Raw genomic sequence first — 56503 nt, forward strand, 5'->3', positions numbered from 1 at the left:
CTGGATGAGTACGAGTGGCTAGTTCGCGAGACGCGCAGAATCGACTCGCTCTTCCGGGAGCTTCTGGCCAATGGACCAGTAGTGTGGCTAAATTCCGCGACCTGGTGGAGTAAGTCGTTGCCTGAGTACGGGTCGGAGGAATTTGTGTCTGATGTTCGGGAACGTCATGACGTGGTTCTGAGGGTCAAAGAGCGGTAGGCGAGATGCGCGTTCGGTGCTGGCCTTCAAGGTGCTGAAGGCTGCCAACGGGGCCGAGGGGTAGCCTCGATACCACTCACGAGCGGCTCCAGGTCCTGGCTGTCGTGCACGTTCGAGCCGGAGATCCCTAGGGACAGCGGCAGTATGTTCCTGTCGGCGATCAGGTGGTCTTCGATCCCGACTTGCCGCGGCCGGTCGGATGCGGTTCCGTCAGTGGCCCCCCTTGTGGCAGACATTCGTCAGACGGTGCGGTCGGGACCGCTGAAGGACCCGCACACACCGATCGACATGAGCGCCGTGAGACCGGGAGACTCCGTGATCCAGTCCGAGCTGACCGTCCGTTCCGTCGCGGACCCCGGGGAAGTGGAAGTGTCCGGGACCGTGGCGGCGCTGGAGGACTGGGCCGAGAACATGATCGGCGACGACACGGAGATCACCACCCGTGCCGGGACCGACCCCGCCCCCGTACGCCCGCCATCTAGCGGGCATCCGGGTGCGGTCGACCTCGACTGGGCCGGTGAAGCTCTCCGTCGACGAGGACCGGCAGACCTGACCCTCACGGGCTCGGAGGCGTTCACGTCGGTTCTCGCGGAGAACATCGGGGGCCTGTGCCAGGAGGGCGTGCCGGGGGAGCACCTGCACATCGAGTACTTCCCCGACCACTTCTATCTGGCGGAGTCCCGGATCGCCTTGGTCGTGGCCCGCGTCGACTGACGCGGGCCCCGGCTCAGGAAGCGCAACCCCCCACCCGCCGCGTGCTCAGCGCGACGTCGTCCATCCGCACGTCGTACGACGACGGAGTCGGGTTGGCCTGGTACAGCTGCCAGCCCAGCTTCAGCTTGTCGAAGGTCGGGAAGATGAAGTCGTCCGCCGTGCCGCCGTGCTGCTTCGTCGAGACCGTCAGGTCGGGCTGCTCGACGCCGTTGAGGTACACGGTGACCCGGTTGTCCGTCGCGTCGAGGTGGAACTCCGCGCAGGTCCACGCCCCGTCGGCGGCCGGCGCGGACGTGCGCCAGTTCGTCCAGTCGCCGGTGGGGCCGAGGTCGGAGCCGACGCCGTAGAAGTTGCCGTTGTCGGTGGGGGCGAACTGGCCGCCGAGCGGCCGGACCAGGGTGGGGGAGTCGGCGCCGGACGCCTCCGCGAGGGTCCAGTGGGCCCAGGGGGGCCCTTCCGGGAAGCGGTCGACCCGCAACCGTATCCGCGCCCAGAAGCTGTTGCCGGGCGCGGCGAGGTCGGGGAAGACCATGAAGGCACGGCCGTTGCCCTCGGTGTGGATCCGGAGTTCCCGGCCGCGCCCGTCGGCGGCGCGCTCGACGGTCAGCGAGCCGTTCGCGGTGTCGGTGGTCCAGCCACGGCCACCGGTGACGGGGCCGAGGGGCAGCCGGTTGAAGTTCTCCTTCGCGAAGGTCCCGCCGTACATGTCGTGCGGGGCGGGGGTCGCCGAGGCAGTGGGGGGTGTCGCGATCAGCATCGCGGCCGCGGCCGACAGCGCGGCGGCGGCTTTCCTCAGGGAGTTCATGGGAGCAGTGTGTGATCAACAGCCCCATCCGTCACATGAGTTGCATGCTATCCAGCCAAGCGACACCCCCGCTCCCGCTACCGCTACTGCGGGAAGGTCGGCTTCAGGCTCAGCTCCGTCACGGTGTCGGTCGTGACCCCAGAAGCGCTCGCCCGGAAGAACAGGCTCGTCTCGCGGTTCTCGCTCCCGGCGAGGAGGTCCTTGTCACCGTCCCCGTCGAGGTCGCGCAGGCGGATGGCGGAGCCGAACATCTCGTACCGTTCAGGGTGGCCCGGTACTCCCGCCGTGGCCCGGCTGAACCACTGGAAGCCGGTGCCGGTCAGGCCCTTCCTGCCGCCGCGCAGGATGTGGATGCCACCCCCGTCCTTCGTGGAGCCGACCTTCTCCCCGGAGACTCCGACCGCGAGGTCCGGGTAGCCGTCGCGGTCGGTGTCGCCGGCGGAGAGGTCGTACCCGAAGCAGTCACCCTTCGACGCGGCCGTGGCGATGCCGGAAGTGGCTTGGGTGAGGCGGTACTTGGTGGTCGGGCCGCTCTTGCCGCCCCGCACGACGACCACCGAGCCCGCGCCCTTGTTGTACGACGTGTCGCCGACCGCCAGGTCCCCGTAGCCGTCCTTGTCGAAGTCGGCGACGACGCCGGTCGGGTCGTAGTCCGGCTCCGTGTTGTTGATCGCGACCAGCTTGCCGCTCCACCTGACCGTCTTGCCGCCGCGCAGCAGCCAGGCGTCCTGGGTCATCTTGTTCTTGCGGTAGCCCTGGCCGAGGACGTACAGATCGGTGGCCCTGTCCTTGGTGACCTTCCCGGCGACCAGCCCCGTCGGTTCGAGGGTGTGGGTGGCGTCCGAGCGGGTGTGCTTGGTGACCTTGCCCGTCCTGTCGGCCTGGGTGAAGCCGCCCCGGTAGATGTGGACGGTGTCGAGGCCGTCGGCGACCGCGAGGTCCGCCTTGCCGTCACCGTCGAAGTCACCGGTCTCCAGCTCGTTGCCGAAGCCGCGGTGGGACTTGGCCTTGAGGGGGAGCCTCGTCGCCTTGGTGCCGAGACCGGACCTGCCGCCCCACATGATGGTGACCGCGCCCGCGCTGACCTTCCCTCTCACCTTCTCGCTGCGGTCGGCGACCGCCAGGTCGGCGTAGCCGTCACGGTTGAGGTCGGCGGCGGCGAGATCCTCACCGAACCCGTCGACGTAGCCGCCCGCGTCACCGGACTTGCCCGGCACACCTGCGCTGTTCTGCGTGAACGTCCTGGTCCTGCTGCCGGGACCGGTCGCCGTCCCGTAGGTCACCGTGAACGAGCCATGGTCGGTGGTCGCGTAGTCCCGGTACCCGTCGCCGTTGAAGTCGTCGGCGTACTTGGCGGGGGCGGCGCTCGCGCTGCCCGTCGAGAGGGCGAGCAGCCCGCCGGTCAGCGACACGGCCGCGGCCGTCGCGAGAACCAGACGGGTGTTCCTGCGTGTGAACATGCGTCTCCTGCGGTGCGCACGGGGGCTCGTCGGCCGGCCCGCGCTGGTCTGGGACGCCGGAGAGGGCAGAGCCGGGGGCGGTATCGATAAGGTCGACTCGCGGTACGGCTGAGTCGTCGTTGTATCCACGGCTTTGCCGAACAGGCGTACAGAAGAGACACGTGTCGAGGCGCAAGGGTTGTACGGGACACGTGGGGAAGTGCGTGCGCCGGGCTACGCCACGACCACCCGGGTTCCGTTGAAGTTCGCGACGATCTCCAGCTCCCCGCCCAATGCCTCCACGTAAGCCGCGACTGTTCCCACCTCGGCGGACTCGGTCCTGCCGCGTTCGATGGCGGACACCCGCTCCTGTCGTACGTGCATACGGTCGGCCACCTCGCGCTGGGTGAGGCCGAGTTGTCTGCGCATCTCGGCCAGCCGGTGCGCACGTGCTTCGGCGACCATTCGCCGTGCACCCGCCGTGATCTCGTCCAAGTCCTCGGTGTCGAAGACCTCTTCCTTGACCTCGTCCCATGAGTGAAAGCTGGTCATCGCTCTGTCTCCTCGTGACGTCGCCGGGCCAGGTGGTCCAGCCACTCGGTATAGCGTTCCTCGGCCAGGGGGATCGAGCGGCGGTACCACGCCGTCCATCGCCCCGCCTTGTCACCGGCCACCAAGAGCACCGCGCTGCGCCCGGGATCGAAGGCGAAGAGGATCCTGATCTCTGTGTCACCGGACGAACCGGGTCGCAGCTCTTTGAGGTGATGCAGGGCTGAGCCCTTGATCCGGTCCACCAGAGGGCGCCCGAGATCCGGGCCCTCCTCCACGAGAGCCTGGATCGCTTGGCCCACTAGACGCGCCGTGATGCGGTCGTCCTTGCGCAGTGCGTGCAACCAGTCGTGTCTCTCCGGTCATTTCAAGATGCCAGGCCATCAACGATCACCATGTAGTACGTGTGCATACTAGTACCCTGGTGTACTGGATGCCATCCGGGAGTCACAGTCCGGCGCAGGTCACACGATGGAGTGACCGTTCTCCAGCAGGCCCCTCTCCCTCTCAAAAGCCGTGCGCCTCGGACCCGTTCGTCCCGGGGGTCGGCTGCACGCTGGTGCCGCCCACGGCCAGTGCCTGCCGATCGCGACGAAATCCGTCTCCCCGGCGCGGACGGGAACCGACCTCCGTCGAGCGACTGTCTCCCCCAGGGGGTGGACCGCATGCTCGCCGTCATCCTCAGTAAGCCGATGCTGCTCGCCCAGAGCACGGAGATCACGGACCCGACGATCCTCAGCCAGCTGTGACCACGAGGTAACAACTTCTCTCCGGGGCCCCCTCTCCTGCAATATGACGGACAGCCCATATTCAGCCGCTCAAGCAACCAACACGCAGGAGTCAGTACCGTGACCGAGCAGCCCCAGCAGCCCGCTCAGCCCCCGCAGCCGCCCCAGCCCGGCTACGGGTACCCGAACCAGGCTCCTGGCCAGGCGCCGGGCGCCAACCCGTACGGCGCTCCGCAGGGCGGCTACCCGCAGGACGCGTACCAGCAGCCGGGCGCCGCTCCGGGGTACGGCTACCCCCAGCAGGGCGCACAGCCGGGCTACGGCTACCAGGCGCCCCCGGCCGGTGGCATGTACACCGGCGACCCCAACGCCCCCTACGGGTACGACCCGTACGGCCGCCCGTACTCCGACAAGTCGAAGATCGTCGCCGGCATCCTCTCGCTGTTCCTCGGCTCGTTCGGCGTCGGCCGCTTCTACATCGGCCACGTCGGCCTCGGCCTCGGCCAGCTGTTCACCTGCGGCGGCTTCGGCATCTGGGCGCTGGTCGACGGCATCATCCTGCTGACGAGCAGCAACACCACGGACTCCAACGGGCGGGTCCTGCGTGGCTGAGCGCGGCCCCGCCGTCCTGCAACACCCGGCGGCGGCCCCCCTCGTGGTGGCCGCCGCCGGGCTGGCGGGCGCCGCCTATCTGTACGGCACCAACCCGCACGAGCCCGGCCATCTGCTGCCCCAGTGCCCGTTCCGCTATGTCACGGGGCTGCTCTGCCCCGCTTGCGGCGGCACCCGCATGGTGTACGACCTGATGCACGGCCAGTTCGCCGCCGCCTGGTACGACAACCGGGTGCTGCTGCTCGCCGCGCCCTTCGCGCTCGTCCTGCTCGGCCGCTGGTTCGTCGAGGGGGTGCGCGGGCGCCGCTGGCGTCCCGAACTGAGACCCCGCACCCAGGTCTTGATCCTGGGTATCGCGGTGACCTGGACGGTCGTCCGCAATCTGCGCTGAACGGTCGGAACATCTCCGCCGAATCGTCGCTTCTTCCCACCGCGGGCTGCCGTAAATCCCTTACGCCCGCTTTATGTCGCGCAGTTGTCGCAACTTGGCCGGAACCGGATCACGGAATCGGAACGATCGGCTGTTTCCCCTCCCATCCGTCCCATGCGCCTCACTACGCTGCAACGGCGACAGGGGGGATGACGGGGGATTACGTCGTGCTCGATCGTCGGCCGGTGTTCGCCGTGCCCGATTGCTGCCGGTTTTCGCCGCGCCTTCCCTCCTGGACTCCCCCCGGAGCAATCCGCTTCGGCCTTTTCAGTCAGTACATCCAGGAGTTACTTCCATGACCGTCCCCACCCCTGACGCTCCCTTCGGCTACGACCCGCAGGGCCGTCCCTACTCCGACAAGTCGAAGATCGTCGCCGGCGTTCTGCAGCTCTTCCTCGGCACGCTCGGCATCGGCCGTTTCTACGTCGGTTCCGTGGGCGTGGGTGTCGCCCAGCTGCTCACCTGCGGTGGTCTGGGCTTCTGGTCCCTGATCGACGGCATCCTGTTCCTCACGAGCAACGACCGCACCGACTCGCAGGGCCGCGTCCTGCGCGGCTGACACTGCGTCCGGGCCCCTGGGCCCGGTGAGGTACGGCGACAACGCTGAGGGCCCCGCTCCGATCCCGGAGCGGGGCCCTCAGCGTCGTACGGCCAGGAGAGGCCGGGGAGTTCTAGAAGCGGCGCGTGATGAGCGCCCGCTTCACCTCCTGGATCGCCTTGGTGACCTCGATACCGCGCGGGCAGGCGTCCGTGCAGTTGAAGGTCGTGCGGCAACGCCACACGCCGTCCTTGTCGTTGAGGATCTCCAGCCGCTGCTCGCCGGCCTCGTCACGCGAGTCGAAGATGAAGCGGTGGGCGTTGACGATCGCGGCCGGGCCGAAGTACTGGCCGTCGTTCCAGAACACCGGGCACGAGGACGTGCAGGCGGCGCACAGGATGCACTTCGTCGTGTCGTCGAACCGCTCGCGGTCCTCCGCCGACTGAAGCCGCTCACGCGTCGGCTCGTTGGTGTCCTTCGTGATCAGGAAGGGCATCACGTCCCGGTACGCCTGGAAGAACGGCTCCATGTCCACGACCAGGTCCTTGAGGACCGTGAGGCCCTTGATGGGCTCGACCGTGATCGGCTTCTCGGGGTTGATGTCCTTGATCAGCGTCTTGCAGGCCAGACGGTTCTTGCCGTTGATCCGCATGGCGTCCGAACCGCAGATGCCGTGCGCGCAGGAACGGCGGAAGGTCAGCGTCCCGTCCAGGTCCCACTTGATCTTGTGCAGACCGTCGAGGACCCGCTCCTTGGGGTCGATCTCCAGCTGGAAGTCTTCCCACACCGCTTCGGCCGCGACCTCGGGGTTGAAGCGGCGGACCCGGAAGGTGACGGTGATGTACGGGGACGCGGCGGAGTCGGCCTCGACCTTGTCCAGAACAGGGGTAGCCATCAGTACTTACGCTCCATCGGCTGGTAGCGGGTCTGGACGACCGGCTTGTAGTCGAGGCGGACGGTCTCGGAGCCGTCGTCGCCGACCTCGCGGTACGCCATGGTGTGACGCATGAAGTTGACGTCGTCGCGGTTCGGGTAGTCCTCGCGGTAGTGACCGCCGCGGGACTCCTTGCGGGCGAGCGCGGAGACGGCCATGACCTCGGCCAGGTCGAGCAGGTTGCCCAGCTCGATGGCCTCCAGCAGGTCGGTGTTGAACCGCTTGCCCTTGTCCTGGATCGCCACGTTCTTGTAGCGCTCGCGCAGCTCGGCGATCTTCTCGACGGCCGTCTTGATCGTCTGCTCGGTGCGGAACACCATGACGTTCGCGTCCATGGTCTCCTGCAGCTCACGCCGCAGGTCCGCCACGCGCTCGTTGCCCGTGGAGGAGCGCAGCCGCTCGATCTGCTCGACGACCAGGGACTCCGGGTTCTCCGGCAGCTCGACGAAGTCGGCCTTCTGCGCGTACTCGGCGGCCGCGATGCCCGCCCGGCGCCCGAACACGTTGATGTCGAGCAGCGAGTTGGTGCCGAGACGGTTGGCGCCGTGCACGGAGACACAGGCGACCTCACCGGCGGCGTACAGACCCGGCACGACCGTGGTGTTGTCCGACAGGACCTCACCCTCGACGTTGGTGGGGATGCCGCCCATGGCGTAGTGCGCGGTCGGCTGGATCGGGATCGGGTCCGTGTAGGGCTCGATCCCGAGGTAGGTCCGCGCGAACTCGGTGATGTCCGGGAGCTTGGCGTCCAGCTGCTCCGGCGGGAGGTGCGTCAGGTCCAGGTAGACGTGGTCGCCCTCGGGACCGCAGCCGCGGCCCTCACGGATCTCCGTGTAGATGGAGCGGGACACGACGTCACGGGACGCGAGGTCCTTCATGACCGGCGCGTACTTCTCCATGAAGCGCTCGCCGTCCTTGTTGCGGAGGATGCCGCCCTCACCGCGGGCGCCCTCCGTCAGCAGGATGCCCATGCGCCAGATGCCGGTCGGGTGGAACTGGAAGAACTCCATGTCCTCCAGCGGCAGCCCGCGGCGGTACACGGCCGCCTGGCCGTCACCGGTCAGGGTGTGCGCGTTGGACGTCACCTTGAAGAACTTGCCGCAGCCGCCGGACGCGTAGATCACGGACTTCGCCTGGAAGACGTGGATCTCACCGGTCGCCAGCTCGTACGCCACGACGCCGGCGGACTTCTTGACGCCGTCGACCTCGGTGATCAGCTGGTCCAGGACGTAGAACTCGTTGAAGAACTCCACGCCGTGTTTGACGCAGTTCTGGTACAGCGTCTGGAGGATCATGTGGCCGGTGCGGTCGGCCGCGTAGCAGGAGCGGCGGACCGGGGCCTCGCCGTGGTTGCGGCTGTGACCGCCGAAGCGGCGCTGGTCGATGGTGCCGTTCGGGGTGCGGTTGAACGGCAGGCCCATCTTCTCCAGGTCGAGGACGGAGTCGATGGCCTCCTTCGCCAGGATCTCGGCGGCGTCCTGGTCGACCAGGTAGTCACCACCCTTGACCGTGTCGAAGGTGTGCCACTCCCAGTTGTCCTCCTCCACGTTGGCGAGCGCGGCGGCCATACCGCCCTGCGCGGCGCCCGTGTGGGAGCGGGTCGGGTACAGCTTGGTCAGCACGGCGGTGCGGCTGCGCTTCGTCGACTCGATCGCGGCGCGCATACCGGCGCCGCCGGCGCCGACGATGACGGTGTCGTACTTGTGGATCTTCATGATCGGTTGCCTCAGCCCCGTGCCTAGCGGATGTTCGGGTCGAAGGTGAAGATCACCAGCGTGCCCAGCAGGATGGTGAACACCGTGGCGGTGTACAGCAGGCCCTTCAGCCACAGCCGCGTGTTCGGACGCTCGGCGTAGTCGTTGATGACCGTGCGCAGGCCGTTGGCGCCGTGCAGCATCGCGAGCCACAGCATCAGCAGGTCCCAGACCTGCCAGAAGGGGGACGCCCAGCGGCCCGCGACGAACGCGAAGCCGATCTTGGAGACGCCGCCGTCCAGGACGAGCTGGATGAGCAGGTGGCCGATGACCAGGACGACCAGGACGACGCCGGACAGCCGCATGAACAGCCACGCGGCCATCTCGAAGTTGCCGCGGGTCGACTTCGGGGTCTTCTTGGTGCGCTTGCGGGGCGGCTCGATGAGCGGCGCCGGGTTCTCCGGGCTGTAGCCGGACAGGCTGCCCGAGCCCTCGACGGGGCCGATGCCGGAGGCGGTGGTCTCAGTGGTGGACATGGCTGTCAGCTCCCCCACAGTTCACGGACGGCGTGACCGAGGACGGGGTACAGGGCCCCGATCATCAGCACGGCCCAGACGCCGAGGACGATCCACAGCATCTTCTTCTGGTGACGCGGGCCGTTCGACCAGAAGTCGACGGCGATCACCCGAAGGCCGTTGAGCGCGTGGAAGAGGATGGCGGCGACGAGGCCGTACTCCAGCAGCGCGACGATCGGCGTCTTGTACGTGGCCACGACCTTGTCGTAGGCCTCGGGGGACACACGGACGAGAGCGGTGTCCAGCACGTGTACGAACAGGAAGAAGAAGATGAGGACGCCGGTGACTCGATGAGCCACCCAGGACCACATTCCTTCCCGGCCGCGGTACAGCGTTCCAGCCGGCACGGAAGAACCCTCCGGGAGCGGGATTGGGGCCGGCCGGCTTGTCTGTCGGTCTGACCCGGCCGGGTACGGTCCACCGGCCCTGGCCATCGTAGCCACGTGTGCCTGTGGCGCTTAAGCCGGGTGTGTCGGTGTGATCAAACTGGCATCGAGAGCTGCACGTAAGGGTGAGTATCGGGCGGCATCCGGGGAGGGCGTCACCGCGGTGTGCCGGGTGCGGGTCCTACGTGGCGGGGCGGGCCCCGCGGCCCGGCCGCGTGCGTCAGGGACCCGCGCCCCCGAGGCGGCTGATCAACCGTTCTCTCGCCAGGCGCCGCAGTTCCTCCGCCACCACCGTCCGTTCCTCCTCCGGATCGTGTGCCAGCCGTGACCGGAGGGCTTCGAGGGCGCGGTCGAGCAGTTCGGGGGCCGGGACGCCGTCCAGGCAGATGACGAACACATGGCCGAATCGGGCCTCGTAGGCGGCATGCGCGGCGCTCAGGGCCGTGTGGGCCACGTCGTAGGTGTCCGAGGGCAGGGCGGGAAGGGTCTCGCCGGCGAGGGCCTCGGCCAGGTCGGTCGCCGTGAGGTCGTACGCGGCCTCGTCGGAGGCGGCGAGGAGGGCGTCCAGGTCCGGGTAGGGGCGGTGGTCGGAGAGCCGGTCGGCCCAGCGGGGGCTGCGCAGACAGGTGAGGAGCGACTGCCTCAGCGTGTCCTCGGGGGCGTCGTTGAACCGCTCCAGGGCCGCGGGGCTCGGGGTGCGCGCCTGCTCCGGAAGGGTGACCCGGCCGGGGAGCTGGGTGAGACGGTGCGGAGGCAGGGTGGTTCCTCGGCGATGCGTAGGGGCCGGCAGGGCGGGGTGTGCGAGATGTGCCACCACGTTATCGAGGCGGGTCATGGGCTGTCCGTTCGATGCCCGAATTTCACCCGGTCGGGCAAGTTTCGGAACCTGTGGTGGACTGGTGGGGTGGTGGGACGTCGTAGGTTCGTGGGGGAGGTGCGGGGGAGCGGACGGCAGAGAGGTGCGGGAGATGTGGCGGATGCGGACCGAGGCCGGGAGCGCGTCGTGAGCCGTGGCCGACGCCGGGCTCCCCGCAGGAGGACGGCGATCACGTCGAAAGGGTTGCTCCTGGGTTCCGGGGTCGCCCTTGCGGGTGGCGCGGTGGCGGTGGCGGTGGCGGTGTGGCCGGGCGGCGACACCAGCACGGCGGGCGGCTCGCAGCCCTCGCGCGAGCGGGCGTCCGTGAGCGCCTCGACGGGATCGCCCTCGCCGTCCCCCTCGCCCTCGCGCTCGTACGCCCTGTCGCAGAAGCCCCGCACCATTCCGGCGGTACGGCAGCACGAGGCCGCCCGCGGGCCGGGCTGGCGACCTTCCGGCGGCGGCCGGGTCGTCGTCCGGAACGGGGCGCTCGCCGACGAGGGGCGGCTGACCGCCGGGGAGCTGGGCCTGACGTACGCCGGGGACGCGAAGCCCCGCGAGGGCGACGTGGAGCTGGCGCTCACCGGGTCGGGGAAGTCCGCCTCCGAGGCGTACACGCTGACGGTGAAGGCCCGGCGGGTGCGGATAGCCGCGCCGGCCGAGGCCGGTGTGTTCTACGGGACCCGCACTCTGAAGCAGACGGTGCGCGGCGGCGGTACTGCGCCGGAGGGCGTCGTCGAGGACGAGCCGGCCAAGCCGCAGCGCGGGTTCATGCTCGACATCGCGCGCAAGCACTTCACGGCGGGCTGGATCGAGGACCGCGTCCGGGAGCTGGGTGACCTCAAGTACAACCAGCTCGGTCTGCACTTCTCCGACGACCAGGGCTTCCGGATCGAGTCCTCGACGCACCCCGAGGTGGTGTCGGACCAGCACCTCACCAAGGCGCAGGTGCGCAAGATCGTGACCCTCGCCAGGAGCCGGCACATCGAGGTCGTCCCCGAGATCGACTCGCCCGGTCACCTGGGGGCGGTGATCGCCGGCAACCCTGAGCTCCAGCTGGTCAACGCGCAGGGCGTCGCCGCGAGCGGGGCCGTCGACATCTCCAAGCCGGCCGCCGCGAAGATCGTCGACGAACTCCTCGACGAGTACGCCGGTCTCTTCCCCGGCGCGCAGTGGCACCTCGGCGCCGACGAGTACCGGGCGCTGATGGCGTCGAATCCGGAGGCGTCCTATCCGCAGCTGGCGACCGCCGCGCGGGCGAAGTACGGCGCGGGCGCGACGGTCGCCGACCTGGCGACCGGCTGGCTCAACGACCGGGCCGCGGTGATGCGCGGCCACGACCGGACGGTACGGGCGTGGAACGACGGGTTCTTCCGGGGCGGCCGGGTCCAGGCGGACCGGCGGATCCAGGTCGCCTACTGGACGGGCAAGGAGATCGGGGCACGGCAGCCGGTCGAGTACCTCAGCGCCGGGCGGCAGGTCGTCAACTACAACGACGAGTACCTCTACTACGTGCTCGGTGAGCCGAACCAGTTCTTCTACCCGACGGGACAGCGCATCTACGAGTCGTGGACCCCTCGGGTGCTGCGCGGCACGACCCCCGTGCCCGCGCGGTACGACCGGCAGATCCTCGGCGGTGTCTTCGCGGTCTGGTGCGACCTCGCGAACCGGCAGACCGAGGCGCAGGTGGCGGCCGGTGTGCGGATGCCGCTGCGGGCGCTGTCGCAGAAGCTGTGGGACCCCGCGAAGCCGGCGTTGTCGTGGACGGAGTTCCGGGCGCTGGCGGCAAAGGTGAGCTGAGCGCGCCGGCGGGAAGGTCAGCTGAGCGCGCCGGAGCGGTGGGCGCGGGGCGGGGGATCGAGGGCGCCGGGGCGGGGTCCGCCCTGCCGACGGCGGCGGACTTGTCGAGCGGCACCGGGACGGCGTCCGCCACGTCGGCGACCACCGGCTTGTCGAGCACGACTTCCGGGCAGCGGCACCCCCGGGCTGCGGAGGGGCGTCAGCGGGCGGGGGCTGAAGGACCGGAGCGGTGGGCGGGGCGCTGAAGGAGTGGAGCGGTGGGCGGGGCGCTGAAGGAGTGGACGGGCGGAAAGAGCGGACGGTGGGAAAGGAGTAGACGGGAGGGGCCGGTGAACCGTATGTTCCGCCTGTTCTGATCGCCGAGCGTGAGGGTCTGGGGAGGGCCGCGCTCGATTCCTTCACCGCATTCGTTTCTTCCGCGTCCCTGGGGGCGCGGTCGCAGGGGGGCTTCTGCATGACCTGTACGCGCTGCCGGCAGTTCGACGCGGCACCAGGCGGAGAGCTGTGCCGGGCCTGCGAGGCCGAGGACCTGCACCCGGACGTGGGCCCGGGCCTGCCGCAGGCCCCGCGGCTCCCGCACGCCCCCGAGGCGCCGAAGTTCGGCCCGGGGAGCCCGGCCGTCTGGCTGCGGTCGCCGGTGGGACTCGGACGGGCCGTGGCGATCATGCTCGGCGTGGTCGCCCTGACGGACCTGGTGGCCGTGTGGGCGGACGTCACGATGCTCGACGTACTGGGCCGGATGGTGGACGGCCAGTACGGGGCGGCGGTCGAGGCCGACGCGGACCGGGCCGACCGCCTGTTCGCCATGACCGGTACGGCGCAGTCGGTCGCCTACCTCGCCACCGTGGTCGTCTTCCTCGTCTGGTTCCACCGCGTGCGGGTCAACGCCGAGGTGTTCGAGCCGTTCGGGCACAGGAAGAAGCGGGGCTGGGCGATCGGCGGCTGGTTCGTGCCGGTCGTGAACCTCTGGTTCCCACGCCGGATCGCCCTCGACGCGTGGGACGCGAGCAGCCCCTGGAAGAAGCCCCGCTCGCATGCGCTCGTCAACGCCTGGTGGACGTTCTGGCTGATCTCCAACGGAGTGAGCCAGGCAGGTACCCGAGCCTACGCGAGGGCCGAGACGGCGGAGGAACTCCACTCGTCCACGCAACTGGTCCTGTTCGCCGACGCCTTCGAGATCCCCACCGCCGCACTCGCCATCCTCTTCGTCATCGCGCTCACCCGGATGCAGGACGACAAGGCGCGCAGCGGGCCCCACGCCGCGGAGCCCGTGTCGGCCTGAGCCGGTCCCCGGTTCCCCTCGACCCCGCGGGGCCCGTCTCGGTTTGCGGTCGTCTTCGGGCAACCGGGCGGATTGCCCGATTCCGTGGGCGGACCGCCGTGCCGCTGTGGTGTATTCCCGGCATGGGGTACTGGGGGTACTACGTCGTGGCCCGCAGCGAGCGGCCGCTCGCGGAGTCCGTCGCGTCGGCCGCGGCGCGGGGGATGGTGCCGCGGACGACGGCGGCCGACGGGTGGCAGGTGTGGGCCTGCCCACGCGGTGACGGCGCGGACGACGGCGATGGTGTCGGTGACGTCGGAAACATGAACGCGCTGGCGCTGGAGACGGGTTCGCCGGCGCTGTTCGGCTACGTCATGGACAGCGACTGCGTGGTGGTGGAAGCCGCCGGGCCGGAGAGCGGGGCGTGGACGACCTGTCTGGCGCGCACCGCCATGACCGACTACCTCGGCGACGGCGGTCAGGGGCTCACCGTCGACGACTACTTCCTGGAACCCCGCGACGCCGCCGGTCGGGCCGTGGCCTGGGCGGCGGAGGCGGGACGGGTCGCGGACGAGGAGGCCCTGGTCGAAGTGCTGGCGTCGGAACCTGGACCGGCGGACCCTCTGGCTGAAAATATCCTCTTCCGGTTGCTCGACCGGCTCGGGGTCGTGCCGCTGTGACACTCCCGGGCCGTTGCACGCAGTAAGGGGAAGTGCGGGTTCCGTTAGCGGTGTCGGGGGAGAGCCCGGTGGTTCTCGGGATACGGGGCCCTGTCGAGTGAGGACGAGCAGGATCGAGGGAGGCGTGATGAGCCTGGTGGAGCTGATCGCCCAGGCCGACGAACGCGGTCTGGCGGCAAGCGGGTTGGCTTGTTTGGACCGGTGCGTACCGCTTCTCGGCGGCGACGACGAGGTCCTGCGCCCGCTGTGGGCGGGCCTGGTGGACGACGGGGGCGACTGGGGCGAACGGGTCGCGAAGATACGGGGGGAGCTGGGGGACGGCACCGCCTCCACCGGCGACGGCGCCGGTCACGAGGGCGAGGACATCGTCGTGCTCGCCCGTCGGATGCTCGACGCGGTGCCCGACGAACGGTGCGGGGACGGGCTGCGCGCGTGGGCCGAGGAGTGCTCCGTCGCCGCGCTGCGCATCCATCAGCTGCTCGATCCGCTGGACCGCGGGGGTGCGGAGGCCGTCGCCGCGTGCAGGGAAGGGCGCACCGACGGCGCGTCCCATCTCGTCGCCGCCGAACTCCGCCGCCAGGTCGTCGTCCTGGAACTGATCGCCGGGCACGGCGCGGGGGCCGTCCGGCAGGCGCTCGACGTCTCCACGGAGGGACGGCGGATACTGCGCGCGGTCGTGTCGCGGCGCGCGCGGGGAACCGGGGGCTGAGGATGCCGCGTCGTTCAGGGGGCAGCGCGGCCAAGGGGGGCGCGCACCCGGTAAACCGCGCTTTCTGAGCGGGTCGTGTGGGTGTCCTGGGGGCGGGTGTGGGGGTCCTGCGCCGGTGTCGCCGAAGGGGCCCGGATCGTGTGACGCGAGGGGTGCGCCGAGCGCTTGTACGGGTGTGAGCGCACAGCAGACATTCGTTTCGGTCGGTTCGGTCGGTCAGTTCGGTTCGGGTGAGGGGCCCGCACGGCGGTCGGGGAGTGCCGCCAAGCCCCTGCGGTGGGCGGCCGACGCGGTGGCGGTGATGCGGGAAGGGGCGCGGGTGCGTCTCGACTACTCGGCGCAGAGCCTGTGGCGGGTGGACCGGATGATCGAGGAGATCCGCCAGGAGGGGGCGCCGTACGCCGCCGTGGAGGGGGTCCTGCGGGGGTTCGGTGCGTACGGCGGCGAGGTCGTCGTGCGATGGGCCGGCGGTGAGTGGGTCGAGGACGGGGGCGCGCACTGGGTCCGCACCTGGGACGGCCGTTACTGGGACCCCTTCGAGGAGGCCCGCCGCTGCTACACGGGTGAGGGTTCCCTGCGGCTGCTGTGCCGCGACGCGATGCGCTCCGAGTGATGCCGGGGGGCCGCTTTTCGGGTGCGGGCGGGTGGGGGTCGTTCGCGCAGTTCCCCGCGCCCCTGAAAAGCGGCCGGGGCTGCGCCCCGTGCTTTTCCCTTCCACGACGAACCTGCACCCCCCGAGCCATGAGGCGCCCAAGCGCCCGCCCTCACGGCGTCAGATGCTGCCCCAGACGCGCCCCTGTCGCCGTGCCCAACTGCGGCACGCCGTAGTACGTCGACTTCGTCGTCGTCGGCGTGCCCCCCGGAGACGGCACGTACAGGATCGTGCCGTTCCCCGCGTCCTCACCCTCCGCACCGATGACGAGATCGGCGTGACCGTCACCCGTGAAGTCCGTCAGGGAGACGGCCGAGCCCAGCTTGTCGTCCTTCTCCGTGGAACCGGCGACATCGGGGGAGTCCTGGGAGAGGGCGAGGGAGCCGGTGCCGGTCGGCCCCGAGGACGTGCCCTTCAGCAGCCACACCGAGCCCGCGTTCGCGCGGTTCGTCCCGGCGCGGGTGATGTCCTCGTTGGGCGCGCCGGTGAGGACGTCGGCGTAGCCGTCCGCGTTCACGTCACCGACGGACACCGACGCCCCGAACCCGTCGGACGTCTCGGACGCGCCCTCCACGTTCGCCGTGCCCTGGTGAATCGTCCGCACGCCGGTCGTGGTGGGGCCCGTGGCCGAGCCGGGGACCATGGTCACCTGGCCGCCGGCGTCGCCGCCCGACTCGCCGGTGTAGGGCTGGCCGATGACGATGTCGTCGTAGCCGTTGCCGTCGACGTCGCCCGCGGCGACGGCACGGCCGCCCTTCACCGTGAGGGTCGCCACCTTCGTCAACCCCAGCGACCGCGAACCCTTGAACCAGGTCACCTTGCCGATCCCGGAGGCGTCCCGGTAGTTGAGGGCGACATCCGCGTACCCGTCCCGGTTGAAGTCGCCGCTCGCGGCGTCCGCGTACGCCAGCGAGCCCGTCGCCGTGGTGAGATCACCGGCGACCTCGTGGCCGTCGTTGAACCGGGCGGCCCAGTTGCCGCCCGTACCGGTGGCCGCGGTGAACACGTCCGCCCTGCCGTCGGCGTTGAAGTCGCCGACCGCGACGGTCGCCCCGAACCGCGCGCCCTTCGGCTCGTAGTCGTCGCCGAGAGCCATCGTGTCGGCGTCGGCGGTGAAGGAGGGCCCGTAGAGGATCGTCACCGCGCCGCGGTCGGCGTGCCCGGTGGTGTCGTCCTCGCCGGGCGCGCCGACCGCGAGGTCCGCGTACCCGTCGCCGTTGATGTCCCCCCACGCGGTGGCCGCGCCCCACTGGTCGCCGGACTCGGCGGCGCCGGGGACGCCCGTGCTCGCCTGGTCCAGACGAAGCCGGGCGGCGGCGACCGGGCCGCCGGCCCCTCCCGGCACGAGGGTGATCACACCGCTGCCGCTCCCCGGCGTGGCGGCGACCAGGTCGCTGACACCGTCGCCCGTGTAGTCGGCGGTCGGGATCGCGGAGTTGCGGGCGGGGGAGGCGGCGTAGCGGCGGATCTCGGGGAGTTCGGCGTACAGGTGCGCGCCGGGGGAGGCGGTCGACGCCGCGTCCTTGCCGCCGGAGACGACCTCCAGTCCGGCGGACTCGTCCTGCTTGTACACGCCGCTGTCCTCGGACGCGGTCAGCGTGACCCTGCCGGTCGGGTCGCCGCCGTACTGGCCGAGCTTCCAGGCCGCGAGCCGGGCCACGGACTCCACGGCGGCCCGGCTGGGCGTGGCGCCGTCGTAGTCGCCGAGGACGGCGACGCCCGTCGAGGCGCCGTCGAAGCCGGGGGTGTGCGCACCGCGCACCGGCAGGTCGGCGCCGCCCGCGCGGCCCTCGTGGATCCGGCCGCACTTGTCGACGACGAAGTTGTACCGGAGATCGCCGAGGCCGGCCGTCTCGGTGTCGTACGCCATGAGCGCGCGGATCAACGCCGGGGACTCGGCGCAGCTGTAGGCGTTACTGCCGCCCGTGTGGTGCACGAACACCGCGCTGACCTTGTTGTTGTACTGCGGCGCCCCCGCCACCGCCGACTCGTCGGCGCCCCACCGGGCCCGGCCGACGATCGGGGGCCGGGTGACGGTGGAGGTGACGGCGACGGGCGGATCGTCGGTGACGAACGCCGCGTTGCGCATGCCGGCGGCGCCCGCTGTGCCGGGCCCACCGGTCGTGCCGGCCGAGTGCCCGGTCGTGCCGTCCGCCGTCCCCGGGTCGACGAGGTCGACCCGCAGCCCCGTCGGGAGCCCCGCCGTCGCTGATCCGCCGACCGTGACGACCCGGGCCTCGACGCCGTCGCTGGGGCCGACCCACAGGGGCTCGGAGGTGCCGCGGGCGCCCTGGGGGCGTGCGGCGGACGGACGCAGACGCTGCCAGGCGCTCCACTCACCGGTCGCGGCGTCACGGGTACGCACCTGGGCCGTGCCGTCCAGCCGGGCGGAGGCGTCGGCCCAGGAGACACCGAGGAGGGAGAAGGGGGCGGTGCGGGTGCGGGCCACGGCGGCGCGATGGTCGGCGGCGGCCGTGAGCGCCACGTCGTGCACCTCGGCGGGACGCTGGGCCCGCGCGGGGGACGGCGCCGTGCCGTTCTGGGGGCCGGCCACGGCGTACGACACCACGCTCGCGCCGCCGGCGACGGCCGCGCCGAGCGTCAGCCACGCCCTCCGCTTCGTATTCATCGGTCGGTACGCATGGCTCCTGCGGCGAATCAAATGCCCCACCCCTACATGGACAACGCAAGAAAGACACCACCCGGCACGAGGGTGGCCTTCTATTCAGAGCACAGGCTGCCGTGAACATCACCATTGCGTGGCACGCGTGTGACTCAAGTCATGCGTACGGGAGTTGCTCCCCTCTTACGGGTGATCCTCGCCGGGCCGGCCCGGCGCTCTGTGACACTTCCGCGGGGCGGGACGCAGAGGAGCGTGGGGCCCGGCGACGATCCCAAGGGGGTCGGGGCGGGACCCCGGACCGCGATCCCGTACTGACTAGGACAGCTCTTGGGCCAGGGAGGCGAACCTCGCCGCGTGCAGGCGTTCGACGGGGAACTGGGCGCGGCCGTCGCGCGGGCACAGGAGGGCGACGAGGCCGCGTTCGCGGTGGCGTACCGGCTGGTGCAGCCGGGGCTGCTCGGGTACCTGCGCGGCATCGTGGGGGACGACGCGGAGGACGTCGCCTCGGACGCCTGGCTGGAGATCGCGCGGGACCTCGGGCGGTTCAAGGGCGACGGGGCCGGGTTCCGCGGCTGGACCGCCACCATCGGCCGGCACCGCGCCCTCGACCATCTGCGGCGCCAGAAGGTCAGGCCCCGGGTGACCGCCCTGGAGAACGACCTGCTGGAGGTGCCCGGCGTCCACGACACGCACGACCAGGCGCTGGAGTCGCTCTCCACCGGGCGGGCCCTGGCGCTGGTCGCGCGGCTGCCCCGCGACCAGGCGGAGGCCGTGCTGCTGCGGGTGGTCGTCGGCCTCGACGGCCCCGCCGCGGCCCGCGTCCTCGGCAAACGTCCCGGCGCCGTCCGCACCGCCACGCACCGGGGGCTGAAGCGGCTGGCCCAGCTGCTCCGCGCCGAGGGTGTGACGGAAGAGGGCGTCCGGACGCTGGGGGAGTCGGGATGAACGGCAGCGGCGGCCGCCGTCGCGGCCACGACAGCGATGGGCAGCACGGCGACAGCGAAGGGCGCGAGATGCCGTCGGGCAGGGCGGAGTCGGACATGGGCGAACGACGACACGACAGGGCCGGCCGGGACGGCCGCCCCGTCCCGAACGACGCCCCGGCCTCCGACGGCCCGGCCTCCGACAGCGTCCGTACCGGTGACCTCTCCGATGTCGGCCTTCCCATCGCCGACGCCCCCTACCTCGACCTCCTGCTCGCCGCCGCCGTGCGTGGCCGGGCCGAGGTGGACAGTGCGGGGGAGGCGCGGGCGCTGGAGGCGTTCCGGGCGGCGCGGGAGCAAGGGCGGTGTACGGGGCGCACGCGACGACGGGACGACTGGCGCCCCAACCCGCGGCGCCGGGTACAGCTCTCCGTCCGCACCACCCTGGCCGTGCTGCTGTCCAGCCTCACCCTCGGCGGTGTCGCCTTCGCGGCCATAGGCTCCGCCACCCGCGACGACAACGGCGCCGGGCCGGGGCGCGAGGAGCGGGACGGCCGTACGGGGACGTCGCCCAGCGCCCCCGCCACGCCGGGCCCCTCCGCCGCTCCGGGCGAACCCGCCCCGGGTGGCCCCGCCCCGGGCGACCGGCCCGTGACCGCGCAGGACGCCGAGGCCCATTGCCGCGCGTACGAGGAGGCCGGAGGACGGGGCAGGGCTCTGGAGGCCACCGCCTGGCGCCGGCTGACCGAGGCGGCCGGCGGCACGGCGAAGGTGGCCGCGTACTGCGCCGCCCAGCTCGGCGACGCCGAGGACACCGAAGCCGCCGAGGGCCGGGAGGAGCGGGCCGGTGACCCCGCCGGGAAGCCGGACGGCAGCGACCGGCCCGCCGGGCCCGGGGCCGGGCAGAGGCCCGAGGACGCGGGCGAACCGGGCGCGGCCGCCACCGGGAAGCCGGAGCGGGCGGGAGAGCCGACCGCGTCGGGCCCCTCGGGCAGGGCGGACCAGCAGGAGCAGGCGGAGCAGACGGGCGAGCCGGTTCACCCGAAAGAGTCAGACCGGGCGGCCGGGACGGACGAGGTCCCCGGAACGAAGTAGGGCCGGCGAGTTCGTGAGATCCCCGGAACGAAGTAGGGCCGGCGTGCTCGCGAGACCCCCGTACTCGCAAGACACCCGGCCGACTCCGCCGATGGCAACGGCCGGGGCCGCCACCCCCCACAGGAGAGGCCCCGACCGTCGCGCGGCACGGGCCGCGCGGCGACCCGTACTACCTACAGCGCCGCACCCCCGATTTCTGTCACACCTTGCCGGATCACGAGTTAGTTGCATGTTCTACGGACATGGACGTGCAGCGGTTTCACGCCGTAACGTGCCATTCGCGCCGGATCGCGGATGACGGAAGACCACCGCAACCATCCAGCGGTCCCGGGACCGCGGCAGTAATTCAGGAACGACGACGGCGAACGACCCGGTCCGCGTGAGCGGCGCCGGTCCAGGCGCAGAAGGGCGCGCGGTGCTGGGGGACGACGCGGAGCTGACCGCCGCGGTGCTTGCCGCACAGGACGGGGACGAGACCGCGTTCCGGACTGTGTACCGCGCCGTGCATCCACGGCTGCTCGGATACGTACGGACGCTCGTCGGCGATCCGGACGCGGAGGACGTCACCTCCGAGGCGTGGCTCCAGATTGCCCGCGACCTGGAGCGGTTCACCGGTGACGCCGACCGGTTCCGGGGCTGGGCCGCCCGGATCGCCCGCAACCGTGCGCTGGATCACATACGCATGCGTGGCCGCCGCCCCGCGATAGGCGGTGACGAGACCGAGCTGACCGGTCGGGCGGCCGAGTCCGACACGGCGGGTGAGGCGATGGAGGCACTCGCCACCGACCACGCGCTGTCCCTCATAGCCCAGCTGCCGCAGGACCAGGCCGAGGCCGTGGTGCTGCGGGTCGTGGTCGGGCTCGACGCCAAGACGGCCGCCGAGACACTGGGCAAGCGCGCGGGCGCCGTGCGCACGGCCGCGCACCGGGGACTCAAACGCCTCGCGGAGCTGATCGGGGAGAATCCGGAGACGGCCGCGCAGGCCGATCCGGAATCCGGCGACTCACTCGACGCCGTGCCCCCACCGAGAGAACCGCGTACCCGCGCGGCCACGTCCGCCGGTGTGACGCATACGCGTTCGCGGACGCAGAAGGACATGTGATGGCCGACGAGCAGTACAAGTGGCTGAACCGCGATGTGGCGGAGCGGCTGCTGCGTGGCGAGCCGCTCGAAGCCGTCGACCCCGACACCCGCGCCCGGGCCGACCGGCTCGCCGAGACGCTCGGCGCGCTGGCCGCCGAAGTCACCCCGGCGCCCGCGTCGAGCGCCGAACTGCCGGGCGAGGAAGCCGCGTTGTCCGCCTTCCGCACCGCCCGGAGCGCCCGCGCGTCGCAGCAGGACGAGGCCGCCGTGCCCGCCCGGGGCAGCCGTACCCACACCCCGGCGGCGGTGGCCGACGCCGGGCTCGTACGTCTCGGGCGGCCCGCCCCGGACGGCCGGCGGGCCCGTTGGGGCAGGCCCGTGCGTTTCGGGCTGGTCGCGTCGCTGGCGGCCGGCATGTTCAGCGGGGCCGTCCTGGCGGCGGGCAGCGGTGTCCTGGCGGGCTCCCTAGGGGGCGACGAACCGGAACCCCCCGTCTCCGTCTCCTCCCCCGCCGAGTCGCCGGACCGGCCACTGCTGTCGCCGTCGCCGGGCGAGGCAGCGGGGGGTGACACGGATGGCGGGGCGCGGGGCGAGCCCACACCGCGGGGCGGCACTTCGGGCGGGAACACCCCCGACAGCGGGGATTCCGGCGGTACGGCCGAGGACGGCACCGGGCGGAATCAGGGCGGCCTCACCCCGGAGTGGTGGAACAGCGTCCTCTCCGCCTGCCGCGACGTCCGCAACGGCAAGGACCTGGACGACGACCGCCGGCGCAGCCTGGAGGACGCGTCCGGCGGCAAGGGCGAGGGCCGGCTGAAGAAGTACTGCGACGGTGTCTTCGCGGGCAGTGGCAGGAACCCCGGCGACACGACCGACAAGGGCCGGGGCACCGGTGGTGGGTCGGATTCCGCCGGTTCGTCCGGCGCGGGGTCGAAGAACCGCTCCGGGCTCGACCCCGACGAGGACGGCGACTCCGACCGCGGCCGGGGCAACGGACACGGCAACGGCAAGAGTCATGGCCGGGGCAACGGCAGGAACAGCGGCGGCAAGGGCAACGGCCACCACAAGGGCGGCAAGGGCAACGGCGGCAACGGCCACCGGAGCCAGGGCGGCGCGGTGGCGATGATCGCAGGTGACCAGGGTGCGAGCCTGGCCGACGCGCCCTCTTACCGGGCCTGACCTGCGATTTCCCATCCAGTCAGAAATTTCTTCCCGTAGCGGGTAACACTTTTGGCCGCTCCGCCGCAGTAATGAGTGAGCCGACTGGTCATCGGCCGTCGCACAGAGCCGGGGTTCCCCCCGTACCTACGGCTCGTGCATCAGGCGCGGGCGGGACACGTTCCCCCGGTCCCGCCCGCGCCCCAATCCCCCGTTTCACCCCGTACTCCCAGCGACGCTTCCGGCGCCCTCCCGCTATGCGCCCTGTGACGCACCTCACTCGTCGCCGCTTCCCGGTCGTCCGTCAGCCGCCGCCTCGGCGCCGTCGGTTCGGCCCCGTCACCAGTGGACGACCACCTTGTCGCCGTTCCTGACCTGAGCGAACAGCTGGGCGATCGCCGCCTCGTCCCGGACGTTGACACAGCCGTGCGAGGCGCCGTAGTAGCCGCGGGCCGCGAAGTCGGACGAGTAGTGGACGGCCTGGCCGCCGCTGAAGAACATCGCGTACGGCATCGCCGTGTCGTACAGGGTCGACCAGTGGTCGCGGGACTTGAAGTAGACGCTGAAGACGCCTTCGCGGGTGGGCGTGTACTGCGAGCCGAAGCGCACCTCGACCGTCGTCAGCGTCTTGCCGTCCACCATCCAGCGCAGGGTGCGGCTCGTCTTGCTGATGCACAGCACCCGGCCGGTGAGACACCGTGGGTCCGGCGCCGCCGCCGGCTGGCCCCCGAACGCGTACAGGTCCCACTTGCCCGGCTCCCGCGTCATCCGCACCAGCCGCGCCCAGGTGACGGTGTCCGTCCGTCCCGTCCGCGGCAGCCCCCGCTTGCCCTGGAAGCCCTTCACGGCCTGTACGGTCAGATCGTCGTACGTCCCCGTCGGTCCGACGTGCAGCCATGCGACCTGCCGGAGACGGGCCTGGAGTTCGCGTACCTCGAACCCCTCGTCGCCGCGGGACCACAGGACCTTGGCCGGGACCGCGGGGGTGGGGTCGCCGCCGGGCGGCGCGGTTGTCGGGGCCGCCGGGCCGCCGGGTCCCTTTCCGCCCTTGTCGTCGTCCTCGTCTCCCGCCGTCTTGTCGCCGCCGTCCGCCGGAGGGCCGTCGCCCGGCGTGGCCGTCGCCTCGATGCGGACCGGCTGCCGCTGGTCGCCGTCGATCTCCACCACCTGGCCCGTGCAGCCACCGGCCACCACGATCGCCGCGAGCGCGGCCACAGATCTCCGCATGTCCCTGGTACGCATCCGGCTCCTCGTCGTCTCATGGCGCCGTCCCGCGGTCGCGCGGGCCCGGCCGTCAGCCGCGCCGGGCCTGCCGAAAGGCTGCCCCGCGTGACCCGTCGCGAACATCGGGGCATGGTTGTGAGCAAGGTCCCAGCAGGTGCCCCTCCACCGGGCGCACGGCCGCCGCTACAGTCCGTCGCGAGGGTCCGTCTGTACTAGCGAGTAACCAGCGAATGACCAAGCAACGCGGAGGCACACACCATGGCGCGCGAGTCGGAGTCCGGACTGCCCATCGAGCCGGTGTACGGACCGGAGGCTCTCGAGGGCTGGGATCCGGCGGACAAGCTGGGTGAGCCGGGCACGTACCCGTTCACCCGTGGTGTGTACCCGTCCATGTACACGGGCCGGCCGTGGACCATGCGGCAGTACGCCGGTTTCGGTACGGCGGTGGAGTCCAACGCCCGTTACAAGCAGCTCATCGCCAACGGCACGATGGGTCTGTCGGTCGCGTTCGACCTGCCGACCCAGATGGGCCACGACTCCGACGCCCCGATCGCGCACGGCGAGGTCGGCAAGGTCGGTGTGGCGATCGACTCCATCGACGACATGCGGGTGCTGTTCGACGGCATCCCGCTGGACAAGGTCTCCACGTCGATGACGATCAACGCCCCCGCCTCGCTGCTGCTCCTGCTGTACCAACTCGTCGCGGAGGAGCAGGGGGTCAGCGCCGACCAGCTGACCGGCACGATCCAGAACGACGTGCTGAAGGAGTACATCGCGCGCGGCACGTACATCTTCCCGCCCAAGCCGTCGCTGCGGCTGATCGCGGACATCTTCAAGTACTGCAAGGCCGAGATCCCCAAGTGGAACACCATCTCGATCTCCGGCTACCACATGGCCGAGGCGGGTGCCTCCCCGGCGCAGGAGATCGCGTTCACCCTCGCCGACGGCATCGAGTACGTGCGCACTGCCGTCGCGGCCGGGATGGACGTCGACGACTTCGCGCCCCGGCTGTCGTTCTTCTTCGTCGCCCGGACGACGATCCTGGAGGAGGTCGCCAAGTTCCGTGCCGCGCGCCGCATCTGGGCGCGGGTGATGCGTGAGGAGTTCGGCGCGAAGAACCCCAAGTCGCTGATGCTGCGCTTCCACACCCAGACCGCGGGTGTCCAGCTGACCGCCCAGCAGCCCGAGGTGAACCTCGTGCGGGTCGCCGTCCAGGGCCTCGCGGCGGTGCTGGGCGGAACGCAGTCGCTGCACACCAACTCCTTCGACGAGGCGATCGCCCTGCCCACCGACAAGTCGGCCCGGCTGGCCCTGCGCACCCAGCAGGTGCTGGCCTACGAGACGGACGTGACGGCGACGGTCGACCCCTTCGCCGGCTCCTACGTCATCGAGAAGATGACCGACGACGTCGAAGCCGCCGCGGTCGAGCTGATGCGGAAGGTCGAGGACCTCGGCGGCGCGGTCGCCGCGATCGAGCACGGCTTCCAGAAGAACGAGATCGAGCGCAGCGCCTACCGGATCGCCCAGGAGACCGACTCCGGCGAACGCGTCGTCGTCGGTGTCAACCGCTTCCAGCTCGACGAGGAGGAGCCCTACGAGCCGCTGCGCGTCGACCCCGCGATCGAGGCTCAGCAGGCGCAGCGCCTCGCCAGGCTCCGCGCCGAGCGGGACCAGGCGGCCGTCGACAGCGCCCTCGCCGACCTGAAGAAGGCCGCGGAGGGGACCGACAACGTCCTCTACCCCATGCGGGAGGCGCTCAAGGCCCGCGCCACGGTCGGCGAGGTCTGCAACGCGCTCCGCGAGGTGTGGGGGACGTACGTGCCGTCGGACGCCTTCTGACCTGCGGGGCACATTGTCGTACCTCCGTGCCACAATGCGGCCCATGTTCGGAGTCGTCGACCTTCCCACCTATCTGGCGGGCCTCGTCCTGATCGTCCTGCTGCCCGGCCCCAACTCCCTGTACGTGCTGTCCGTCGCCGCCCGGCGGGGCATCCGTACGGGGTACCGGGCCGCGGCGGGCGTGTGGTGCGGGGACACCGTGCTGATGACCCTGTCGGCGGCTGGGGTGGCCTCGCTGCTGCAGGCCAACGCCGTGCTGTTCGGGATCGTGAAGTACGCGGGCGCCGGATATCTGACGTGGCTCGCGGTCGGCATGCTGCGGGCCGCGTGGGGCATGTGGCGCAGCCGGCGGCAGGCGGTGGCCGAGGCGGCGGGCGGGGAGACCGTGGAAGGGGAACGGCCCTTCCGGCGGGCGCTGGTCATCAGCCTGCTCAACCCCAAGGCGATCCTCTTCTTCGTCGCCTTCTTCGTGCAGTTCGTGGACCCGGCGTACGCCTACCCCGCGCTCTCCTTCGTGGTCCTCGGCGCCCTCGCCCAGCTCGCCAGCGTGCTGTATCTGACCGCCCTGATATGCGGCGGCACCAAGCTGGCCGCCGCCTTCCGCCGCCGCAAGCGGCTGTCGGCCGGGGCGACCTCGGCGGCGGGCGCGCTGTTCCTGGGCTTCGCGGTCAAGCTGTCGCTGGCCGGCGGCGCCTGAGGGGGCTGTCCCGTGATCCCGGGCGTCGTGCGCCCGCCGGGGATCAGCCCTCAGGGAGTCACGGCGCTGCGGACGAGGCCCACGCGGGCCGCGTACCGGCGCAGGCCGCTCGCCGTCCCGCCCGCCCAGCCGACGTAGCCGTCCGGGCGGACGAGGAAGACCCCGGTGCCGTACGCCTCGTAGGACGGTATGCGGACCGGTGGGACCTCCCGTAGCTCCGGGAGGTCCGTGGCCTCGGTGCCGACCGTGAGCAGCGTCCAGTGCGGGCCGCGGAAGGCGTCGAAGAGACGTACGCCGCCACGCCGGCCGTCGGGTGCGCGGTCGCCGGCGCGGAGGGCGTCCGGGGGGAGGCTCTCGCGGGTGTCGACGCTGAGGGAGGCACCCCGGTAGCCGAGGCCGAGCTGGCGGGTGGCGCGGCCCCGGCGCTCCTCGCCCCGGTGGACCCGCGTGGACAGACCGAGCACGGCCGCGGCCACCGGTCGCCGCTCCTCCTCGTAGGTGTCCAGCAGGGTCTCGTCGGTGCCGCCGCGCAGCACCGCCCCCAGCTTCCACCCCAGGTTGTAGGCGTCCTGCACGCTGGTGTTGAGACCCTGGCCCCCGGCGGGCGAGTGGACGTGCGCGGCGTCCCCGGCGAGGAACACGCGTCCCTCGCGGAAACGGTCCGCGAGCGCGGCCCGGGGCCGGAAATCGGACGCCCAGCGCACCTCCGTCACCTCCCCGGCCGCGAGGTGCGAGCGGGCGGCGACCACCTTGCGGATGCCGTCGGGAGACAGGTCCACCACGGTCCGGGGGTCGGGGAAGTTGGCGACCAGCTGGAAGTCGTCGGTACCGGGGAGCGGGCAGATCGCCATGAAGCCGCCGGTCAGGGAGCCTGGGCGGGCGGGTCGCGCCGCTCCCGCCGGGTCCGCGCCCAGGGCGCCGTCCGGTTCGGCCGCGGGCGGGAACACATGCCAGTTGTCGCGATCGAGGGACGGGATGCGTACGTCGGCCACCAGGGTCGGTGTGGGGTCCACGGTCTCGCCGGTCATGCCGATGCCGAGGAGGCGGCGGACGGTGGACCGGCCCCCGTCGGCGGCGACGGCGTAGCGGGCGCGGACCCCGGGGCCGTGGGCGAAGGACGCCGTGACGCCGTCGGGGTCCTGGACCAGTCCCACCAGCTCGCGGTCGAAGACCACGTCGCCGCCCAGCTCCCGCAGCCGGGCCAGCAGGATCTCCTGCGTACGCCACTGCGGGATCAGCCAGGGGCCCGGGCAGGGCTCGGCCTCCGTCGGTTCCACGTCGTCGAACATCCGGTGCTCGCCCTGTCGGCGTCCGAGGCTCCAGATCATGCCGACGGGTGCGGGGCCGCCGGCGGCGAGGACCGCGTCGAGGACGCCGAGGTCGTCCATGACCTCCAGCGTGCGCGGCTGCATGCCCTTGCCGCGCGACCCGGGGAACAGGGCTGCGGCCCGCTCCACCAGCAGGGCGCGGATACCGCGGCGGGTCAGGTCGACCGCGAGGGCGAGGCCGGTGGGGCCCGCGCCGACGATCAGGACGTCCGTGGTGTGCGGGGTTTCATTCATACGAGCTTTCCTTAACGGTGTTAAGTGCCGAGGGGTGACAGCATGCGCTTAACGCCGTTAAGCTGTCAATGTGGTTCCCAGGAAATCCCCGAAGCTGGACAAGAAGCAGGTCGCCGAGACGGCCCTGCGGTTGCTGAACGAGGTCGGCCTGGAGGGGCTGAGCCTCCGGGTGATCGCCAAGGAGCTCGACGTCCAGGCACCCGCGTTGTACTGGCACTTCAAGAACAAGCAGGACCTGCTGGACGAGATGGCGACCGAGATGGTCCGCCGGATGGCGGCGGACTGGGCCGGGATGCCGTCAGGCGGGACAGCGGGCTCCGTGAGCGGGGACGCCGTGGAGGGCGGGGGCGTCGACTGGCAGGAGGGGCTGCGGGCGCGCATGCGGGGCATGCGGGAGCATCTGCTGCGCTACCGCGACGGCGCGAAGGTGTACAGCGGCACGCGCTTCACCGACATGTCGTACGCCGAGCCCATGGAGGCGCATCTGCGGATGCTCACGGCGGCGGGGTTCAGCCCTGCGGGTGCCGCACGGGCCTGGCTCACGGCGTACAGCTACACGATCGGGTACGTCATCGAGGAACAGGCGATGGGGCCGGATCCGGTGGGGGGTGCGGAGGGGTACGACCTCGCTGCGCGCGCCGAGCGGTTGGAGGGGTTCCCGCTGGCGGCGGAGGCGGGCTGGGAGATCTTCCAGGACCATGAACAGGGCTTCGAGGCGGGGCTGGAGGCGGTCCTCGTGGGGATCGGAGCGACGTTGAGGAAGGCGGGGGAGTAACCGGCCGCGCCCGACCTGTGCCGAGGGCCGGCAGCCCTCAAGGGGACGCGGGGGAGCGGGCCGGGTCCGCCCTGAGGGGCGCAGCCCCGAATGGGGCGCGGGGAACCGCGCGACCAGCCACACTCCGCCCGCGGTTCACCCCCGCACGGCAGCGCCCCCTGCTTCTCTCTACTTCCCCGGCCCCCTCCGAGCCCGTGCCCTTCGAATCGCCCTGGTCACCACCGGCGGCAACAGGTCCACGGCCAGTCGGCGGGCACCGCTCCGGGGCGGCCGGGGCCGCGGCTGCGGCTGTGCGGCGGTGGCCGCAGGCCCGGTCCGATCGGTCGGCTCGGGAGGCGTCCAGTGGCGGGACTTGGGGAAGGCCGGGGCCTTCATGCCCTTGGACTTGAGGCGGATGATGCGGTGGCCGGCGGCCCGCTGGTTGCTGAGGTGGCAGTCGTCGCGCCCGGCGACCATCTCCAGCAGGGCCTCCTGGAGCGGCTCGGGGTCGTCCCAGGTGCCGTAGAGCTTCTGGGTGCTCAGGCAGATGGGGTTCAGGCCCCGGTTGAGGACGGCCTCCCAGGCGGCGATCGACACCCCGGGGGTGTGCTCGGAGCGGAAGTCGTCGAGGACGACGACGCCGCCGGGGAGCAGGATGTCGCGGGCGGCGGTGATGTCGCCCCGGACGTGCTCGTAGAGGTGGGACGCGTCGATGTGCACGAAACGGCACGAGCGCGGCTTGACCTCGCCGGGGACGATCGAACTGGGCCCTTGCAGGACGCGGGGCAGCTCGCCGTGGAAGGCGAGGTAGTTCGCCTCGAAGGCCCGACGGGTCAGTGTGCTGCGGTACGACTTGGTGGCCTCCGCCGCGTTGGCGTCGTCGGGGGCGTCGCTCTCGAAGAGGTCGCAGACCGTGTAGGCCTCGCCCTCCTGGAGGTGGCGGCCGAGGAAGACGGCGCTCTTGCCCATGTAGACGCCGACTTCCAGGAGGTCACCCCGCTCACCCGCGGCCTCCTGCCGGTCGAGGAACCAGTCGAAGAGGAGTTGGTCGAGCACCGGGAACCAGCCGGGGACGTCGTCGAGTTCCCGGGGTAGCCGGATCGTGCCTTGTTCAGAGGTCATTTCAGAGGTCATGAGAACGGAAGACTCTCTTGCGTCGACGAGGCGAACAGGCGAACGGGCCAGGAACCTATGAGAAGCCCCTGACCCGGTCAAGGATGCTGCGGAGCCTCTCCGCGCAGGCCGTTTCGAACCCCTGACCTGGGTGAACACTGGGACAATTTCGGGTTCAACGACGGCGTCCCTGAAGTGACGCGCGCAGCCGTGGCTGCAGCGGCCGTTCGACCCCGTGGTGGAGCAGCCACGCGAGCAGCAGCATCAGCGCCACGGTGACCGCGAGCGTCAGCGAGGAGGACAGGCCCAGCTCCTGGTGCAGCGCCTGCACCACCGGCCAGCCCAGATGCTCGTGGACCAGGTAGAAGGGGTAGGTCAGCGCGCCGGCGGTGGTCAGCCAGCGCCAGTTCACCCAGTCGAGCCGGCCCAGCGCCACCGCGCCGACGGCCACGAAGCCGAGGGTGACGGCGAGAACGATGCCCAGTTGGGGGCGGTACGAGAAGAAGGCGTCGTTCGGCGCGTGCCACATGTCCCGGACCGTGTGGTACTGGCTCAGCAGCAGACTGAAGGCCACGATCAGCCAGGCGGTGGTGTCGCGGCGGTCCCGGTGCACCAGGTAGAGGCCGATGCCGCCGATGAACAGCGACGCGTACTCCGGCATCAGCACCAGCTGCAGGAACGGTTCCCTTGAGGCCTCGGCCAGGGTCGCGGCCAGTGTCCAGCCGCCGCAGAACCAGATGACCCGTCTCCGGGTCACCCCGGGCAGGACGACGCACAGCGCGAACAGGACGTAGAACCGGACCTCCGCCCACAGCGTCCAGCACACCCCGAGGACGCGGTCCGCGCCCAGCGGCATCTGCAGCATGGTCAGGTTGACCAGGAACTCGCTCGCCGACACCCGCGCGAACGTCATGCCCGGCAGGGCGAGGACCGCCGCGACGAGGACGACCGCCACCCAGTACGCGGGCAGCAGCCGGGCCGCGCGGGACGCGAGGAACGACTGGACCGAACGCCCCCAGCCGCTGGCGCAGATGACGAAACCGCTGATCACGAAGAACGCCTGCACGCCCGCCCAGCCGTAGGCGAACCAGCTGTGCGCGGTCGGGAACTGCGCGGCGGGCGAGGACCCCCACGCCTTCCCGATCTCCCCGTCGCGGCCTCCGTAGTGGTAGGCCGCGACCGAGAGAGCGGCGAGGAGCCGCAGCCCGTCGAGGGCGTACAGCCGGGGCGCGGGACGATGTGCGCCGCGCGCCCCGGCTGTCCCCGGGGCCGCGGCAGGGGTGGGACGTGCGGTGGTGCTCGCCTCCGGTGAGAGCGTCGGAAGCGTCGTGCTCTTCGCGGTCACCCCGCGCTCACCCCAAGGTCGCCCGCTTGAAGGACCTGGCCCGGCGCGCGACTCTTCGCACGGTCGCGTTGCGCGGGATGAACGCGAGCTGGACCGGGATACCGCCGGGCAGACCCAGCGAGGTGAGGCGGCGCCGCTTGAAGTAGCGCAGGGCATGGGTGCTCAGATGCCGCGTCAGATACGACTCGGCCTCCGTGCGCAGCGACGGGTAGATCTTGGACTGCATGGCGTACCCCACCGCGCGGACCAGCCGGTTGAGGTCCGCCACGGTCATGCCGGGCTTCTGCGCGGCCACCGCCGCCCGGTCGCCCAGCTCCGGCAGCAGCGCGTCCACGACGGTGACCGGCACCCGGTTGCTGTTCTCGTACGGCGCGAGCCGTTCCAGCAGGGTCCCGGTGCCGACCCGGGCCACCGGCAGACCGTACAGCGCGGAGGCGGTGAGCAGGGCCGTGGAGAAGCAGCCGACCACCAGCGCCGGACGCATCCGCTGGTAGAGCACCTCGGCGAGGACCGGCGTGTCGAGCACCATGAGGTCGGCGCCGAGCCGCTCCGCCTCCTTCTCCAGCCCGCGCGACCAGCGCGCCGGAGCGCTGGGGTGCGGCTTGAACACCACCCGGGTGTGCCCGAGCGCCACCGCGCCCTTCAGCATCCGTACGTGGAGGTCCTCCTCCTCCTCGGCGGTGAGGATGCCGAGCGCGGAGAGGTACTGGCCGAGCATCAGCGCCGGCTCCTCGACGGCGGGCAGCGCGTCACCGGTGTCGACCAGTTCGGCGAGGACCTTCACGAAGGCGTCCGTCGGCACGATCTGGGCCGGGACGCCGAACTCGGTCAGCAGGAGCGGCTCCAGGCCCGGCACCAGGTCCAGATGGAGCAGCCGGTCGATACGGGTGCCGACCAGCGGGTCGATCTTGTTGCGGGTGGGGCCGTAGCTCATCAGGCCGTCCGCGTACACGGTGACGGGCGCGCCGGTGAAGATCTGGGTGAAGCCGAGCGCCGGGTGGACCTGGATGGACTCCACCGCCAGCTCGACGTCGTCGTCGCCGAGGCCCCACAGCAGCCGCAGATGCCGTTCCCACAGGGGCACGTCGTCCAGGCGCGGGGACCAGCCGCCGGGATGGAACGGGGAGATGGTCTCGTTCCAGGAGATGATGTCGTCGAAGCGGGCGCCAAGCCGCTCGAAGCCGGGCATCTCGTCCAGGGCGGGGGTCGTCTCCGGCGTCGCCGCGTTGTTGGAGATCAACAGGATGCGCCGGTCGGCCGGGCGGAAGCACTCGGTGTCCAGGGCGGCGGCCAGAGTGGCCGTGCCGTACAGCGTGGACGCCATGAAGATCTGCGTGGTCACGCGGCGACCCCCGTCGAGGCGGGACGGCGGCGCAGCCGGCGAAGCCGCGTCGCGCGCTGGACGTCCATGGAGTCGAGCGCCTCGTCCAGCACGCCCTGCGGCATTCGGCGCAGCGCGACCGCGCTCATCGACTTCAGTTTCCGTGCCACCGCCGGCTCGAACCTTTCGATGGATCCCAAATGGTGGGAGATGATCGCGCAATACGTGCGCACGGCCTTGGGGAGGAGTTTGTCCGCGTCCCGGTCCTTCGCGGTTTCCGCGATGACCTGGTCGAATGCGCGAATGAAATCCAGCTGGCGTACGTCACCGATCTGGGTGAGGGAAGAGGACACTCCGCGCCGGTAGAAGACACCCAGCAGACCCACCGTCGCGAAGGATTCCGCCTCCCGGTGCAGCTTCCAGATCCAGGGCCGGTCCTCCGCCGTACGCAGCCCGTGGGTGAAGTGCAGCAACCCCCGCTCGACCAGCCGGCGGTGGTAGACGCCCGCCCAGGCGTACGCGTAGTCGACGGAGGTGGAGCGGTCCGCCGGAAGGATCGCGTCACGCGGGTTCATCACCACGCCCCGCCGCCCGTTGGGCACCCGGTGGACCGAACGGGCCCGCGCGGTGCACTGAACATGGTCCGTACGGACGAAGTCGCAGCCCAACTCCTCGATGGCGGATACCAGTTGAGGGTAGTAGCCGGGGGCGAGCCAGTCGTCCCCGTCGAGGAACGTCAGGTACTCGCCGCGGGCCTTGTCGATGCCCGTGTTGCGCGCGGTCGCCAGTCCTCCGTTCTGCTCGTGTCTGACATACACGGCGCCCGGCAGCTCGCGCTCCGCGCGCGCGAGGATGTCCGGTGTCCCGTCGCGCGAGCAGTCGTCGACGAGAATGAATTCGAAGTCCTCACGCGCGTTCGCTCTGAGGCTCTTCAGGGTGTCGGGCGCGTATTGCTGCACGTTGTAGAACGGCACGATGACGGAGAGCTTGACCACCCCTGTGACGTTAGGCGGCCCTCCGGCATTCGTCTTGACCACCCGCTTGATGCCAGGTGAACGACGCGTGGCGGTACCGTGAACCAGGCGCATTTCCCGGCGTTCCACGGCCCGATTCGCTATTCGTCGACGCGCTGTTAACCCTTTGTTGCATTCGGGTTGGGCCGATCAACGGAATCCCTTCCTAGCGTCTTCGATGTGCCAGCAAGTGCTACGAACAGCCTGCGAGTCGCCGTTCTCGCCGATTCCGACACCCGGTGGAAATGGGGCGCGCTCACCGCGAGCCGCCTCGCCCCCGAGGGCGCGGACATCCGCCTGGACGGCTTCCTCCTGCGCGGCCGTGCCACCCCCACCGCCCGCCAGCTCCAGGAGGTCGGTGTCCGCCCCGACTCCCTGCGCGAGGTGACGGGCGTCGAGTTCCTGCGCGCCCTCGGCGCACCGGAGGCGGCAGAGTCGTACGACGTCCTCGTGCTGGCCCTCGTGGGCGGCGGCGTCCAGGCGATGCTGCACGGCCTGCGGCACGCCTGGGGCGCCCGGAGCAGGCGGCCCGTCGTCGTCACCGGCTATGTCGGTGTCGTCTACGAGAAGCTCGCCGACGGTCTGCTCCTGCGGCACGGCGCGGACATCGTCCTCGCCAACTCCCGTCAGGACGCGGAGCGTTTCCGCGCCGTGTACGAGGGGGTCGGGGCCGACGCCTCCTCGGTCACCGAGGTCGCGCTGCCCTTCCTCGGCGGCAAGCCGTACGAGGGCGCGAACGACCCCTCGGCGCAGCCGGGGGGCAGGCCCTACACGGTCGTCTTCGCGGTCCAGCCGTCCGTCCCGGACAACCGCAAGGACCGTACGTACCTGCTGAACCGGCTCATCCAGCACGCCAGGCTGCACCCGGACCGCCAGGTCCTGCTGAAGCTGCGCTCCAAGCCGGGCGAGCACACCACGCACATCGAGGAACTGCCCTACCAGAAGCTGGCACAGAAGACCGATCTGCCACCCAACTTCCGCCTGGTCTACGGGCACATGGGCGAGATCCTCGACACCACCGACCTACTCGTCACCATCAGCTCCACGGCCGCCCTGGAGTCGCTGCACCGCCGGATCCCCACCGTGGTCCTCACCGACCTCGGGATCCGCGAGGCCCTCGGCAACCACCACTTCGTCGGCTCCGGATGCCTGGCCTCCTGGGACCAGCTGGACGCCGGGCACGAGCCGGCGCCCGACCCCGACTGGGTGGCCCGGCAGGGCGTCGCCGCCGGGGACACCCCCGCCGGGGAAGGCTCGTACGCCACCGCCTTCGACGCCGCCCGCGACCGCATCGCCAAGCTGGTCGCCGCCGAACTCCCGCCCCTCACGCCGTACTACACCCCCGTCACCGCGCCCGGCTATCTGCCCGGCATCCTCGCCCGCCACAACCTCGGTCCCGACGGCAGCCCGCTGCCGGGGGCACCCGCCGCCGACCGGCAGGCCGGACCCGTACGGCAGATCGTGCGCCGGGCGGCGCGCGGCGCCTACCGGCACGGGGTGCAGCGCGTGGCACCCGTCATCCGGCGGATGGGGGAGCTGTGAGCCGCCACCCGTCGTCCTCGCAAGGAGCTCCATTGATGTCCCACCAGGAAGCGGACCGAGCGCCCTCCGTACGCCGCGTCCTCGCCGTCATCCCCGCCCGCGGCGGCTCCAAGGGCGTCCCCGCGAAGAACCTCGCCCCCGTCGGCGGTGTGCCCCTGGTGGCCCGCGCGGTCCGCGAGTGCAGGGCCGCCCGGCTGGTGACCGACGTCGTCGTCTCCACCGACGACCACGCCATCGCCGCCGCCGCCCGCGAGTCCGGCGCCGAGGTCGTCCTGCGCCCCGCCGCCATCGCCGGCGACACCGCCACCTCCGAGGCCGCCGTCCTGCACGCCCTCGACGCCCACGAGGCACTCCACGGCGCCGCCGTCGACGTGGTCCTCCTCGTCCAGTGCACCAGCCCGTTCATCCTCCGCGAGGACATCGACGGCGTGGCCCGCGCCGTCGTCGAACACGGCGCCGACACGGCGCTCACGGTCGCCCCGTTCCACGGCTTCATCTGGCGGGACACGGCGGACGAGTTCACCGGCGGCGACGCGAACCGCGTCGGCGCGTCGGCGGTCGGCGGCGCGGCGACGCACGCGGAGGCCGACACCACCCACGCCGGCTCCGGCACCGGTCCCGAGCCAGGGGGCGACGGCCACCTCGAGCCCGCCGACACCGAAACCGGCGGTTACGGCGTCAACCACGACAAGTCGTTCCGACCCCGCCGTCAGGACCGCCCCCAGGACCTGCTGGAGACCGGTGCCGCCTACGCCATGGACGCGGCCGGACTCCGCAAGCACCAGCACCGCTTCTTCGGCCGTACGGAACTCGTCCGCACCGACCCCGCGCGGGTCCTGGAGATCGACGACCCGCACGACCTCGCCCGCGCCCAGGCCCTCGCGCCGCTCTTCGACGCGAACCGGCCCGGCGCCCTCCCCACCTACGACGACATCGACGCCGTAGTCCTCGACTTCGACGGCACCCAGACCGATGACCGGGTGCTGATCGACTCCGACGGACGGGAGTTCGTCTCCGTGCACCGCGGCGACGGACTCGGCATCGCGGCCCTCCGCAGGAGCGGCCTGAAGATGCTGATCCTGTCCACGGAACAGAATCCGGTCGTGGCCGCCCGGGCCCGGAAGCTGCAGATCCCGGTGCTCCACGGCATCGACCGGAAGGACCTCGCCCTGAAGCAGTGGTGCGAGGAACAGGGCATCGCGCCCGAGCGCGTGCTCTACGTCGGCAACGACGTCAACGACCTCCCGTGCTTCGCCCTCGTGGGCTGGCCCGTGGCGGTCGGCAGCGCCCACGACGTCGTGCGCGGCGCCGCACGCGCGGTCACCACCGTCCCCGGTGGCGAAGGCGCGATCCGGGAGATCGCCGGCTGGATCCTCGGTCCCTCTCTCGACTCTCTCGACCCCCTCGACAAGTAAGGAACGTTCCGCCATGTCTGCCATCAACTCCCGCCTCCGCACCTTCGGTACCGAGCGCATCGCCGGCCCCGGCCAGCCCGTCTACATCTGCGGCGAGATCGGCATCAACCACAACGGCGAGCTGGAGAACGCCTTCAAGCTGATCGACGTCGCCGCCGAGGCCGGCTGCGACGCCGTCAAGTTCCAGAAGCGCACCCCCGAGATCTGCACCCCCCGCGACCAGTGGGACATCGAGCGCGACACCCCCTGGGGCCGCATGACCTACATCGACTACCGCCACCGCGTGGAGTTCGGTGAGGACGAGTACCGCCAGATCGACGCGTACTGCAAGGAGAAGGGCATCGCCTGGTTCGCCTCCCCGTGGGACACCGAGGCCGTCGCCTTCCTGGAGAAGTTCGACGTCCCCGCCCACAAGGTGGCCTCCGCCTCCCTGACCGACGACGAGCTGCTGCGCGCGCTCCGCGCCACGGGCCGCACGATCATCCTCTCCACCGGTATGTCCACCCCGAAGCAGATCCGCCACGCGGTCGAGGTCCTCGGCTCGGACAACATCCTGCTCTGCCACGCCACCTCGACGTACCCGGCGAAGGCCGAGGAGCTGAACCTCCGCGTCATCAACACCCTCCAGGCCGAGTACCCGAACGTCCCGATCGGCTACTCCGGCCACGAGACGGGCCTGCAGACCACACTCGCCGCGGTCGCCCTCGGCGCCACCTTCGTCGAGCGCCACATCACCCTCGACCGCGCGATGTGGGGCTCCGACCAGGCCGCCTCCGTCGAGCCGCAGGGCCTCACCCGCCTGGTCCGCGACATCCGCACCATCGAGGCCTCCCTCGGCGACGGCGTCAAGAAGGTCTACGACTCCGAGCTCGGCCCCATGAAGAAGCTGCGCCGTGTCACCGGCGTCGTCGCCGAGGCGGAGATCGCGGCGGCCGCGGGCGAGCCGGTCGGCGTCTGACCGCTGCCGCCGCAGCTGCGGGCAGTCGCGCCGCCGGGGTGGCACGGGTGGGCGCGGCGGCACCCTGCACGCGCAGGCGAGCGAAACCCACCCACCCCCAGAAGATCCGTACTCACGGAAGCGACGGTCGTACGTCGATGAGCCCCCGTGCCGGAACCGCCGGCCCCCACACTCTCGCCTTCGTCGAGAGCCCGGTACAGCTCCTGAACGTGCTCGAGTGGGCCCACACCCACGCCCTCGGCACGCTGCAGGCCCCCGGCACGGGGCCGGCCTCCGAGCCGGGGGCACCCTCCGGCCTCGCCGCCTCCTACGGCGTGCGGCCGTCGCCCGGGGCGTCCGGCACGGGGCTCACCCTGGTCGTCCTCTCACCCAACGACCCCATGACCCGAGGCCAGTTGCGCCGGATGGCGGAGCTGGCGCGGGACGAGGGCCACGAGGTGCGCTGGGAGGAGGCACGCGGCGGGACGGCGGCCCCGTTCCGCACCGTCGGCGGGCTCACCCCGCTGCTGCGCGCCGCGCGGCGCGTCGTCCTGGGCGACCCCTTCTCCCGCTACGTCCAGCTCCTCCTGACGATCACCAAGGCACCCGAGGTCGTCGTGGTCGACGACGGCACCGCCACCATGGAGTTCGTCTCCCAGCTGGCCCGCGGCGAACGCCTGGTCCGCTGGCACCGCAAGGGCGGCCGCCCCGGTCCCCGGGACCTGGTCTTCGCCCCGGTCTCCGCCAGGGCCCGCAGACGGCTGACCCCGGCCGCCGGCCGGCGCGTCGAGGTCTTCTCCTCCATGCCGATCGACGAGGCCCCCGACGGCGTCACCGTCACCGCCAACGACTTCGCCTGGACCCGGTCCCGCTTCGGCCCGCCCCGCATCACCAAGGGCGCGGACCTCGTCGGCACCTCCCTGGTGGAGACCGGCGTGGTGGACGGCGACCGCTACCTCCAAGCGGTCCGCTCCCTCGCCGGGGCCCACGGCGCGACCCGCTACTTCGCCCACCGCCGTGAGAGCTCCGAGAAGCTCCACACCCTCGCGGCCGAGACGGGCCTGGAGATCGTCCGCCCCGACCTCCCCCTCGAACTGATCGCCCGCCGCGGCCCCATCGGCCGCACCATCCTCAGCTTCCCGTCGACCGTGGTCCACACCCTGCCGCTGGCCCTGGCGGGCACCGAGGTTCGCGTCGCCGTCTGCGACATCGACCCCAGCTGGCTGACCGAGACCGCCTCCCCGCGCGCCCAGGGCTTCCTGTCCGGGGTGACCGGCACGGCGAGGGACGTGCACCGCCTGTCGTCGGTGGCGCCGGTCTAGTGGTCGGGCTTTCGGTGCGTCGACTCTGCCGGTGAGCGGGGCGTGGTGCGTGCGGCTGCAAGGCGGCGGAGGGAGTCGACGCGACGGGGGTCCCCCGCGCGAGGTTGTTCGAGCGTGGGGGAGTAGGCGACTGACGACAACGCGGCAGATGCGCGTGCCACGCCCCGCGGACCAGGCGAGACCCCAACGACAGGTCCTGGCGGCGGGCCGGGGCCCGCCGCGAGGAACCGACGCACCGCGCGGTCCCGGCGCATCCGGAGCGCGGGCTTCCCCGGTTATCGTGCCGCGTGGACGGGGCGCGGGCGAAGTGCCGCCCCCATGGGGGAGTTGGGAACAGTGACGACACACGGCGAACGCACCCGGCTGACACCGACGGCGGACGGCCACAAGGTCACCCCCGCCGAGCTCTTCTTCGACCTGGTCTTCGTCTACGCGATCACCCAGGTCACCGCCCTGATGGCGGACGACCCCACGGCCCTGCGCCTGCTGGGAGGCATGGTCGTGCTGGCCCTTCTGTGGTGGTGCTGGTGCTGCTTCGCCTGGCTCGGCAACGTCGTACGCGCCGACTCCGGCGGCATGTTCGCGGTGCTGGTGTCGGTGATGGCCGTGGTCCTGATCGTCTCGCTGACGGTCCCCGACGTCTACGCCGACGCCACGGGCGGCCTCCCCGCCCCCCTGCTCTTCGTGGTCTGCTACGGCGCGGTCCGCGTCCTGCACCTGACGACGTACTGGCTCTCCGACCCGGACGACAAGGCCCTGCGCGCCACCCTGCGCCGTACGGCCCTGCTGTCGGTCCTGCCGCCGTTCGCGCTGCTGCTGCTGGGCGCGGCCTTCGAGGGCGTGCCGCGCATCCTGATCTGGCTCTCCGCCGTCGCGATCGACTACGCGGGCATCTTCATCACGGGCAAGTCGGGCTGGAAAGTGGCCTCTCCGGCGCACTTCTCCGAACGCCACGGCCTGATCGTCATCATCGCGCTCGGCGAGTCGATCGTCGCGATCGGCGTGGGCGTGACCGGCTATCCCGTGACGGTCCCCGTGCTCGTCGCGGCCTCCCTCGGCCTCCTGGTCGCGGCCGCGCTGTGGCGCCTGTACTTCCACGGGGTGTGCGAGCGCCCGGAACACCGCCTCGCCGAACTGACGGGCGACGCCCGCACGGTCCTGGCCCGCGATGTCTACACGTTCCTCCACCTGCCCCTGGTGGCGGGTGTGGTCATCACCGCCCTCGGCATGAAGAAGACCCTCCAGCAGGTCGCCGACACCGACCACTACGGCCTGACCGAGCCCCTGCACGGCATGCCCGCGTGGGCCCTCGCGGGCGGAGCGGGCCTCTTCCTCCTCGCCTCGGCCGCGATCCTGCTCCGCACGACGGGCCGGCACTTCCCGCTCCTCCTCATCGGCGGCACGGCCTGCCTGGCAGCGGGGCCGGCGGTGACCTTGGTCCCGGCTCTCCTGGCCCTGGCGATCCTGTCCGCCGCGCTCACTGCGCTGCTGTTGTTGCACGGCAGAAGGACGAGCGTGGCCGAGGAGTCGATGTGAAGGCCGACGCCGCATCCTGGAGCACCGCCGTCACCGACCTGTTCGGCGCCTGGACCTTCGCGGCGGTCGGACCCCGCACCCGCGAGGACTGGCGCCACGATCTCTCCGAGCTGCTGACCCTTGACACCCATGACCCCCGCGGCTGGCTGAGTGTGAATCACGCCCCCCTTTGCGCCGACGACCTGAGTGCCGACACCGCTCCGTTCCACAAATGGAACGGCGAGGCCGTCAGCCGCAGCCTTTTCGAGATCACGGAGAAGTCCGCGACCGAGCTCCTCGTCGCCCTCAGGGCCCCTCTGTTCCAGGCGGAGAACATCCCCGACTTCGACCGCCACAAGGAGCGCCTCTTCCACAGCGCGGCCACGGTCCTGGCCAGGTTCGGCCCCACCGCGCACCACTACACCAACTGCTCCTCGGCCCACGATGACCCGAACCTGGACCTCCTGAGGCCCGTGAACCAGTTCACGTGTCTGTCCAAGTACACCGCCGACTGCGGTGCCGTGGTGGTGTCGGAGACCGAGGTCGGAGCCTTTTGGGGCTTCTACGACGACTGATACGGCCGAGGCGACTGAAGGGAACGGCTCACGGCGCCAGTCACCGACCCTCGTCTCCGGGCGCCGAGGCGGGAGACGGAGCCACCCCCGATCCCCCCGGCGACCACACCCGGTTGTCCACCGAACACGGCGGCCCAGCCGACTTCCTCACCAAGGGCCTCCACTACAGCTCCTCGCTGAACGAACTCTCGGCCTTTGCCTCACGGGAGTCTCCCCGGACCACCTCGTCGTACCTGGTTCGAGGATGCCTCACGCGTCGGCCGCCCGGTGGTGACCCGAAGAAGGCAGCGCAAACCCGACTCGTAGGATGCACGTGCGAAATGCGGGAGTTGGCGCAACCGAATGGTCGGTGACGCCGACGAGACGGAAGACGGGGGAGTTGCGCCATGGGGGAACCCGGCATACCAAGCGGGGAGGCCGGAGGCCGCAACCTGCGCGTCTCCAGTGACAAGCTCACCAAACTCGCCGATGACCTCGACGACATGCAGGACCACCTGGACAAGCAGATCAAGCGCATGGACGGGATCGTGGACCGCGTCGAGGCCGGCTGGCAGGGCCCCGCGGCGACGGCGTACCGCGAGTTCCACCGCGCGGCCGCCGAGGACGCCGTACGCATCCGCGAAGTGATGCGGCATCTGGAACAGGCCGTACGCCTCAGCCGCGACGGTTTCGACAAGCAGGACCTCGACGTACTGGCTCGCATCCGGCAGATCCAGGTCGACGTGGACAGCGAGGTCGACAAGCTCTCCACACCGAACCCGGACGCGGCGACCTCCGCCGCCCCGGCAGCACAGCCTCGCAGCAGCCTCGACTCGTTCTGAACCCGCGCCCGCGTCACCAGCACCCGAGGAAAACCATGTCCACCGCGCACCCCGACGACCGCATCAGCGTCTCCTTCGCCACCCTCAGCGAACTCGCCGGCGAACTGGAGGACATCCTCAAGAAGCTCAACGGCAAACTCGACGACCTCTACGACCGCGCGGTACCCGTCGTGACCTCCTGGGAGGGCGAGGCCCGCGAGATCTTCGTGGAGAAGCTGGACGAGTGGGACCGCTCGGCCCAGGACCTCCAGGCGGCCCAGAAGTGGCTGCACGAGATCGTCACCACGGGCCACATCAACTACACCGCAGCCCACCAGGCCGTGCTGCGCGGCTGGGGAGGAGCCTGATGGGGACGCCTCCACCGGGGCAGGGCGGCACCATCGACGTCAAGCCGAGCGACCTGTTCCGGGTCTCGGGCCGTGTGGCCGGCCAGCAGACCATGATGGACCGCGGCGTCAAGATCCTGCTCGAGGACCTGCGCAAGTACCCGGACGCCGGTGGTTACGGCACATCACCGCAGGCTTTCGCCGCGTCGTACCTCAAGGTGGCCGACCGCTTCCTGGAGGTGTGGGCCAGGAGTGTCGTCAGCATCGGCGGTGTGGCGGTCGGCTTCACGGCGACCGCCAACGCCTACGGGAAGGCGGAGGCGGCCAACGACGCCACCGGCAAGACGAAGGCGGTCGTCCAGCCCCTGCCGAAGGTCATCGAGACCGAGCCGGACTACGGCTCCGTCCCGGACCTGAAATGGGGGGACGACGACGGGGGCGACGACTTCATCCGTACGCTCCTCGAATGGGTCCCCGAGCCGGTCCGGGACGCGCTGCGCCCGGTCGTCAAGCACGCCTTCCGCATGGGCAAGGTCGCCGACGTCTACCCCTTCCCGCAGCAGCACTACCTCAACTCGCTCTCCCAGGCGTGGATGGCGACGACCTCGGCCCTCTCCGTCGTGGAGAGCGGGCTGACCGGCGACGTCAGCAGCATCACCCAGCAGAGCAACAGCGAGTGGCACGACGCCATGCGCAAGTTCTGCAGCTCGCTGTGGGGTACGACGGCGTGGGGCAAGAGCCGCGAGGGCTACCAGTGGGGGCACGACAGCGCTTCGTCGCCGACCTCCACGCACCCGGTCATGACGGTGCTGTTCGACACGGCCCAGGAGATCAGCGACCTTCTCCACGCCTTCGCCGAGGCAGCCGTCTACCTCAACCGCGAGGTGTGGGACGTCTATGTCGAGGCCGTGCGGGACGCCATCCCCAAGGTCGAGGTGAACCTCAAGGACGGCGTCGGCATGGACGACGTCAAGGGATTCGTCAAGGGCGTGGTGAAGGGCGCCGTCAAGGGCGCCCAGCAACTGGGGGCGGGCATCGTCCTCAACATGGACACCCCCCGGCTGAACGCCATCGTCACGACGTACAACAGCAAGGTCGATGCGCTGGTGCCCCGACTCGACGCTCTCATGGGCCCCTTGAACGAGGCCCATCGCAGCGCGCCGCGGTTCGCCGCGCAGGAGGCGAGAGCCGAGGCCTTCGGCACCCGGGCGCTCAACGAGTTCAAGCACGAGCACCAGTGGACCAAGAGGGAAGACACCGACAACGGCGTCTACAAGATCGACCTGGCCGAGAACGAATGGATGGGCGGCGGCCACACTCTCGACAAGCACGTCGGGAAGTCGGACGAGCAGCTCGCCCAGCGCCTGAGGGACCAGGGTACGGATCCGACGGCCGCCTGGCCGTACGGCAAGCCGTCGATCGGAGGTGCGTCCACCTTCACCACGGCTGAGCGGGCCCAGGAGTTGACCCAGTACAACATCGATGTGAACTCGGCCGAGATCCAGGAGTGGCTGGGCCGCCCGCCCAAGGCGGAGAACGGTGACCTGAAACTGCCCATCGACACGGTCGCTCCGAACGGCGAATACAGTGGCCGAAGTGTGACCAAGCAGCCCAACGACATCAATAACGAAGGATTCAAGAACAAGGGCATGGATGCCGAGGCCATCGATGTGACGGGCGTGAGAACCGTCCTGAAATACGATGACTCGCTCGACCCGCCGTTCGTGGTCCTGACGTCGATGCCGGAGAGATAGCGGCCGCGGCAGATGTCACAGCCGTGGTGAAGACAGTCGTACGGATCTCAGGAGCAGTCATCACTTCAGATTGGTACCCCGCGTCGATGACGTGGCATGACGTCGATCCGGCCACGCACCCGTTCTCCTCCGACGACGTGCGCGACGTGGTTCGCGACGTGATTTCCTCGGCGGACCCCGACTCGGTGCGGCCACGAGGATCGTGGTCGACGCATTCGGTCGCCCGGGGACTTGCCGAGCACTACGGCTCGTGGGCCTTCGGCTGGTACTCCGCGACGGACACCTCCAGCGACTCCGGGGCGGTCATCAGGCATCTCCCGGCCGGCGCTCCCGGCGACACCGAACTGGAGCGGCAGACGCAGCGGTGCACCAGCGCGCTTCTCCAGTGGCGGGCGTGGCTGGAGGAACTCGCTGCCCTGTTCGCCGAGTTCGCTCCGCCACCGGACGTCCCCGAGGAGGAACTGCGGCGGCTGCGCGAACGAGCCGTCGCGCCGGTCGTGACCCTCGTCGTCGAGAAGACCGGGGCCGGCGAGACATGGCGCGGCGCATGCTCGCAGGCGCTCACCTGGTATCTGGAATCGACCGGTCTTCCGGCGGACCAGGCCGAGGAACTGGCGGACGACGTGGTGGACTCGGCGTTCGAGAGCTGGATCGCCCCTGATGAGAACGCGTTGGGCCGTGCCCGGAAGGCTCTCGGAGAGCACGGTGCGTGACGATCTGCAGAGCTGGCTCAGCGTACGCGCGCAGGTCGCCTGGAACCAGGCGACCGAGGACCTGGCGGGTCCGATCCGGGGGCGGCGCGACGCGATCGACGCCGCCGCCGTCGCGCGGGACGAGTCCGGTGACCCGACGCGTGGAGAACGGATGCGTACGGCGTGGCGGTCGGTCCAGGAGGACGCCGCGGCCGGGCGATCGCTGAGCTTCGACCTCATGGCCGGGTGGCAGCGTGTGGTCCTCGGGCGCGCGGACATCGCCTTTCGCGACCTCCCTGCCTTCGCCAAAGGGGGACGCGAACGGTACGGCCTGCATGCCGGAACACCCGGGGACTTCGACCGCTGCCTGGCGCAGGCCACCGCCACGGACGTCCCGCTGCCGGCCCGAGCGGCCCGGGCTTACCTCGACGTGTGCTTCTTCCACCCGTTCGACGACGGCAACGGGCGAGCCGCCCTGCTCGCGATGGCGTTCGTACTGGCGCGTGAGGAGGTCTTTCTGGACGAGGTCGGCCCCGTCCAGGTCCGGAGATACGCCGACGATCACGTGGGCGCACGGGCACTGGCCCGCCTCGTCCACCTTCTGGCCACGGCGGCACAGCGCCGCGGGCCCGTAGGCCCGCACGCTTCGACACCGTGCGCGGAGACCCCCGATCACCCGTCCCGGCATCCGTATTCGTTCACCAGCGCACTCACCAGGCGGTAACCGTGGCCCAGGCACTCCCCGTCCGTACGAGGACCTCGACGTACCCCGACCGTGAAACCGCCCAATGGGCCGCCCAGCAGGTCGTCACCGCCAACGAACAGCTCATCCACCGCTGGCTGGCCCAGTCCACGCGTCCCCGGCTGACCATCGAGGCGTCCTGGCCATCCCGGGAGGAGCCGGTGGGCAGGGTGCTGCTGCAGGCGATGATGCTGGCCGGGCGGGAGCCGGTGGACGTGAGGGCGGCCCGGGTGATCCTGAAGCGGGACGCCGGCCGGCCTCACGGCTTCCTGATCCACGCCACGTTCCCGATCTACCTGTAGGCACACCGGGTTCGTCGCCCGAACCTGCCCGGCCCGCCCCTGCCGGCGCCTCGTCCCGCACGCCTGGTGCGGACCCGCCCCCGTCCCGCCCGTCCTCTCCCCGTAAGGCCGACCGTGCCCTTCAGCCCCCTCGAACACGACCGCCGCTACGGTGAGCTCGACCAGGTGATCCGTGCCTACGCCGGGCAGCCGGCCGACGACACGGCGGAGCAGCCCAGCCAGGCCCTGACCGCGTACCTGCGCCACACCTGGCACACCCGCCCGTGGGCCCTCGCCATCGCCGAGCGGCAGCTGCGCGAGTACGCGGACAAACCGCCGGGCCGGCTGCGTCTGCGGCTCGGCGAGTTCTACGCCATCCCGGATGTCGGCCTCCCCGAGGCGGACGTCCAGCAGTGGCTGTACTGCCTCGCCGACCACATCAAGCGCAGCGTCGAGGAGGGGCGGATTCCCCCACCGGCCGTCCCCGCCACCCACTGGGAGTGGCACGCCCGCTTCCCCGAGATGGCCCAGCTCCTCGGCGGCTGGTTCTCCCAGGACATGCCCGACGAGTTCGACTCCCACGACGCCGCCATGGACGACTATCGGACAACCACCGACCCCCAGCTCGCCGCCCGCCTCGCCGGTGAAATCCACGAGCTCCTCGCCCTCGACCTCGACGAGCCCGATTACGCCCTCGCCGTCGCCGAACTCGGCATGGAGGTCGACCCGCCGGCCCCGTACACCCCGAGCGCCTGGCTGGCCCACGTGGCCGACCGCCTCACCGCCACCCGCCCCGACTACGGACCGCCCCAGCCGCACATCCAGCGGTGACGCCCGCCGTCCGCCCACGACTCGCCGGTCACGGCCCGCGATCACAGCGGGCTGACCGGTCGCCCCTTACCGTCACCACCACGCCCGGTCGACCTCGGCACACCTCGTGACGCTGGTCACCATCGCCTCCTGAGTTCTCACCTCACATCCCCTCCCCGTACCAGGTGAGTCTCGCCCGCTGTAGTCGAACAGTCACCCAGCGGCGACAGGTTCAGCACAACAGAGAGCCCGGAACGTGGTATCCGTGGAACATGGGAATCGTTCGGGAACCCCCGGACGTTTAGACGATGGGATTCGCGGGCAACCCCCGGCATTCCCGGAGGGCGCCCCGGTCACCCCGGTGACGACGGCGGTCCGGTGTCATGGCGTCGGCGCCGGCCGATCGTGTCCCGTCCCTGCGGTCTGCCCGCCCCGAAAGGCGGACGGGTATACCCATCCCTGCCAATACGTATGCGTTGGGCGGCCAGAAATCTTCCCCTGTCGGGCTGATTTTTTGTTGATCGAGGGTTAGATGGTCGCTCGATCGCCCTACCCTTCAGAGGGTGAACCAACTGATGTCCCGAGAGTCCGAGGCCGATCTGCCAGGGGAAGCCGAAGCCGCCCTCCCCGGCAACCTGCCCGAAGCCCTGCGTGCCGAACTCGTCGCGTTCCGCCGCGACTTGCACATGCACCCGGAGCTCGGCAACCAGGAGTTCCGCACGACCGCCGCGATCAAGGCCCGCCTGGAGAAGGCAGGGCTTCGACCGCGCGTGCTCGACAGCGGAACCGGACTCGTCTGTGACATCGGAGAGTGGGACGGCGGCCGGCCCCGCCTCGCGATGCGCGCCGACATCGACGCGCTGCCCATCCCGGACACCAAGGTGGACTGCGAGTACCGCTCCACCGTCCCGGACCGCGCCCACGCCTGCGGCCACGACGTGCACACCACCGTCGTGCTCGGCGCCGGACTCGTCCTCGCCGACCTGCACCGCAGGGGCCAGCTGCCGCGCCCCGTACGGCTGATCTTCCAGCCCGCCGAGGAGGTCCTCCCCGGCGGAGCGGGCGACGTGATCAAGAGCGGCGCGCTGGACGGCGTCGGGCGGATCATCGCCGTGCACTGCGACCCGAGGGTCGACGCCGGCCGCATCGGTCTGCGCCACGGGCCCATCACCTCGGCCTGCGACCGCCTGGAGATCGCGCTCGACGGTCCCGGCGGCCACACCGCCCGCCCCCACCTCACCACCGACCTCGTCACGGCCGCCGCCCGCGTCGTCACCGACGTGCCGGCGCTGGTCGCCCGCCGGGTCGACGCCCGCAGCGGACTCTCCGTGACCTGGGGCCGCGTCGAGTCCGGCCACGCACCGAACGTGATCCCGCAGCACGCCGAGCTCTCCGGCACCGTGCGCTGCCTCGACATCAACGCCTGGCGGCAGGCTCCCGACCTGGTGCACGAGGCGATCTCCGAGGTCGCGACCCTGCACCGCGCCAAGTCCGAGATCAACTACGTCCGGGGTGTCCCGCCGGTCGTCAACGACCCCGTCGTCACCGAGCTGATCCACGACGCCATGGTCGCCCGTCGTGGCGCCACGGCCGTCGAGGACACCGAGCAGAGCCTCGGTGGTGAGGACTTCTCCTGGTACCTGGAGCACGTCCCGGGCGCCATGGCCCGCCTGGGTGTCCGCCGTCCGGGCGACCTCACGGTCCGCGACCTCCACCAGGGCGACTTCGACGCGGACGAGCACGCCATCACGGTGGGCGTGGAGCTCTTCACCGCCGCCGCCCTGCTGGACGCCCGGATGCAGGTCCTCGACGGCGTGGTCTAGCCGTCTGCCCACACCGATCGCGCGAGGGGCAGCGCCACGCCGAGGGTGGCGCTCCCCGCGGCCCGCGACGCTGCCCGTGCTGGGCCACCCCGATCGGACCAACCAGCCCGCTCCGGCTCGCTTCCCCCACCGTCGGCGCCGCTCACCGGCCCGGCGGACGCCGTAACGGGGCCGAACGTGCGCGATCGCGCACGTCCCGCGTGGGTATACGTCACCCTTCCCGTCCCGGCCGCGGGCGAGCCGCCGGCGCGTGACACCACCCGTCACCGCCCTGTCGTGCGGGTCGCCCGGGACCGCGACAAGGTGTGAACGCCGCGATGTGCAACTACGGTGTTTACCACTGAGAAGGTGACGAGGACGTAACCGGCGGCACGAATGCATAACGTCCCGCTTAACCCCGTTCCCTTGGGTGTCTACGCGCGTTAATGTGCGCCGAACTGAGCACCCGGCTGCGGGGCTTTGGAGAAGATGGGGAACTTCAAGATGCGTCGGATTTCCAAACTGACCCGCGTCGCGGTGGGGGTCGCGTCGCTGGCGCTCGCCGCCACGGCCTGTGGTGGGACCAGCAGCGAGAGCGGCAACGGCGGCGACGGCGAGAGCAAGGGCACCAAGGGCCTCGCGATCGCGTACGACATCGGCGGCAAGGGCGACCAGTCCTTCAACGACGCGGCGTACGCGGGCCTGCAGAAGGCCGAGAAGGAATTCGGGTACAAGACCGCCGACATCGAGCCCACCGAGGGCGAGACGGACGCCGACAAGCAGCAGCGCCTGGAGTCCCTCGCCAAGCAGGGCTACAACCCGGTCGTCGGAGTCGGCTTCGCCTACGGTCCGGCGATGGAGGCCGCGTCCAAGAAGTACCCGAAGACCACGTTCGGCATCATCGACTCGGTCGTCGAGGGCGACAACGTGGCGTCCCTCGTCTTCGCCGAGGAGCAGGCCTCCTACCTCGCCGGTGTCGCGGCCGCCAAGGCCACCAAGACGAACACCGTGGGCTTCGTGGGCGGCGTGGACATCCCGCTGATCCACAAGTTCCAGGCCGGCTACGAGCAGGGTGTCCAGGACACCAGCGGCGGCAAGGTCAAGGTCATCTCCCAGTACCTGACCCAGACCGCCGAAGAGGGTGGCTTCTCCAGCCCTGACAAGGGCAAGGCCGCCGCCGAGGGCCAGATCGAGAAGAAGGCCGACGTCATCTACGCCGCGGCCGGCCTCTCCGGCCAGGGCGTGATCGAGGCCGCCGCCAAGGCGAAGGTCTGGGCGATCGGTGTCGACTCCGACCAGTACAAGCAGGAGGCCCTCGCCTCCTACAAGAACTACATCCTCACCTCCGCCCTCAAGGACGTCGGCGGCGCGGTCTACGCCGTCGCCAAGTCCGTCAAGGACGGCAAGCCGCTCAAGGGCGTCCAGACCTTCGACCTGAAGGTCGACGGTGTCGGCCTGGCCGAGTCGAACCCGGAGTTCGCCAAGATCGCCGGCCTCTCCGACGCCGTCGCCAAGGCGAAGGAAGAGATCATCAGCGGCAAGATCAAGGTCAAGACCGAGTAGTCACACCTCCTCGGCCCTCGGGGGCCCGAGAGTGACCTGAAGCGGGCGGGTGCGGCGGCACCCGCCCGCTTCGCTTTCCCTCACCCGCCCGCTTCGCTGTCCCGCACCGGCCGCTGAGCGCCCGTCAGCGGCACAGGACGCCCTGCCCGCGCCGACCCGTCGAGCGCTCGGCGGAGGCGGGCGCGGGTCGCCCCGCACCGGCCCGCGGGCGCGCCGTCAGGAGCCCGGAGAACCGCCCGACCAGCCACAACGAACCCGTACGCGCGGCTTGGCCGAAACCACCCCGCACCGAGCGTCCCGACAGCCCCGTCCCCCTTGCGACACGGCCCCATAACAACAGGGCAACCGGGGCTTTCCCGCCAGGGTCTACGCGCGTTACCCTCGGCGAAAGCCAGCGCCGACGCTGTGAAGCACCACTGAGCAGTACCCTCCGGCGCTTGTACGACTAGGAGCACCAGAACATGCGCCGGGTTTCCCGCATCGCGGTCGCAGGCGCAGCGACCGCCTCCCTCGCCCTCGCCCTCTCCGCCTGTGGCGGCACCTCGACGGAGGCCTCCTCCTCCTCGGACGCGAAGGGCGGCGACAAGGGCCTCGCGATCGCGTACGACGTCGGCGGCAAGGGTGACCAGTCCTTCAACGACGCCGCCTACGCGGGCCTGGAGCAGGCGAAGAAGGAGTTCGGGTACAAGACCGCCGACATCGAGCCCACCGAGGGCGAGACGGACGCCGACAAGGAACAGCGCCTCGCCTCCCTGGCCAAGCAGGGCTACAACCCGGTCATCGGTGTCGGCTACGCGTACGCGACCGCCGTGAAGGAGGCCGCCGAGAAGTACCCGGACACCACCTTCGGCATCGTGGACGACTCCACCGTCCAGCTGAAGAACGTGGCCGACCTGGTCTTCTCCGAGGAGCAGGCCTCGTACCTCGCGGGCGTCGCCGCCGCCAAGAGCACCAAGACCAACGTGGTCGGCTTCGTGGGCGGCGTGGACATCCCGCTGATCCACAAGTTCCAGGCCGGCTTCGAGCAGGGCGTCAAGGACACCAACCCCAAGGCCAAGGTGCTCACCCAGTACCTCACCCAGACCGCCGAGGAGGGTGGCTTCTCCAGCCCCGACAAGGGCAAGTCCGCCGCCGAGGGTCAGATCGAGAAGAAGGCCGACGTCGTGTACGCGGCGGCCGGTCTGTCCGGTCAGGGCGTGATCGAGGCCGCCGCCGCCAAGAAGGTGTGGGCGATCGGCGTCGACTCCGACCAGTACAAGCAGGAAGCCCTCGCGAAGTACAAGGACTCGATCCTGACCTCCGCGATGAAGGACGTCGCCAAGGCGGTGTACAACCTGGCGCAGTCGGTCGAGGGCGGCAAGCCCGAGACCGGTATCGTCAGGGGCGATCTGAAGAGCGGTGAGGTCGGCCTCTCCGCGTCGAACCCCACGTTCAAGGACGACACCGAGCTCCAGGAGGCCATCGAGACGGCCAAGGAGAAGATCATCAGCGGCGAGATCAAGGTCAAGACCAGCTGACCCAGCAGGACCTCGAGCAGACACGCGACCCTCGGGGGCGTGAGGTCGGGCCGGAGCCGTTCCTCCGGCCCTCACCTCCCCGAAGTCGCCGGTAACCGCGGGGTTACGTCCGCTCAACGGGGTACGGGGAGTCTGCCTCCCTGTACCCCGTTGTCTCGGGCGTCGCCCCTTTCGATGCCGTAGGGGCGCTACGCGCGTAGACGACCCCCTTTCCCAGGAGAGTGCGCCATCAACGCGTCCAGCAGCCCTCCGGCCGACGCGGCGGTCAACGGTCAGGCGACCGCCGTCGAACTCGCCGGGATCACCAAGCGATTCCCCGGCGTCGTGGCCAACCACGACATCCACCTCACCGTCCGCAAGGGCACCGTCCACGCCCTCGTCGGTGAGAACGGGGCCGGCAAGTCGACCCTGATGAAGATCCTCTACGGCATGCAGAAGCCGGACGAGGGCACCATCGCGGTCGACGGCGAGCAGGTGACCTTCTCGTCCCCCGCCGACGCCATCACGCGCGGCATCGGCATGGTGCACCAGCACTTCATGCTGGCCGACAACCTCACCGTCCTGGAGAACGTGGTCCTCGGCAGCGAGAAGCTCTACGGCATCGGCGCCAGGGCCCGCCGCACGATCAAGGAGATCTCCGACCGGTACGGCTTCGGGGTCCGCCCCGACGTCCTGGTCGAGGAGCTCGGTGTCGCCGAGCGCCAGCGCGTGGAGATCCTCAAGGTCCTCTACCGCGGTGCCCGCACCCTGATCCTGGACGAGCCCACCGCCGTCCTGGTGCCGCAGGAGGTCGAGGCGCTCTTCGCCAACCTGCGCGAGCTCAAGGCGCAGGGCCTGTCGGTCATCTTCATCTCGCACAAGCTGGGCGAGGTGCTGTCCGTCGCCGACGAGATCACCGTCATCCGGCGCGGTACGACGGTCGGTACGGCCGTCCCCGCCGAGACCACCCCGCGGCAGCTCGCGGAGCTGATGGTCGGCAGCGAGCTGCCCACCCCGGAGACCGCCGAGTCCACGGTCACCGACCGTCCCGTCCTGAGCGTCGACAAGCTTCATCTCGCGGCGCCCGGCGGCAAGGCCCTCCTGGACGACATCAGCTTCACCATCCACGCGGGCGAGGTCCTCGGCCTCGCCGGTGTCGAGGGCAACGGCCAGACCGAGCTGGTCGACGCGCTGATCGGCCTGAAGGCCGCCGACTCCGGCACCATCACGCTGGCCGACGACGAGATCACCGCGTGGCCCACCCGCAAGCGCCGTGAGCAGGGCGTCGGCTACATCCCCGAGGACCGCCACCGGCACGGTCTGCTCCTGGAGGCCCCCCTCTGGGAGAACCGTATCCTCGGCCATGTGACCGAGCGGCCGAACGCCAAGGGCGTCTGGCTGGACCCGAAGGCCGCCCAGGAGGACACGCGCCGGATCGTCGCCGACTACGACGTCCGCACCCCCGGTATCGACGTCACCGCCGCCTCGCTGTCCGGCGGCAACCAGCAGAAGCTGATCGTCGGCCGCGAGATGAGCCACAAGCCGCGTTTCCTGATCGCCGCCCACCCCACCCGCGGTGTGGACGTCGGCGCACAGGCCCAGATCTGGGACCAGATCCGGGAGGCCCGCCGTGAGGGCCTGGCCGTCCTGCTGATCTCCGCCGACCTCGACGAGCTGATCGGCCTGTCCGACACCCTCCGGGTGATCTACAACGGCAAGCTGGTCGCGGACGCCGACCCGGCCACCATCACCCCCGAGGAGCTCGGCTCCGCCATGACCGGCGCCGCCACCGGCCACCTCGAACACGCAGAGACCCCCGAGACCCCGGGCAAGACTCCCGGGTCTCCGGAAGGCGAGGCCCGCTGATGAAGAAGTTCGACAAGGAGCGCGTGCTCCTCGCGGTGGCCGGGCCGGTCCTCGCGCTCGCCGTCGCCTTCGTGCTGACCGCGATCGTGCTGCTCGCGTCCGGCAAGAGCCCGGTCGAGCCGTTCGCGATCATGTTCGAGCAGGCGTCGTTCTCGGACATCCAGGTCCGGATCATCAACCAGGCGTCGCTGTACTACATCGCGGCCCTCGCGGTGGCCATCGGCTTCCGCATGAACCTGTTCAACATCGGTGTCGACGGCCAGTACCTGCTCGGCGCCATGATCACCGCGATCGTCGGCGCGCACCTGGACCTGCCCGCGATCCTCCAGATCCCGCTGCTGATGCTCACCGCGATCTTCACCGGCGCGTTCTGGGCCTCCATCGTCGGTGTCCTCAAGGTCACCCGCGGCGTCAGCGAGGTCGTCTCCTCGATCATGCTGAACGCGATCGCGACCTCCGTCATCGGCTACCTCTGGCTGCCGAACGTCTTCGGCGTCAAGGTCGGCAACAACAACACCACCGGTGAGATGGCCGAGTCCGGCTGGGTGCCCGGCATCGACATGGGCGCCGCCGGCGAGATCTACGGCCTGGTCCTTCTCGCCGTCGCGCTCGGTGTCGGCTACTGGGTGGTCATCAACCGCACCCGCTTCGGCTTCGACCTGCGCGCCTCCGGCGCCTCGGAGACCGCCGCCGCCGCCAGCGGCGTCGACCCCAAGCGGATGATCCTCACCGCCATGCTGATCTCCGGCGGTGTCGCCGGCCTCGCGGGTCTGCCGATCCTGCTCGGCGACACCCACACCTACAGCCTGAACTTCCCCACCGGCATCGGCTTCCTCGGCATCGGCATCGCCCTGCTGGGCCGCAACGGCCCCGTCGGCATCGCCTTCGCGTCCCTGCTGTGGGCCTGGCTCGACAAGGCTTCGCCGGAGCTGGACTTCCACGGCTACGACAAGGAGATCGCGGTCATCATGCAGGGCCTGATCGTGCTCTCGGTCGTCGTCTCCTACGAGACCGTCCGTGAGTGGGGCCTGCGCCGCCAGCAGCGCCGCGTCGGCGCCGAGCTCGCCGCCGGGAACGTCCTCGGCGCGGACAACAACGTCAAGAAGGAGGTGGCTGGCCGATGACCACGAGCACCACCGCGACCGACCTCAACCAGCCCTCGCTGGAGCCGACCGCCCGGACCGGGCGGAAGATGTCGCTGCCCGTGCTGCTGCTGGTCATCTCCGGCGTCCTGGCACTCACCTCGATCGTCCGCATCATCACCGGCGCGGACGGCATCACCAACGTCAGCCAGATGTCCACCGCGCTGGAGCTGGCCGTCCCGATCGGCCTGGCCGGTCTCGGCGGTCTGTGGGCCGAGCGCGCGGGCGTGGTCAACATCGGCCTCGAGGGCATGATGATCCTCGGCACCTGGTTCGGCGCCTGGGCCGGCTTCCAGTGGGGCCCGTGGACCGGTGTCCTCGTCGGCATCGCGGGCGGCGCGATCGGCGGTCTGCTGCACGCCTTCGTCACCGTCACCTTCAACGTCAACCACATCGTCTCCGGTGTGGCCATCAACATCCTGGCCCTCGGCGCCACCCGCTACCTCGCGCCCCTCGCCTTCGAGGGTCACCAGGGCGGCTCCGCCAAGCAGTCCCCGCCGGTCGAGTCCCTCGGCGACTTCACCATCCCAGGGCTGTCGGACGCGCTGACCGAACTCAACTCCAAGGGCTGGTTCTTCATCTCCGACCTCGCCGGCCTGCTCGGCGGTCTGGTCACCAACATCTCGTGGCTGACCCTCGTCGCCGTCGCCCTGATCCCCGCCACCTGGTGGATCCTGTGGCGCAGCGCCTTCGGTCTGCGGCTGCGCTCCTGCGGTGAGAACCCGATCGCCGCCGAGTCCCTCGGTGTCAACGTCTACAAGTACAAGTACATCGCCGTGATCATCTCGGGCGGTCTGGCCGGCCTCGGCGGAGCCTTCCTCTCCATCGTCGCCAACCCCTTCTACCTGGAGGGCCAGACCAGCGGCCGAGGCTTCATCGGCCTCGCCGCGATGATCTTCGGCAACTGGATGCCGGGCGGCCTCGCCCTCGGCGCCGGCCTGTTCGGCTACACCGACAGCCTCAACCTGCGCGGCGGCTCCGAGAACGTCCACGCCCTGCTGCTGCTCGGCGCGCTGCTGCTGTTCATCGGCGCGATCTGGCTGGCGGTCCGCAAGAAGTTCGTCCCGGCCCTGATCACCGCCGTCATCGGCGCCCTGGTGTTCACCTGGTACTCCGTCACCAACGAGGTCCCGAACCAGGTCGTCGCCGCCACCCCGTACGTCATCACCCTGATCGTCCTCGCGCTCTCCGCGCAGCGGCTGCGGATGCCGAAGGCGGACGGTCTGCCGTACCGGAAGGGACAGGGCAAGTGACCGCCGTCGACTGGGAGAAGCTGCGTACGGTGGCCCGGGACGCGATGTCCCGGGCGTACGCCCCGTACTCCGGCTACCCGGTCGGCGTGGCGGCCCTCGTCGACGACGGCCGGATCGTCTCGGGCTGCAACGTCGAGAACGCCTCCTACGGGCTCGGACTGTGCGCGGAGTGCGGTCTGGTCTCGGAGCTGCAGAACAGCGGCGGCGGCCGCCTCACGCACTTCACCTGCGTGGACGGCAAGGGCGAGATCCTCGTCCCGTGCGGCCGCTGCCGGCAGCTGCTGTACGAGTTCGGCGGGCCCGACCTGCTGTTGGAGACCCCGGAAGGGATCCTCCCCCTCGCGGAGATGCTGCCCCAGGCCTTCGGCCCGGACCATCTCACCAAGTGACTCCCGTGCGGCCCCTCCTGACGACCGTCGGAGGGGCCGCGCCCTTTCCGGTCCTCACCGGGTCGCTTTCGAAAACCCTCGAAAGGAAAGCCATGACTGTGTTGTCGATGGACGCCATCTCCGTGATCCGCACCAAGCGGGACCGCGGTGAGCTGAGCGACGAGCAGATCGACTGGGTCATCGACGCGTACACCCGCGGGGAGGTCGCCGACTACCAGATGGCCGCCCTGAACATGGCCATCCTCCTCAATGGCATGAACCGCCGCGAGATCGCCCGCTGGACGGCCGCGATGATCGCCTCCGGGGAGCGCATGGACTTCTCGTCCCTGTCCCTGCCGACCGCCGACAAGCACTCCACGGGCGGCGTCGGCGACAAGATCACCCTCCCGCTGGCGCCCCTGGTGGCGGCCTGCGGCGCGGCCGTCCCCCAGCTCTCCGGCCGCGGCCTCGGCCACACCGGAGGCACCCTGGACAAGCTGGAGTCCATCCCCGGCTGGCGCGCGCTCCTCTCCAACGAGGAGATGCTGTCCGTCCTGGACAGCGTGGGCGCGGTGATCTGCGCGGCGGGCGACGGCCTGGCCCCCGCGGACAAGAAGCTGTACGCGCTGCGCGATGTCACGGGAACCGTCGAGGCCATCCCGCTGATCGCCTCCTCGATCATGTCGAAGAAGATCGCGGAGGGCACCGGTTCCCTGGTCCTCGACGTGAAGGTGGGCAGCGGAGCCTTCATGAAGACCATCGAGGACGCCCGTGAGCTGGCCTCCACGATGGTCGGCCTGGGCACGGACCACGGCGTGAAGACCGTGGCGCTCCTGACCGACATGTCCACCCCGCTGGGCCTGACCGCCGGCAACGCCCTGGAGGTCCGTGAGTCGGTCGAGGTCCTCGCGGGCGGCGGCCCGGCGGACGTCGTCGAGCTGACCATCGCCCTGGCCCGCGAGATGCTCGAC

The 56503-nt window shown here is 70.8% G+C and carries 55 protein-coding genes (2 of these 55 cut by a window edge); 39 read left to right on the forward strand and 16 right to left on the reverse strand.

Translation table 11 applies throughout. From position 1 onward, the window contains the following. On the forward strand, nucleotides 1–198 hold the 3' end of the coding sequence (locus ACZ43N_RS23780) for a hypothetical protein (protein ID WP_468100159.1). It extends 207 nt beyond the left edge of the window; the window shows 198 of its 405 coding nt (coding positions 208–405); the start codon falls outside the window, past its left edge; the stop codon is at nucleotides 196–198. 288 nt (nucleotides 199–486) lie between these two features. Continuing rightward, nucleotides 487–912 carry an Imm32 family immunity protein gene (locus ACZ43N_RS23785; RefSeq protein ID WP_468100161.1) on the forward strand — a complete coding sequence of 142 codons (426 nt, stop codon included), beginning with the start codon at nucleotides 487–489 and terminating at the stop codon, nucleotides 910–912. 13 nt (nucleotides 913–925) lie between these two features. Here ACZ43N_RS23785 and ACZ43N_RS23790 read toward each other — a convergent pair whose 3' ends face one another. The 4 genes from ACZ43N_RS23790 to ACZ43N_RS23805 form a co-directional block, all read right to left on the reverse strand. Beyond that, nucleotides 926–1717: a hypothetical protein gene (locus ACZ43N_RS23790; protein ID WP_468100163.1), complete on the reverse strand. Its 792-nt coding sequence runs from the start codon at nucleotides 1715–1717 to the stop codon at nucleotides 926–928. Nucleotides 1718–1800: 83 nt separating this feature from the next. After that, nucleotides 1801–3177 carry an FG-GAP and VCBS repeat-containing protein gene (locus ACZ43N_RS23795; RefSeq protein ID WP_468100165.1) on the reverse strand — a complete coding sequence of 459 codons (1377 nt, stop codon included), beginning with the start codon at nucleotides 3175–3177 and terminating at the stop codon, nucleotides 1801–1803. 213 nt (nucleotides 3178–3390) lie between these two features. After that, entirely contained in the window at nucleotides 3391–3708 is a 318-nt protein-coding gene (locus ACZ43N_RS23800; RefSeq protein ID WP_055538327.1) for a helix-turn-helix domain-containing protein, read from the reverse strand. Next, on the reverse strand, nucleotides 3705–4049 hold the full coding sequence (locus tag ACZ43N_RS23805) for a type II toxin-antitoxin system RelE/ParE family toxin (RefSeq protein ID WP_468100167.1): 345 nt from the start codon (nucleotides 4047–4049) through the stop codon (nucleotides 3705–3707). The genes ACZ43N_RS23800 and ACZ43N_RS23805 overlap by 4 nt, the downstream gene beginning before the upstream one ends. Nucleotides 4050–4280: 231 nt before the next feature. Between ACZ43N_RS23805 and ACZ43N_RS23810 the strand changes: the two genes are divergently transcribed. The 4 genes from ACZ43N_RS23810 to ACZ43N_RS23825 all read left to right on the forward strand — a co-directional run bounded on the left by ACZ43N_RS23810 (nucleotide 4281) and on the right by ACZ43N_RS23825 (nucleotide 6034). After that, complete coding sequence (locus tag ACZ43N_RS23810; protein WP_468100169.1) at nucleotides 4281–4454, forward strand: DUF7737 domain-containing protein; 174 nt, start codon at nucleotides 4281–4283, stop codon at nucleotides 4452–4454. A gap of 99 nt (nucleotides 4455–4553) precedes the next feature. After that, a complete protein-coding gene (locus ACZ43N_RS23815; protein ID WP_468100171.1) occupies nucleotides 4554–5045 on the forward strand; it encodes a TM2 domain-containing protein in 492 nt (163 codons plus the stop codon). Then, nucleotides 5038–5436 (forward strand): DUF2752 domain-containing protein, encoded by a 399-nt coding sequence (locus ACZ43N_RS23820; RefSeq protein ID WP_468100173.1) that lies wholly within the window; start codon nucleotides 5038–5040, stop codon nucleotides 5434–5436. Before ACZ43N_RS23815 ends, ACZ43N_RS23820 begins: the two co-directional genes overlap by 8 nt. A gap of 334 nt (nucleotides 5437–5770) precedes the next feature. Then, complete coding sequence (locus ACZ43N_RS23825) at nucleotides 5771–6034, forward strand: TM2 domain-containing protein (protein ID WP_009328334.1); 264 nt, start codon at nucleotides 5771–5773, stop codon at nucleotides 6032–6034. A gap of 112 nt (nucleotides 6035–6146) precedes the next feature. On the opposite strand, the gene ACZ43N_RS23830 is transcribed toward ACZ43N_RS23825, so the two are convergent. From ACZ43N_RS23830 to ACZ43N_RS23850, 5 genes are all read right to left on the reverse strand, one after another. After that, the gene (locus ACZ43N_RS23830) at nucleotides 6147–6908 is read right to left on the reverse strand and encodes a succinate dehydrogenase iron-sulfur subunit (protein WP_468100175.1); all 762 of its coding nucleotides are present in this window, start codon (nucleotides 6906–6908) and stop codon (nucleotides 6147–6149) included. After that, nucleotides 6908–8662: a succinate dehydrogenase flavoprotein subunit gene (gene sdhA / locus ACZ43N_RS23835; protein WP_468100177.1), complete on the reverse strand. Its 1755-nt coding sequence runs from the start codon at nucleotides 8660–8662 to the stop codon at nucleotides 6908–6910. The genes ACZ43N_RS23830 and sdhA overlap by 1 nt, the downstream gene beginning before the upstream one ends. 23 nt (nucleotides 8663–8685) lie before the next feature. Further along, nucleotides 8686–9177 carry a succinate dehydrogenase hydrophobic membrane anchor subunit gene (locus ACZ43N_RS23840; protein ID WP_468100179.1) on the reverse strand — a complete coding sequence of 164 codons (492 nt, stop codon included), beginning with the start codon at nucleotides 9175–9177 and terminating at the stop codon, nucleotides 8686–8688. A gap of 5 nt (nucleotides 9178–9182) precedes the next feature. Continuing rightward, nucleotides 9183–9563, reverse strand: a complete 381-nt coding sequence (gene sdhC / locus ACZ43N_RS23845; RefSeq protein ID WP_079049496.1) for a succinate dehydrogenase, cytochrome b556 subunit — start codon at nucleotides 9561–9563, stop codon at nucleotides 9183–9185. 259 nt (nucleotides 9564–9822) lie between these two features. After that, a complete protein-coding gene (locus ACZ43N_RS23850) occupies nucleotides 9823–10437 on the reverse strand; it encodes a 2-oxo-4-hydroxy-4-carboxy-5-ureidoimidazoline decarboxylase (protein WP_468100182.1) in 615 nt (204 codons plus the stop codon). A 168-nt stretch (nucleotides 10438–10605) separates the two neighbouring features. On the opposite strand from ACZ43N_RS23850, the gene ACZ43N_RS23855 reads away from it, so the two are divergent. The 5 genes from ACZ43N_RS23855 to ACZ43N_RS23875 all read left to right on the forward strand — a co-directional run bounded on the left by ACZ43N_RS23855 (nucleotide 10606) and on the right by ACZ43N_RS23875 (nucleotide 15521). Continuing rightward, nucleotides 10606–12258 carry a beta-N-acetylhexosaminidase gene (locus ACZ43N_RS23855; RefSeq protein WP_468100184.1) on the forward strand — a complete coding sequence of 551 codons (1653 nt, stop codon included), beginning with the start codon at nucleotides 10606–10608 and terminating at the stop codon, nucleotides 12256–12258. Between the two features lie 454 nt (nucleotides 12259–12712). Continuing rightward, a complete protein-coding gene (locus ACZ43N_RS23860; protein ID WP_468100186.1) occupies nucleotides 12713–13540 on the forward strand; it encodes a DUF4328 domain-containing protein in 828 nt (275 codons plus the stop codon). A gap of 122 nt (nucleotides 13541–13662) precedes the next feature. After that, nucleotides 13663–14199 carry a hypothetical protein gene (locus ACZ43N_RS23865; RefSeq protein WP_468100188.1) on the forward strand — a complete coding sequence of 179 codons (537 nt, stop codon included), beginning with the start codon at nucleotides 13663–13665 and terminating at the stop codon, nucleotides 14197–14199. Between the two features lie 127 nt (nucleotides 14200–14326). Further along, nucleotides 14327–14908 carry a hypothetical protein gene (locus ACZ43N_RS23870; protein ID WP_468100190.1) on the forward strand — a complete coding sequence of 194 codons (582 nt, stop codon included), beginning with the start codon at nucleotides 14327–14329 and terminating at the stop codon, nucleotides 14906–14908. A 175-nt stretch (nucleotides 14909–15083) separates the two neighbouring features. Next, a complete protein-coding gene (locus ACZ43N_RS23875; RefSeq protein WP_468100192.1) occupies nucleotides 15084–15521 on the forward strand; it encodes a hypothetical protein in 438 nt (145 codons plus the stop codon). A 151-nt stretch (nucleotides 15522–15672) separates the two neighbouring features. Here ACZ43N_RS23875 and ACZ43N_RS23880 read toward each other — a convergent pair whose 3' ends face one another. Beyond that, nucleotides 15673–18189 (reverse strand): FG-GAP-like repeat-containing protein, encoded by a 2517-nt coding sequence (locus ACZ43N_RS23880; protein ID WP_468100194.1) that lies wholly within the window; start codon nucleotides 18187–18189, stop codon nucleotides 15673–15675. A gap of 321 nt (nucleotides 18190–18510) precedes the next feature. On the opposite strand from ACZ43N_RS23880, the gene ACZ43N_RS23885 reads away from it, so the two are divergent. The 4 genes from ACZ43N_RS23885 (at nucleotide 18511) to ACZ43N_RS23900 (ending at nucleotide 22463) form a co-directional block, all read left to right on the forward strand. Further along, entirely contained in the window at nucleotides 18511–19128 is a 618-nt protein-coding gene (locus ACZ43N_RS23885; protein ID WP_468100196.1) for an RNA polymerase sigma factor, read from the forward strand. Beyond that, nucleotides 19125–20201, forward strand: a complete 1077-nt coding sequence (locus tag ACZ43N_RS23890) for a hypothetical protein (protein ID WP_468100198.1) — start codon at nucleotides 19125–19127, stop codon at nucleotides 20199–20201. The genes ACZ43N_RS23885 and ACZ43N_RS23890 overlap by 4 nt, the downstream gene beginning before the upstream one ends. A gap of 415 nt (nucleotides 20202–20616) precedes the next feature. Continuing rightward, entirely contained in the window at nucleotides 20617–21303 is a 687-nt protein-coding gene (locus tag ACZ43N_RS23895; protein ID WP_468100199.1) for an RNA polymerase sigma factor, read from the forward strand. Next, nucleotides 21303–22463, forward strand: a complete 1161-nt coding sequence (locus ACZ43N_RS23900; protein ID WP_468100201.1) for a hypothetical protein — start codon at nucleotides 21303–21305, stop codon at nucleotides 22461–22463. The genes ACZ43N_RS23895 and ACZ43N_RS23900 overlap by 1 nt, the downstream gene beginning before the upstream one ends. Nucleotides 22464–22781: 318 nt before the next feature. On the opposite strand, the gene ACZ43N_RS23905 is transcribed toward ACZ43N_RS23900, so the two are convergent. Continuing rightward, nucleotides 22782–23684: a L,D-transpeptidase family protein gene (locus tag ACZ43N_RS23905; protein ID WP_468100203.1), complete on the reverse strand. Its 903-nt coding sequence runs from the start codon at nucleotides 23682–23684 to the stop codon at nucleotides 22782–22784. A 240-nt stretch (nucleotides 23685–23924) separates the two neighbouring features. On the opposite strand from ACZ43N_RS23905, the gene ACZ43N_RS23910 reads away from it, so the two are divergent. Together ACZ43N_RS23910 and leuE are read left to right on the forward strand one after the other, a co-directional pair. Beyond that, entirely contained in the window at nucleotides 23925–25505 is a 1581-nt protein-coding gene (locus ACZ43N_RS23910; RefSeq protein ID WP_468100204.1) for an acyl-CoA mutase large subunit family protein, read from the forward strand. Between the two features lie 43 nt (nucleotides 25506–25548). Beyond that, complete coding sequence (gene leuE / locus ACZ43N_RS23915; RefSeq protein ID WP_468100205.1) at nucleotides 25549–26202, forward strand: leucine efflux protein LeuE; 654 nt, start codon at nucleotides 25549–25551, stop codon at nucleotides 26200–26202. Nucleotides 26203–26252: 50 nt separating this feature from the next. Here leuE and ACZ43N_RS23920 read toward each other — a convergent pair whose 3' ends face one another. Next, nucleotides 26253–27764, reverse strand: a complete 1512-nt coding sequence (locus ACZ43N_RS23920; protein WP_468100206.1) for an FAD-dependent oxidoreductase — start codon at nucleotides 27762–27764, stop codon at nucleotides 26253–26255. A 70-nt stretch (nucleotides 27765–27834) separates the two neighbouring features. On the opposite strand from ACZ43N_RS23920, the gene ACZ43N_RS23925 reads away from it, so the two are divergent. Beyond that, complete coding sequence (locus tag ACZ43N_RS23925) at nucleotides 27835–28539, forward strand: TetR/AcrR family transcriptional regulator C-terminal domain-containing protein (protein WP_468100207.1); 705 nt, start codon at nucleotides 27835–27837, stop codon at nucleotides 28537–28539. Nucleotides 28540–28707: 168 nt separating this feature from the next. Here the strand turns inward: ACZ43N_RS23925 and ACZ43N_RS23930 are convergent, their stop codons facing one another. The 4 genes from ACZ43N_RS23930 to ACZ43N_RS23945 all read right to left on the reverse strand — a co-directional run bounded on the left by ACZ43N_RS23930 (nucleotide 28708) and on the right by ACZ43N_RS23945 (nucleotide 33292). Then, nucleotides 28708–29640: a class I SAM-dependent methyltransferase gene (locus ACZ43N_RS23930; RefSeq protein ID WP_468100209.1), complete on the reverse strand. Its 933-nt coding sequence runs from the start codon at nucleotides 29638–29640 to the stop codon at nucleotides 28708–28710. Between the two features lie 166 nt (nucleotides 29641–29806). After that, nucleotides 29807–30976 (reverse strand): acyltransferase family protein, encoded by a 1170-nt coding sequence (locus ACZ43N_RS23935; protein ID WP_468100210.1) that lies wholly within the window; start codon nucleotides 30974–30976, stop codon nucleotides 29807–29809. A gap of 7 nt (nucleotides 30977–30983) precedes the next feature. Next, on the reverse strand, nucleotides 30984–32318 hold the full coding sequence (locus tag ACZ43N_RS23940; RefSeq protein ID WP_468100211.1) for an alpha-2,8-polysialyltransferase family protein: 1335 nt from the start codon (nucleotides 32316–32318) through the stop codon (nucleotides 30984–30986). Beyond that, on the reverse strand, nucleotides 32315–33292 hold the full coding sequence (locus ACZ43N_RS23945) for a glycosyltransferase family 2 protein (protein ID WP_468100212.1): 978 nt from the start codon (nucleotides 33290–33292) through the stop codon (nucleotides 32315–32317). Before ACZ43N_RS23945 ends, ACZ43N_RS23940 begins: the two co-directional genes overlap by 4 nt. A 198-nt stretch (nucleotides 33293–33490) precedes the next feature. Here ACZ43N_RS23945 and ACZ43N_RS23950 point away from each other — a divergent pair, with 198 nt between their 5' ends. The 21 genes from ACZ43N_RS23950 to ACZ43N_RS24050 form a co-directional block, all read left to right on the forward strand. Beyond that, nucleotides 33491–34852 carry a DUF6716 putative glycosyltransferase gene (locus ACZ43N_RS23950; protein WP_468100214.1) on the forward strand — a complete coding sequence of 454 codons (1362 nt, stop codon included), beginning with the start codon at nucleotides 33491–33493 and terminating at the stop codon, nucleotides 34850–34852. A gap of 35 nt (nucleotides 34853–34887) precedes the next feature. Continuing rightward, entirely contained in the window at nucleotides 34888–36267 is a 1380-nt protein-coding gene (locus ACZ43N_RS23955) for a cytidylyltransferase domain-containing protein (RefSeq protein ID WP_468100216.1), read from the forward strand. Between the two features lie 13 nt (nucleotides 36268–36280). Next, nucleotides 36281–37225, forward strand: coding sequence for an N-acetylneuraminate synthase family protein (locus ACZ43N_RS23960; protein WP_468100217.1), 945 nt, complete (start codon nucleotides 36281–36283; stop codon nucleotides 37223–37225). Between the two features lie 137 nt (nucleotides 37226–37362). Beyond that, the gene (locus ACZ43N_RS23965) at nucleotides 37363–38526 is read left to right on the forward strand and encodes a hypothetical protein (RefSeq protein WP_468100218.1); all 1164 of its coding nucleotides are present in this window, start codon (nucleotides 37363–37365) and stop codon (nucleotides 38524–38526) included. Between the two features lie 336 nt (nucleotides 38527–38862). Continuing rightward, nucleotides 38863–40062, forward strand: coding sequence for a low temperature requirement protein A (locus tag ACZ43N_RS23970; protein WP_468100219.1), 1200 nt, complete (start codon nucleotides 38863–38865; stop codon nucleotides 40060–40062). Then, nucleotides 40059–40616 carry a hypothetical protein gene (locus ACZ43N_RS23975; RefSeq protein ID WP_468100221.1) on the forward strand — a complete coding sequence of 186 codons (558 nt, stop codon included), beginning with the start codon at nucleotides 40059–40061 and terminating at the stop codon, nucleotides 40614–40616. The genes ACZ43N_RS23970 and ACZ43N_RS23975 overlap by 4 nt, the downstream gene beginning before the upstream one ends. 386 nt (nucleotides 40617–41002) lie before the next feature. Further along, on the forward strand, nucleotides 41003–41437 hold the full coding sequence (locus ACZ43N_RS23980; protein ID WP_468100223.1) for a WXG100 family type VII secretion target: 435 nt from the start codon (nucleotides 41003–41005) through the stop codon (nucleotides 41435–41437). Nucleotides 41438–41472: 35 nt separating this feature from the next. Next, complete coding sequence (locus ACZ43N_RS23985) at nucleotides 41473–41784, forward strand: WXG100 family type VII secretion target (RefSeq protein ID WP_468100225.1); 312 nt, start codon at nucleotides 41473–41475, stop codon at nucleotides 41782–41784. Next, nucleotides 41784–43517, forward strand: coding sequence for an RNase A-like domain-containing protein (locus tag ACZ43N_RS23990; protein ID WP_468100227.1), 1734 nt, complete (start codon nucleotides 41784–41786; stop codon nucleotides 43515–43517). Before ACZ43N_RS23985 ends, ACZ43N_RS23990 begins: the two co-directional genes overlap by 1 nt. A gap of 86 nt (nucleotides 43518–43603) precedes the next feature. Then, entirely contained in the window at nucleotides 43604–44230 is a 627-nt protein-coding gene (locus ACZ43N_RS23995) for a hypothetical protein (RefSeq protein WP_468100229.1), read from the forward strand. Continuing rightward, complete coding sequence (locus ACZ43N_RS24000) at nucleotides 44223–44933, forward strand: Fic family protein (RefSeq protein WP_468100230.1); 711 nt, start codon at nucleotides 44223–44225, stop codon at nucleotides 44931–44933. Before ACZ43N_RS23995 ends, ACZ43N_RS24000 begins: the two co-directional genes overlap by 8 nt. A gap of 2 nt (nucleotides 44934–44935) precedes the next feature. Beyond that, nucleotides 44936–45253 carry an RNase A-like domain-containing protein gene (locus ACZ43N_RS24005; RefSeq protein ID WP_468100231.1) on the forward strand — a complete coding sequence of 106 codons (318 nt, stop codon included), beginning with the start codon at nucleotides 44936–44938 and terminating at the stop codon, nucleotides 45251–45253. Between the two features lie 114 nt (nucleotides 45254–45367). Next, nucleotides 45368–46063 carry a contact-dependent growth inhibition system immunity protein gene (locus ACZ43N_RS24010; RefSeq protein WP_468100233.1) on the forward strand — a complete coding sequence of 232 codons (696 nt, stop codon included), beginning with the start codon at nucleotides 45368–45370 and terminating at the stop codon, nucleotides 46061–46063. 554 nt (nucleotides 46064–46617) lie between these two features. Then, nucleotides 46618–47865, forward strand: coding sequence for an amidohydrolase (locus ACZ43N_RS24015; protein ID WP_468100333.1), 1248 nt, complete (start codon nucleotides 46618–46620; stop codon nucleotides 47863–47865). A 483-nt stretch (nucleotides 47866–48348) separates the two neighbouring features. Next, nucleotides 48349–49407 (forward strand): BMP family lipoprotein, encoded by a 1059-nt coding sequence (locus tag ACZ43N_RS24020; protein ID WP_468100235.1) that lies wholly within the window; start codon nucleotides 48349–48351, stop codon nucleotides 49405–49407. Between the two features lie 461 nt (nucleotides 49408–49868). Continuing rightward, on the forward strand, nucleotides 49869–50924 hold the full coding sequence (locus ACZ43N_RS24025; protein WP_468100237.1) for a BMP family lipoprotein: 1056 nt from the start codon (nucleotides 49869–49871) through the stop codon (nucleotides 50922–50924). Nucleotides 50925–51152: 228 nt separating this feature from the next. After that, nucleotides 51153–52769, forward strand: a complete 1617-nt coding sequence (locus ACZ43N_RS24030) for an ABC transporter ATP-binding protein (RefSeq protein WP_468100335.1) — start codon at nucleotides 51153–51155, stop codon at nucleotides 52767–52769. Beyond that, nucleotides 52769–53893, forward strand: coding sequence for an ABC transporter permease (locus tag ACZ43N_RS24035; protein WP_468100239.1), 1125 nt, complete (start codon nucleotides 52769–52771; stop codon nucleotides 53891–53893). Before ACZ43N_RS24030 ends, ACZ43N_RS24035 begins: the two co-directional genes overlap by 1 nt. Next, nucleotides 53890–55164 carry an ABC transporter permease gene (locus ACZ43N_RS24040; RefSeq protein ID WP_468100241.1) on the forward strand — a complete coding sequence of 425 codons (1275 nt, stop codon included), beginning with the start codon at nucleotides 53890–53892 and terminating at the stop codon, nucleotides 55162–55164. The genes ACZ43N_RS24035 and ACZ43N_RS24040 overlap by 4 nt, the downstream gene beginning before the upstream one ends. Continuing rightward, on the forward strand, nucleotides 55161–55553 hold the full coding sequence (locus ACZ43N_RS24045) for a cytidine deaminase (RefSeq protein WP_468100242.1): 393 nt from the start codon (nucleotides 55161–55163) through the stop codon (nucleotides 55551–55553). Before ACZ43N_RS24040 ends, ACZ43N_RS24045 begins: the two co-directional genes overlap by 4 nt. A gap of 107 nt (nucleotides 55554–55660) precedes the next feature. Next, nucleotides 55661–56503, forward strand: partial view of a thymidine phosphorylase gene (locus tag ACZ43N_RS24050; protein WP_468100336.1) — the 5' portion only. It continues 435 nt past the right edge of the window; 843 of the gene's 1278 nt are visible here — the first part of the coding sequence; the start codon lies at nucleotides 55661–55663; the stop codon falls past the right edge of the window.

The sequence above is a fragment of the Streptomyces sp. NPDC030814 genome, from assembly GCF_055572155.1.

Bases quoted from the DNA above. Each gene is read 5' to 3' on its own strand.
- ACZ43N_RS23900 (WP_468100201.1), top strand. From the start codon at position 21,303: ATGGCCGACGAGCAGTACAAGTGGCTGAACCGCGATGTGGCGGAGCGG.
- ACZ43N_RS23930 (WP_468100209.1), bottom strand. From the start codon at position 29,640: ATGACCTCTGAACAAGGCACGATCCGGCTACCCCGGGAACTCGACGAC.
- ACZ43N_RS23910 (WP_468100204.1), top strand. From the start codon at position 23,925: ATGGCGCGCGAGTCGGAGTCCGGACTGCCCATCGAGCCGGTGTACGGA.
- ACZ43N_RS23860 (WP_468100186.1), top strand. From the start codon at position 12,713: ATGACCTGTACGCGCTGCCGGCAGTTCGACGCGGCACCAGGCGGAGAG.
- ACZ43N_RS24020 (WP_468100235.1), top strand. From the start codon at position 48,349: ATGCGTCGGATTTCCAAACTGACCCGCGTCGCGGTGGGGGTCGCGTCG.
- ACZ43N_RS23830 (WP_468100175.1), bottom strand. From the start codon at position 6,908: ATGGCTACCCCTGTTCTGGACAAGGTCGAGGCCGACTCCGCCGCGTCC.
- ACZ43N_RS23800 (WP_055538327.1), bottom strand. From the start codon at position 3,708: ATGACCAGCTTTCACTCATGGGACGAGGTCAAGGAAGAGGTCTTCGAC.
- sdhA (WP_468100177.1), bottom strand. From the start codon at position 8,662: ATGAAGATCCACAAGTACGACACCGTCATCGTCGGCGCCGGCGGCGCC.
- ACZ43N_RS23955 (WP_468100216.1), top strand. From the start codon at position 34,888: ATGTCCCACCAGGAAGCGGACCGAGCGCCCTCCGTACGCCGCGTCCTC.
- ACZ43N_RS23980 (WP_468100223.1), top strand. From the start codon at position 41,003: ATGGGGGAACCCGGCATACCAAGCGGGGAGGCCGGAGGCCGCAACCTG.
- ACZ43N_RS23960 (WP_468100217.1), top strand. From the start codon at position 36,281: ATGTCTGCCATCAACTCCCGCCTCCGCACCTTCGGTACCGAGCGCATC.
- ACZ43N_RS23825 (WP_009328334.1), top strand. From the start codon at position 5,771: ATGACCGTCCCCACCCCTGACGCTCCCTTCGGCTACGACCCGCAGGGC.
- ACZ43N_RS23890 (WP_468100198.1), top strand. From the start codon at position 19,125: ATGAACGGCAGCGGCGGCCGCCGTCGCGGCCACGACAGCGATGGGCAG.
- ACZ43N_RS23880 (WP_468100194.1), bottom strand. From the start codon at position 18,189: ATGAATACGAAGCGGAGGGCGTGGCTGACGCTCGGCGCGGCCGTCGCC.
- ACZ43N_RS23995 (WP_468100229.1), top strand. From the start codon at position 43,604: ATGACGTGGCATGACGTCGATCCGGCCACGCACCCGTTCTCCTCCGAC.
- ACZ43N_RS23920 (WP_468100206.1), bottom strand. From the start codon at position 27,764: ATGAATGAAACCCCGCACACCACGGACGTCCTGATCGTCGGCGCGGGC.
- ACZ43N_RS23905 (WP_468100203.1), bottom strand. From the start codon at position 23,684: ATGCGTACCAGGGACATGCGGAGATCTGTGGCCGCGCTCGCGGCGATC.
- ACZ43N_RS23785 (WP_468100161.1), top strand. From the start codon at position 487: ATGAGCGCCGTGAGACCGGGAGACTCCGTGATCCAGTCCGAGCTGACC.
- ACZ43N_RS24035 (WP_468100239.1), top strand. From the start codon at position 52,769: ATGAAGAAGTTCGACAAGGAGCGCGTGCTCCTCGCGGTGGCCGGGCCG.
- ACZ43N_RS23795 (WP_468100165.1), bottom strand. From the start codon at position 3,177: ATGTTCACACGCAGGAACACCCGTCTGGTTCTCGCGACGGCCGCGGCC.
- ACZ43N_RS24015 (WP_468100333.1), top strand. From the start codon at position 46,618: ATGTCCCGAGAGTCCGAGGCCGATCTGCCAGGGGAAGCCGAAGCCGCC.
- ACZ43N_RS23965 (WP_468100218.1), top strand. From the start codon at position 37,363: ATGAGCCCCCGTGCCGGAACCGCCGGCCCCCACACTCTCGCCTTCGTC.
- ACZ43N_RS23985 (WP_468100225.1), top strand. From the start codon at position 41,473: ATGTCCACCGCGCACCCCGACGACCGCATCAGCGTCTCCTTCGCCACC.
- ACZ43N_RS23850 (WP_468100182.1), bottom strand. From the start codon at position 10,437: ATGACCCGCCTCGATAACGTGGTGGCACATCTCGCACACCCCGCCCTG.
- ACZ43N_RS24025 (WP_468100237.1), top strand. From the start codon at position 49,869: ATGCGCCGGGTTTCCCGCATCGCGGTCGCAGGCGCAGCGACCGCCTCC.
- ACZ43N_RS23865 (WP_468100188.1), top strand. From the start codon at position 13,663: ATGGGGTACTGGGGGTACTACGTCGTGGCCCGCAGCGAGCGGCCGCTC.
- ACZ43N_RS23840 (WP_468100179.1), bottom strand. From the start codon at position 9,177: ATGTCCACCACTGAGACCACCGCCTCCGGCATCGGCCCCGTCGAGGGC.
- ACZ43N_RS24040 (WP_468100241.1), top strand. From the start codon at position 53,890: ATGACCACGAGCACCACCGCGACCGACCTCAACCAGCCCTCGCTGGAG.
- ACZ43N_RS23990 (WP_468100227.1), top strand. From the start codon at position 41,784: ATGGGGACGCCTCCACCGGGGCAGGGCGGCACCATCGACGTCAAGCCG.
- ACZ43N_RS23790 (WP_468100163.1), bottom strand. From the start codon at position 1,717: ATGAACTCCCTGAGGAAAGCCGCCGCCGCGCTGTCGGCCGCGGCCGCG.
- leuE (WP_468100205.1), top strand. From the start codon at position 25,549: ATGTTCGGAGTCGTCGACCTTCCCACCTATCTGGCGGGCCTCGTCCTG.
- ACZ43N_RS23870 (WP_468100190.1), top strand. From the start codon at position 14,327: ATGAGCCTGGTGGAGCTGATCGCCCAGGCCGACGAACGCGGTCTGGCG.